Below are 54,261 nucleotides of genomic sequence, written 5' to 3' on the forward strand. Positions count from 1 at the left end.
GCTTCAGGCGGGTGGTAATGACAATAACGAGAAAAGAGCATCGACAACCATGGCATTACTGACTGAACACGAGCAGCGCCAAGTCGCCGAAGCGATCGCCCGCGTCGAGAAAACCACCGACGCCGAACTGGTGACCGTGCTGGCGGCGCGTGCCGACGACTACGCCTACATCCCGTTGTTGTGGGCCAGTCTGATCGCCCTGGTGGTGCCAGGCGTGGTGCATTACCTGTCCGGCTACCTGACCATGTACACCTTGCTGCTGGCGCAATGGGCGACGTTCATCGTGCTGTGCCTGGTGTTTCGTATGCCGGCGGTCACCACGCGATTGATCCCGCGTTCGGTTCGCCATTGGCGTGCGTCCAACCTGGCGCGGCGCCAGTTCCTGGAGCAGAACCTGCACCACACGCTGGGCAGCACCGGCGTGCTGATTTTCGTCAGCGAGGCCGAGCGGTACGTGGAGATTTTGGTGGATGACGGGATTTCCCAGCGCCTGGATGACAGCAGCTGGGAGGTGATCGTCAAGGCGTTTACCCAGCAGGTGAAGCAGGGGCAGACGCTGGCGGGGTTCATCGCGTGCATCGAGGCCTGTGGCGAACTGCTCAAGGTGCATGTGCCGTTGACGCAGACGCGTAATGAGCTGCCCAACCGGTTAATCGTGTTGGAGTGATCCTGGATATGCGGTTCGAAATGTGGGAGCGGGCTTGCTCGCGAATGCAGTGCGCCAGTCAATGAATAAATCGACTGACACACCGCTTTCGCGAGTAAGCCCGCTCCCACATTTGCATGTGTGTTATCCAGACGCAGTACCGTTAGTCAAATAACCCCGTGCCCTCAAGCCCCATCCCCCCTAAAATGCCCGGCATTCCCTGCCCGAGGCGTTTTTGTTCATGTCTGTCACTGTTCAACCGGATCATCACGCCCAGTTCATCGCACTGCTGAGCGACAGCCTTGCGCAGAATGCTTTCATCAAGCTGGTGCTGGCCAAGTACGTCGGTGCCGAAGCCGAGTTGCAGCGGCTGATCATCAAGCAGGTGGTGGTCAAGGAGCAGGCCTGCCTGTCGTTCGTGTACCGCTACAAGACCCGCGACATCACCAAGAACCTGCCCCTGGCTGACGGCGTGGCGGCGATTGCCGAGTTGTTGCCGGCCCAGTTCAAGAACGCGCACCTGTTGTCGCTGACCGATGAAGCCCAGCTGGAATACAGCAAGAAGAACAAAAGCTCGTTGTTCAAAAGCAAGCCGCAGCAGTTGCGCGAAGCGCCGTCGGCAGAGCACAACCGTGAGAAGAACCGCTTTCTTGACCTGAGCCGGCCGTTTCTCGCCGACCTGGGCGTGACCGACGCCAAGCAGGCGCTGATCCCGTCGATGTCGCGCAAGTGGAAGCAGATCAACAAGTTCATCGAGGTGTTCAGCCATGCGCTGACCTCGTCACCGTTGAAGCTGGACCAGCCGGTGCGCGTGGCCGATTTTGGTTCGGGCAAGGGCTACCTGACGTTCGCCATCCACGATTACCTGCGCAACACCCTCAAGGCCGAGGGCGAAGTCACCGGTGTGGAGTTGCGCGAAGACATGGTGACCCTGTGCAACAGCGCCGCTGCGCGCCTGGAGCACCCGGGGCTGGTGTTCAAGTGTGGTGATGTGCGCAGCGTGGCGCCGAGCGAGCTGGACGTGATGATCGCGTTGCATGCCTGTGACATCGCCACCGACTACGCGATCCATACCGGCATCCGTTCCGGTGCGTCGATCATCATGTGCTCGCCGTGCTGCCACAAACAGATTCGCCTGCAGATCCAGAGCCCGGTGCTGCTCAAGCCGATGCTGCAATACGGTTTGCACCTGGGCCAGCAGGCCGAAATGGTTACCGACAGCCTGCGCGCACTGTTTCTCGAAGCCTGTGGCTACGAGACCAAGGTGTTCGAGTTCATCTCGTTGGAACACACCAACAAGAACAAGATGATCCTGGCGGTCAAGCGCGCCGAGCCTGTGGACAACGCGCAGTTGCTGGAGAAAATCCAGGAATTGAAGGCCTTCTACCACATAACCGAGCACTGCCTGGAAACCCTGCTGCGCGCCGACGGTTTCCTGAGCTGAACACACCCCCTGTAGGAGCCCGCTCCCACACTTAGACTGTATTTGGCTTGGGAATCGGGGCTGGCTGCACCGCCGTCTTGCGCCCCAACATCACCGTCACGATCACCCCACACGCAAACAGCCAGGTAATCGGCTCGATATGTTCACCAAAGAACAGCGCCGAAAACGCGATGGTGAAGAAGATCTGCAACAGCTGGATCTGGCTGACCCGCGCAATGCCGCCCATGGCCAGCCCGGCGTACCAGGCAAAGAATCCCAGGAACTGCGAGAACAGCGACACATAGCCGAACGCCCACCATGCGCGCATCGAGATTGCACCTTGATGCTGCGCCGCCAGGTACCACACCGGGCCGATCAACACCGGTGTTGAAAGCACCAACGCCCAGCAGATCACCTGCCAGCCGCCCATTTCCTTGGCCAACCGGCCGCCTTCGGCATAACCCAGGCCACCCACGGCAATCGCGCCGAGCATCAGCAAGTCGCCGGCCTGGATACTGCCGGCACCGGTGATCAACGCGTAGCCGAGTACCAAGGCACTGCCCAGCGCCGCACAGGCCCAGAAGGCCTTGGACGGACGCTCATGGGACAGCCAGGCGGCGTACAGCGCCACGCACAGCGGTTGCAGGCCGTTGACCAGTGCACCATGGGACGCCGGCAGGGTTTGCATGGCCCAGGCCGACAACACCGGAAAGCCCAGGATCACACCGGCAATCACCAGGCACAGCCCGCGCACCTGGCGCCAGGTCGGCCAGCGTTCACGGCGCCACAGCAGCAACGCCGCCGCCGGGATCGCCGCGAACAGCGCACGGCCCAGGCCGTTGAGCAACGGGTGGATTTCCTGCACGACGATGCGCGTGAACGGCAAAGTCAGGCTGAAGATGATGACGCCCAGCAGGCCGAGGGCCATGCCGGTGTTTTCGCGCGAGCTCATGGTGAGGGGACCGGGATCAAGAGGGCTTCAAGGGAAGCCCATCTAGCCACAACCCCCGGCAAACGCGGGCCTACAGCTGGTGGTTGATTTATCCGTACAGTTTCAAAAACTGCTCGGTTCTTACAAGAGGTTTGTGCCGCGCCGAAGATCCACTGTAGGAGCTGGCTTGCCGGCGATGCAGACACCTCGGTGTATCAGTTGGACCGAGGAGATGCTATCGCTGGCAAGCCAGCTCCTACAGGTGTGCGGGTTTAGAAGAAGCGCGTGACGCTGATCTTGGCATCGCGGCCTTTGGTGTAGGCACGGTCGCCGCTCAGGGCAGGGCGGAAGTTGTTGTTGAACAGGTTGTCGATGGTGAAGTTCACCTCGGTGCCCTTGAGGTAGGCCTGCTGCGGTTTCCATTTGGCGAACAGGCCCTGGGTGTTGTAGCGCTTGTTGCCGTACTGGTCGTAGAACAGGTCGCCGACGCTGCTGCCCGGGCCGCCGGAATAGGTGTCGCTGGGCAGGCGTTTGGTGGCGCCGATGAACTGGCCCATCCAGCCTACCTGCGCGTCCAACGCCGGGATGTTGGTGCCGAACACCAGCACCCATTTGGTCGGCGGAATATCCCGCGCGGCCACATCCGGCCCCCAAGGGTTGGTGTAGGCGCCTTCGTGATCGCCCTTGGCGTAGGCGAACGACGCCGAGCCGAACAGGTAGGTGGAGTTGTAGAACGTTTCCAGCTCAAAGCCCTTGATGGTCAGCCCACCGATGTTGCGGTAGTTGGACATCGCGCCGGGTGGGCAGGCGCTGGAGATGGTGCCGCCGTTGATGGCCTGGTTCTGGCAGCCGACGCCGGTGGCCTTGAAGATTTCATCTTCGACCTTGTTGTGGAAGAAGGTGGTGCGCACTTGCAGGTTGTCGTCCCGGGTGATCAGGTTGTCGAAGCTGCTGACGCTGCCCACGCTGATCGAGGTGATGCGTTCCGGGTCGAGGTCGACGCTGGTGGCGGTGCGACTGCCCAGGCCCTGCACTTCGTATTGCTCGTCGATCACCGGGGCACGCCAGGTCTGGCTCCAGTTGGCGAACAGCCCCAGGTTCGGGTTGACGGTCCAGAACAGCGCCAGGCGTGGCGACCAACCGGTGTAGGTGCGGTCGCTGTAGTCGTGGCCGACGGCCGGGTCCGGGTTGTTGTAGTACGGCGCGTCGTTGCCTTCGCCACGGTTACGCACGTGGTCGTAGCGCAGGGACGGCGTGATGGTCACATCGCCGAGAGTCACCGCGTCCTGGATAAAGAAGCTGTTGGTATCGACCTTGCCGTGGGGCATGAAGCCTGGCTGGAAGTGCCCATAGTTGTAGCGCGGAGTGTTGTAGGTGGCGCCGGGCATCCACATCTCGGTTTCGCGGATGTGCTTGCGGATCTGACCGCCGACAGTGACGGCGTGTTGCAAGGAGCCGGTGTCGAACAGGCTGACGTTACGGACATCGAGGTTCTTGTCAGTGTAGGACGTGTCCATCTTGCGTCCACCGGTGGCCAGTTGGAAAAACGCGGTGGCGTCGCGCTCGTCGGTCTGGTCGGTGTTGGACTGCGAATATTTGACGGTCAGGTCCACCAGCGGGTTGTCCACCGGGGTGAATTCATATTTGCCCGACCAGGTGGTGTCGACGGTGTCGCGATGGGCCAGAAAACGCTTCAACGCCCCTTCGTAGCCGTAGCGGTCGATGTTGGCCTGGGTGGGTGGCGTCGGGTAGCTGGCGGCGGAGAATGGCGTCCAGCGATTGCTGTGGGAGCGCGAATAAGACAGGCCGACGCTGTGTTCATCGGTGAGATGGGCGTTGACCTTGAACAGCTTGCCGTCCACATCCTGGGCGGTGTTGGGCAGGCGCTTGGGGTTGATCGGGTACTGGTTGTTCTCGTTGGGCAGTTCGGCGGCCACCTTCATGTCGCCACCGTCTCGTTGGGTCAGGTAGGCGAGGGCGTCAAAGCGGCCGTCGTCGGTACGCCCATACACCGCGCCGCTGTAGACCTGTTCGTGGTCGTTGCTGGAGTAACCGTACTTGAGCATGGCACCACTGTTGCGGCCGTCCTTGAGCAAGTCGGGCGCATCCTTGGTGGTCATGTTGACCGTGCCGCCAAACCCGCCATTGCCGGTGAAGGGCGAGTTGGGGCCTTTCTCCACTTCAATGCTCTTGATCAGTTCGGGCTCGATGAACACGGTGCCTTGCTGGTAGCGCTCGAAGCCGCTCTTGGTGGCGCCGTCGACGGTCAACGGCACGTCTTCGGCATCGCCGAAACCCCGGATGTTGATGGTCTGGCCACCGGGCTTGAGCGAGCCGCCCTGGCTGACACCGGGCAAGGTCTGCAACAGGCTGGGAATGTTGTTGGACTGGTAGCGGTCGATGTCTTCCTGGGTCAGGGTCGAGCGGCCGACGGTGCTGGAGTTCACCTCCGTACCGGTGCCGATCACGCTCAGGGCGTCCAGTTGGATCGCGCCACTGTTGGTGGTTTTGCCTTCATCAGGGCGTACTACGTAGGTGGTGCCGACTTTGATCAAGGTGAACTCGCCGTTCTTCAGCAGGGTGCGGATCGCCACTTCCGGGGTGAACTCGCCATTGAGCGCCGGCGCCTGCACGTTCTTGAGCAGGGTTTCATCGAACAACAGCTGGATTTTCGCTTGTTGCGCCACTTGGCTCAGGGACGTCGCCAGCGGCTGGGCGGGCAGTTGCAGCGTGAGCGACTCGGCCTGGGCGCTGAGGCTGAATGCCAGGCAGGTGGCGATGATCGACGGTCGAAGAAACAGGTGTGAAACGTGGCAAGGCGCGCGAAACATGAAATCCCCCGGTGTGGCCAAACGGCCAAAAAGGCGTGCGTATCAAACGCAGACGGGGGGAAGACGGGGCAGGCAAAAAAATCCACACATGCGAATGCAAAATATTCTCAAGTACGGTGTTTTGCGGGGTTACTTGCTCGGTTCGATCCGTACGATGCCATCCGCTGACGGCACGGTTTTCACCGGAAGCAGGGCGGGCAGGGCGTTGAGCAAGGCGTCCGGGTCATTGACATCCAGGTTGCCCGACACCTTCAACTGCGCCACCGCGCGGCTCACCTGCAGCGGTGCCTGGGGGCGGTACAGGCTCAATTCGTCGATCAGGCTGGCCAGTTCGCGATTGCGAAACGTGAGGTGCCCGCTGCGCCAGTCGGCGACTTCTTCGGCGTTCAGGCTTTGCTGCTGCAACGTGCCCTTGGCATAGCTGTAGGTGGCGCGCTGCTGGGCGCCGAGCAAGGTTACCGGGCTCTTGGGGTCTGGCTCGAAGGCCACCTGCCCGTGGGCCACGCTCACCACCAGTTGCTGCTGGCTGCGGCGCACATCGAAACCGGTGCCCACCACCCGCACATTCGCCTCGCCGGCCTGCACGTAGAGGGGCCGCTCCTTGTCGGCGGCCACCTCGATATACACCTGGCCTTTGTCCAGATGAACGATACGCTGGTGGGCGGTGAAGTCTATCCGCACCCGCGTATTGGCATTCACATACAAGGTGCTGCCATCGGGCAGGTTCAGGGTGCGCATGCCTTTGGCATGGGCGGCCACCTGGCTGTGGTACAGCGCACGTGGGGCGTCGATAGCGCTGGCCATCACGGCGCAGACCAGGGCTGCGGCCACGGCCAGGGCAGGGCGCCACACCGACGGTTTGCGCTTGGGCAGCGCCACGGGTTTGTTCAGTTGCTGCAACTGGGCGAGGTCTGCCCACAGTTGTTCGAATTCGGCATAGGCGCGGGCATGGGCAGGCTCCGCTTGCCAGGCGGCAAAGGCTTTGCGGTCGGCACGCCCCGCCTCGTTGCGGTTGCGGGCAAACCAGCTGGCGGCTTGGGCATCGATGGAATCGCTATGCTCGATGTCCAGGGCGTCGATGTCGCTCAGGCGGTTCATTCGGGCTGCTCCGTGCCGGGTTCGTTTTGAAGGCGTCGCTTGCAGTGCAGCAGGGCAAAGGCGATGTGCTTTTCCACCATGCTGGTCGAAATGCCCATGCGCTCGGCGATCTGTGCCTGGCTCAAGCCTTCGAAGCGGTGCAGCATAAGGGCTTCTCGCCTTCGGGGCGAGAGTTCGGCGAGGACTTCTTTCAACTGTTCCAGGCGTTGCAAGCGTTGCGCGGCGGCCATGGGATCGTTTTGCTCATCGGTGACCGGCTCGGTGTCCATGTCGGCCGGGTCTGAGTGGACGGTCTGCCGTACCTTCTGCTTGCGCCAGTGATCACGCAGCAGGTTGCGCGCCATCTGGAACAGAAACGCCCGTGGCTGCTCGACTTTGGCCCGGTCGCGGTAGTCCAGCCATTGGGTGAAGACATCCTGGGTCATGTCCGCGGCGTCGCTGGCGTTGTCCGTGCGTTTGCGCAGGAAATACAGGATATCTGTATAGAACCCGCGAAAGGCATCGGCCGACAACGGGTCGGGCTTGGGACGAGACATGGGAATCCTTCTTGAGGAAGCACGACGTAGAAAAGTCGTGAATGGTATCGAGAACCATTGTCATTTGTCTCTATTTTACGGATGTACACAGCAAAAAATGTGGGAGCGGGCTTGCTCGCGAAAGCGGTGTGCCAGTCGATTTATCCATTGACTGGCGCACTGCATTCGCGAGCAAGCCCGCTCCCACAGGGGATTGTGGGTTAGCGCAGCAATGTTTTCAGCTGCTCGATCGCCGCTTCACCCAGCGAGAAAACCGGCAACCGTGGATCACCCACTTCCAGCCCCGTCAAACGCAAACCCGCCTTGATCGTCGCCGGCAACCCACCTTTGAGGATGAACTCCAGCAACGGCAACTGGCGATAAAACAGTTCCCGCGCCTTGGCCAGGTCATTGGCCAATACCGCCTCATACAACGCCAGATTGAGTTGCGGGATCAGGTTCGGCGCTGCCGTGCACCAGCCCTTGGCACCTGCCGCGAAGGCTTCCAGCGCCAGCGGGTTGCAGCCGTTGTAGAACGGCACGTCCGTCTGGCGATGCAACTGGTGCATGCGCTGAACATCCCCGGTGCTTTCCTTGACCATGGTCACGTTGGCCACCTGCTTGATGATGCGCAGGATCAGATCCACCGACATGTCCGTGCCACTGGTGGCCGGGTTGTTGTAGAGCATGATCGGCACGCCGATGCTGTCGCCAATAGCCGCGTAGTGGGCGAGGATTTCCGCTTCACTGAGCTTCCAGTAAGACGCCGGCAGCACCATCACCACGTCGGCGCCGTTGGCTTCGGCGTAACGGGCGCGGCGCACGGCCTTGGCGGTGGTCAGGTCGGACACGCTGACGATGGTCGGTACGCGCCGGGCGATCTTGGCCAGGCTGTAGGCGCTCACTTCGTCCCACTCGGCGTCGCTCAAATACGCGCCTTCGCCGGTGCTGCCCAGGGGCGCGATGGCGTGCACGCCGCTGTCGATCAAGCGGTCGATGGAACGGCCCAGGGCATCAAGGTCGATGCGCTGGCCGTCGGCGCTGAACGGGGTGATGGTGTAGCCGATGATGCCGTGAATCGTTGGGCTGGACATAAACAGTCTCCGGTCAAAAAGGGGCAATCAGTTCAGGCAATCGGCGTGTTGGCGCAGGTTCTGCCGGGCGTAGTAATTGAACGCAGCGCCGAAGCGCTTGGGCTTGGAGATCCAGTCATGGGCCTCGCGCCCGAGTTCTGGCAGGATCGGCTTGATCGTGCCGGCGGCCATCGCCAGCAACTGCAACTTGGCTGCGCGTTCGATCAACTGCGCGATCACACAGGCCTCCTCGATGCTCGCCCCGGTGGACAACTGGCCGTGGTGCGAAAGCAGGATGGCGCGTTTGTCGCCCAGTGCCGCCGTGATGATTTCCCCCTCTTCATTGCCCACCGGCACGCCGGGCCAGGCTTCCAGGAACGCGCAATCCTCGTACAACGGGCAGAGGTCCATGTGGGACACCTGCAGCGGCACTTCCAGCATCGACAGTGCCGCGATATGGGTAGGATGGGTGTGGATGATGCAATTCACATCCGGCCGCCCACGGTACACCCAGGTGTGAAAACGGTTGGCCGGGTTGGGAATGCCATGGCCTTCCAACACTTCCAGGTCTTCGTTGACCAGCAACAGGTTGCTGGCGGTGATCTCATCAAAGCCCAGGCCCAATTGCTGGGTGTAATAGGTGCCAGGCTGCGGCCCACGTGCGGTGATCTGCCCGGCCAGACCGGAATCGTGACCGTGCTCGAACAGGATGCGACACGTGAGCGCCAGCTTTTGCCGGTCGGTCCACGTATTATCCGCCAGGGTGTTTTGCATCTGGATCAGCGCCTGCTTGACCAGTTGGTCTTTGGGGAGTGCTAATGTCTTGGCCATATCGGGTGCCCTCGGTGGCTGCAAATGACACTAACGATGCTATATGACACTTTGTGTCATTGGCAAGCATGGCTCTTGCCTTTCTGCAGGGATTAACCGCAGCACATGTCTATCCGTTTGAAACTATTGAGAAAAAAACTTGGCGTGACCCTGGAAGCCCTGGCTGAAAAATCCGGGATGACCAAGAGCTACCTGTCCAAGGTCGAGCGCGGGCTCAATACGCCGTCGATTGCCGCCGCGCTGAAGCTGGCCAAGGCCTTGAACGTGAAGGTCGAAGAGCTGTTCAGCGAAGACAGCGTCAGCCTCGACAGCTACAGTCTGGTGCGCAGCCACGAGCGCCCGGACATCTCGCCGGGTTACGCGGTGTTGGCCCATCAGGTCAGCGAGCGCAGCCTGCTGCCGTTCATCATCTACCCGCCGGCGGAGTTCACCGACAAGACCTTCAAGGAGCACGTGGGGGAAGAGTTTCTGTTCGTGCATGAAGGCCGGGTGGAGGTGGACTTCATGAACGAGCGGGTGATTCTGGAACGCGGTGATGCGCTGCATTTCAATGCGCAGAAGCCCCATCGGCTGCGTTCGGTGGGCGATGTGCAGGCGCAGCTGTTGGTCGTGGTGCACAGCTCGGAAGAATGACCACGATGCAGGATTGAAATAGGGGCCCGCTCCCACATTTTGATCAGCGTTCGACAGGCACTGACAGCGCTGAATTGCCCAACGGATGCGTGCGCGCCGCGAAGAACTTCAGTTCCACGCCAGTCCCATCGAACAACGCCGAATACCGCCGTTTCTGCTGACGAATAAACCCGTCACTGCGCCCCGACACCGAAATCGCCAGGGTCGATACATTCGCCTGGCGAATCGCGTCCACCAGGTGCTTGTCCTGCGCGCCCAGCTCATGGCCGAAGATGCACAGCGCACCCTCATGGGTCAGCAATTGTTCATAACAGAACGACAGGTAATCCGAGCTGCGGATGGTCTTGAGCTTCTCTTCAACCTTGCCCTCGCTGACAAACAGCGGCACATCGTCCAGGGTCTTGAGCGTGTTGTTGATGGCAAAACTGCTGAGCAGGGTGCTGTCGGTGGACGGCAATTTGCGTGCGGTGCCGTCGAGGTTGCGCACCAGGTGCAGGCCGCCGTGCAGGTAGAGGATGCGCGTCGCCTCGGTGCGGGTGTTGCGCAGGTCGAAGCTGGCGTCGGCGCTGCCGAACAGGTCGTCGATGCCCGGGGTGTGCAGGATCGCCCAGTAGTTGAGCAAGTCGTAGTTGCTGGTGAATACCGTGGCGTAGCTCGCCAGTTCAGCGTTGATCGTCGCCAATGTCGACGGCTGCACCAGGCGCCAGGGGATGTGCACGCTGTGGATGGTATTGATCAGCGCTTCCTTGATCGCATAGTAGCGATTGCGCGGCGCCGCCGAGCTGACGGCCAGGGCCTTGTTGACCCGGCTGGTGGTTTTCAGCGCACCCAGGGCTTGCTCGAAACTACGGGTTTGCAGGGCGTCGAACACGCTGAGTTCGGACTGGCTCAGGGGTTTTTCTTCGACGGTGCGCGCGTTTTCGAACAGCGAGTCGTAGGCAAAGTCTTCCCAGATCGTACGGCTGGCACCGTTGCCGATCAGAATCGCGCTGAAGTCGACGGCACTGCGCAGCGCATTCCAGTCGTCTAGGTGGGCGTCAATATCCTGGAAATCCTTCATTGCGGCGGGTCTACTCGAAATCGGCTGGGCGGTGACTTTATCACGAGCGGGCGTTGATCCTGATCAAGATACGCCGCGCGATAGAGGTGGATTCTGTTGGCATAACGCCTCTGAGGATTGACCATGAGCAGCACCTTCTTCATCCCCGCCGTCAACATCATGGGCATCGACTGCCTCGACGAAGCCATGACCGCCATCCGCAACTATGGTTTTCGCAAGGCGCTGATCGTCACGGACGCGGGCCTGGCCAAGGCCGGCGTTGCCAGCATGATTGCCGAGAAACTGGCCATGCAGGACATCGACTCAGTGATCTACGACGGCGCCAAACCCAACCCCACGGTTGAGAACGTCGAGAACGGCCTGGCGCTGTTGCAGCAGAGCGCCTGTGATTGCGTGGTGTCCCTGGGCGGCGGTTCGCCCCATGACTGCGCCAAGGGCATCGCCCTGTGCGCCACCAACGGCGGGCACATCGGCGACTACGAAGGGGTCGATCAATCGAGCAAGCCGCAACTGCCGCTGGTGGCCATCAACACCACGGCCGGCACCGCCAGCGAGATGACCCGTTTCTGCATCATCACCGACCAAACCCGCCACGTGAAAATGGCCATTGTCGACCGCAACGTCACGCCACTGCTGTCGGTCAACGACCCGGCGCTGATGGTCGGCATGCCCAAGGGCCTCACCGCCGCCACCGGTATGGACGCCCTGACTCACGCCATCGAGGCCTACGTGTCCACCGCCGCCACGCCGATCACCGACGCCTGTGCGATCAAGGCCATCGAGCTGATCAGCGCCAACCTGCGCCTGGCGGTCCGCGATGGCAGCGATCAGGCGGCGCGGGAAAACATGGCCTACGCGCAATTCCTGGCAGGCATGGCCTTCAACAACGCGTCCCTGGGTTTCGTACACGCCATGGCTCATCAACTGGGCGGCCTGTATGACCTGCCCCACGGCGTGTGCAACGCGGTGTTGCTGCCTCATGTGCAAAGCTTCAACGCCAGCGTCAGCGCCAAACGCTTGAGCGATGTGGCGCGCGCACTGGGCGCCGACATCAAGGGCCGCACCCCGGAAGAGGGCGCGCAAGCCGCCATCGCCGCGATCCGCAGCTTGTCCCACGACGTCGAGATCCCGGCCGGCCTGCGGGAACTGGGGGCCAAATTGCAGGACATTCCCCTGCTCGCCACCAATGCCTTGAAGGACGCCTGCGGGTTGACCAACCCACGGCGCGCCGATCAGCGTCAGATCGAGGAGATCTTTCGCAGCGCGTTCTGAGCCGGGCAGTGGCAAGCTGCAAGCGTTAAGCTACAAGCTGGTAAGGTGTGAATCTCGCACTGCATTCAACTTGAGCATGAAGCTTGCGGCTTGCCGCTGAGGTCCCCCTATGAGAGTTCTGCTATTCGGCGCCACCGGCATGGTCGGCCAAGGCGTGCTGCGTGAGTGCCTGTTGGCCGCCGATGTCCAGGAAGTCGTCGCCGTCGGCCGCACGCCGTTGACCCAGCAACACGGCAAGCTGCATCAGGTGTTGCACAGCGACATGCTGGATTTCCAGCCACTGGAAAACCTGCTGCAAGGCTTCGACGCCTGCTTCTTCTGCCTTGGCGTTTCTTCGGCGGGGATGAACGAGATCAAGTACACCCACCTCACCTATGACCTCACGCTGGTCGCGGCCAGCACCCTGGCGCGGCTCAATCCGCAGATGACGTTTATCTACGTGTCCGGCGCTGGCACCGACAGTTCCGAAGCCGGCAAGTCGATGTGGGCGCGGGTCAAGGGCAAGACCGAGAACGCCTTGCTGCGCCTGCCGTTCAAGGCGGTGTACCTGTTTCGGCCGGGGGTGATCCAGCCGTTGCATGGCGTGCGTTCCAAAACGCCGTTGTACCAGTCGTTCTACACCGCACTCGGTCCGTTGCTGTCGTTCTTTCGCCGGATCAAACCGGATTGGGTAGTGAGCACCGAGACCGTCGGCCGGGCGATGTTGCAGGCGGCGAGCGTGGGGGCGCCGCAGCCGGTGGTGGAACAGGCCGGGATTAATCGCTTGGCTGACGAGCGTCACTGATGTTGCACAAAAGCCTGGTGCGCCGGCTGGACCTGATCACTTTGCAACTGTTCGTCGCGGTCTACGAGGAGGGCACCTTGACCCGTGCCGCCAACCGCGAAGCCATTGCCGTGTCGGCGGCCAGCAAGCGCTTGATGGAGCTGGAGCAAGTGCTGGGTGTGAGCCTGTTCGTGCGCCGTGCCAAAGGCATGGACCTGACCGCCGCCGGGGAAACCCTGTTGCACCACGCCCGGCAGATGTTGTTCAACGTCGAAAAAATGGGCCTGGAGCTGGGCGAGCACAGCCACGGCGTGCGCGGTTATGTGCGGATGCTGGCCAACCTGTCGGCGATCATTCAGTTTCTTCCTGAAGATTTACGGGATTTTTCCCAGCTGCACCCCGAAGTGAAAACCGATCTGGAAGAGCGCCCCAGCAACGGCGTGGTGCAAGGCGTGCTCGATGGCGTGGCCGACCTGGGCATCTGCTCCAGTGACACCGACACCAAAGGCTTGCCCGGCGTGACCTACCGTCTCGACAAACTGGTGGTGCTGATGCCCGCCGATCATCCGCTGGCCACGCGCGACAGCCTGGCGTTCGCCGAGACCCTGGACAGCGATTATGTCGGCTTGCACGCCGCCAGTTCGATCAACATGCGCACCCACGCCGCCGCGCGCGAGGCGGGCAAGATGCTGCGCCTGCGCATTCATGTGCCGGGGTTTGATGCGATGTGCCGGATGGTCCAGGCGAACATGGGCATTGGCATCCTGCCGCACAAGGCCTATGAATTGTTCGGCCGGGCGCTGGGCCTGCACGCGGTGCCGTTGACGGATGCCTGGTCGGATCGCAGCCTGATCCTGGTGGTGCGCGATGAGGCGCAACTGTCGCCGGTGAGCTGTCTGCTCTTCGACCACCTCCACAACCCTCTGATTTAAACGGCACCCGTTGTTGTAGTGAGCGGGCTTGCCCCGCGCTGGGTGGCGAAGCCGCCCCAAACCCGAGCGCCGCGGTCTTTCCGAAATACCGCGTCGGCCTTATTGGGGCGGCTCCGCCACCCAGCGCGGGCAAGCCCGCTCACTACAGTATTCGTGTTTGGCGAACGCTCGTTGCCAACTGACGGTTGGATTTCTCCTGTGGCTGCCCTCTAGTCTTGGCCCCACATTCCAAGAACAAGAGGTACACCCCATGACGGCTCCCCTGAGCGGTATCAAGGTGATCGAGATCGGCACCCTGATTGCCGCGCCGTTCGCCGCGCGGCTGATGGCCGAGTTTGGCGCCGAGGTGATCAAGATCGAAGCCATGGGCCAGGGCGACCCGCTTCGCAAATGGCGAAAGCTGCACGAAGGCACGTCGCTGTGGTGGTACCTGCAATCGCGCAACAAGAAATCCCTGGCCCTGAACCTCAAGTCCCCGGAAGGCCTGGGCCTGATCAAGCAACTGCTCGGCGACGCCGACGTACTCATCGAAAACCTGCGCCCCGGTGGCCTGGAAAAACTCGGCCTGGGCTGGGATGTGCTGCAGGCCATCAACCCCAAGCTGACCCTGGTGCGCATCTCCGGCTACGGCCAGACCGGCCCCTACCGCGACCGCCCTGGCTTCGGCGCCATCGGCGAGGCCATGGGCGGCATCCGCTACACCACCGGCAACCCGGACTCACCGCCTGCGCGGGTCGGCGTGAGCCTGGGCGATTCCCTGGCTTCATTGCACGGCGTGATCGGCGCGCTGATGTCGCTGCTGCGGGTCAAGACCGGGCAGGGCGACGGGCAGGTGGTCGATGTGTCCCTGGCCGAAAGCGTGTTCAACCTGATGGAAAGCCTGGTGCCCGAATACGACATGCTCGGCCATGTGCGTGAGCGCAGCGGCGGGGCGTTGCCCGGCATTGCGCCGTCCAACACTTACCTGACCGCCGACGGCGCCTATGTGGTGATCGCCGGCAACAGCGACCCGATCTACAAGCGCCTGATGACCACCATCGGCCGCGCCGACCTGGCCGACGCGCCCGAGTTCGCCCACAACGATGGCCGCGCCGCCAAGAGCGGTCTGCTCGATGCGGCAATCACCCACTGGACCAGCAGCTTGCCCATCGAGCAGGTGCTCAGCGCCCTGGAAGCCGCCGAAGTGCCGGCCGGGCGTATCTACTCCGTGGCCGATATCGTCAGCGACCCGCACTACCAGGCGCGTGACATGTTGCTCAATGCCGAGTTGCCCGGTGGTGTGTCGGTGAAGATGCCGGGCATCGTGCCCAAGCTGTCCGAAACCCCTGGCGGCGTGAACTGGCAAGGGCCGACCCTGGGCCAGCACACCGACGATATCCTCGGCAGCCTGGGCCTGACCGGGGCCGATATCCAACGCCTGAAAACTGCGGGAGTGGTGCAATGATTGCTGATTATTCCGACGCGCTGATCGTGCAGGAAGTGTCCCCGCGTGACGGTCTGCAGATCGAACCGACCTGGGTCGAAACCGCCGACAAGATCGCCCTGATCGACGGGCTGTCCCAGGCCGGTTTTTCGCGGATCGAAGCCGGCTCGTTCGTTTCGCCAAAGGCCATACCGGCCCTGCGCGATGGCGAGCAGGTGTTCCACGGCATCGCGCGCAAGCCGGGTGTGGTTTACGTGGCGCTGATTCCCAATCTCAAGGGCGCCCAGCGCGCCATCGCGTCCCGCGCCGATGAGCTGAACCTGGTGATGTCCGCCAGCCAGACCCACAACCTGGCGAACATGCGCATGCGTTGTGAAGCGTCGTTGGAAGCGTTTGGCGACATCGTCAGTTTTGCTGCCGGGCATCCGGTCAGTCTCAATGGCAGCATCGCCACCACTTTCGGTTGCCCGTTCGAGGGCAAGATTGATGAGGACCGCGTGCTGCACATTGTCGACGCTTACCTGGAACTGGGCATTAAGGGCATCAGCCTCGCTGACACCACCGGCATGGCCAACCCGCGTCAGGTGCAGCGCCTGGTCAAGCGTGTGCTGGAACGTGTGCCGGCCAGTGACCTGACTCTGCATTTCCATAACACGCGGGGCTTGGGTCTATGCAATGTGCTGGCCGCCTTTGAAGCCGGCGCCCGGCGTTTTGACGCGGCCCTTGGCGGCCTGGGTGGCTGCCCGTTCGCGCCAGGAGCCTCGGGCAATATCTGTACCGAAGACCTGGTGAACCTCTGCGACGAAGTCGGCATTCCCACCGGCATCGACCTGCCGCACCTGCTAGACATGTCCCGCCGCTTGCCGGCCCTGCTGGGCCATGAGTTACCCGGCCAGGTGGCCAAGGCCGGGCGCAACTGCGACCTGCATCCGCCACCGGCGTACATCGCCACGCTGTAACGCCGCACCAGACAACAAAAACAATCGGGCGCCTGTGAGCAGCCCGCTGGAGAGAAACCATGAGCACTAATACGTTAGAGGCCGGCGCGCGCACGGCCAATGAGATCGACGCGGAAAAAGCCCTGGTCAGCAAGGTCGCCTGGCGCCTGATGCCACTGATCATGGTGTGCTACCTGTTTGCGTTTTTTGACCGGATCAACATCAGCTTCGCCAAGTTCCAGTTGCAGGCCGACCTGAGCCTGAGCGACACCGCCTACGGTTTGGGTGCCGGGTTGTTTGTGGTGGGCTATGTGATCTTCGAAGTGCCGAGCAACATGATGCTGTACAAGGTCGGCGCCCGGCGCTGGATCGCGCGGATCATGATGTCCTGGGGCTTGGCCACGGCGGCCATGGTGTTTGTCACCGCCGAGTGGCAGTTCTACGGCTTGCGCTTCATCATCGGCGCGATGGAAGCGGGCTTTGCGCCGGGCGTGCTGTATTACCTGACGTTGTGGTTCCCTCAGCACTTTCGTGGGCGCATCACCTCGATGCTGTTCCTGGCCTCGGCCTTTGCCGGGCTGGTAGGCGCACCGTTTTCCGGCCTGGTGCTGGAGCACCTCGACGGCGTGCTGCAAATGCGTGGCTGGCACTGGTTGTTCCTGCTCGGCGGCTTGCCGTGCATCGGCCTGGGCTTCATGGTGTTGACGCTGCTCAAGGACCGCATCGAAGACGCCCATTGGCTGACATCGGCGGAGAAGGCCTTGCTGTCGAGCCGTATCGCCAAGCATGAGCCGAACTCGCACGGTGGTTCACTGCTGTCGGCGATCCGTATTCCCGGTTTCCTGATGCTCGGTTTTATCTACTTTTTGATCCAGGTGGCGTCCTACGGCCTCAACTTCTGGGCACCGCAGCTGATCCGCAGCGCGGGTACCCAGAGCCCGGTGATGATCGGTTTGCTCACGGCCATTCCCTATGTGTGCGGTGCCATCAGCATGGTGGTGATCGGGCGTTTGTCGGACGCTACCGGCGAGCGCCGCAAGTTTGTCAGCGGCCTGGTGTTGCTAGGCGCCGTGGGCTTCTTCAGTGCCGGCATCTTTGCCGACCACACCACCTTCCTGATCATCGCCCTGGGCATGTTGGGCGCGGGCATCATCGCCTCGATCCCGACCTTCTGGACCTTGCCACCCAAATTGTTGGCCGGCGCCGGTGCCGGTGCGGCGGGCGGTATTGCGGTGATCAATACCCTCGGGCAGTTCGGCGGCATCGTCAGCCCGGTGATGGTGGGGCGCATCAAGGACCTGACCGGCAGCACCACCCCGGCGCTGTACGTGATCGGCGTGTGTGCGCTGTTGGCAGCAGCCCTGTTGCTGTGGGGCTTGCCGCAAAAACTGCGCACCCTCGACAAGGGCTGATCAGCCCGCCGTTGCCAAGGCCCTGGCCGGTGTGGCGCTGAACTGAATCAACGCCACGCCGCCGATCAACAGCAACGCCCCCAACACGCGGGGCGTCGTCAGTTGGCGCTCCACCAGGCCGAACAGGCCGAAGTGATCGAGCAGCAGCGAGGCGAGAATTTGCCCGGCCATGGCCAGCGCGATAAACCCTGAGGCCCCTAGCTTGGGCAACAGCATCAATGCCAGGGAAATAAAGCACACACCGAATGCACCACCGGCCCACATCCACAGCGGCGCTTTGCTGATAAACGCCAGGCTCGGCAACGGCAGGCGCAGTGCCAGGATCACCGGCAGCAACACGATGATGCTCACCAGCAAGGAGGCCAGGGTGGCCCACAACGGATGGCCAAGCCCGCGCCCGAGGTTGGCGTTGATCGCGCTCTGAAACGGCACCACCGCGCCGGCGACCACCGCCAGCACCAGCAAACCCACCCAATGCAACGTCGTCATGTCGAATCTCCCAGAGGTTTTGCTGGACTCTAAGGTATTCGTCGCGCACATTTAAATTCCAAGTTTATATGATGAATATGCAGCTGATGAATGATCTGCGTCGCATCGACCTCAACCTGCTGGTGATCCTCGACGCCTTGCTCACCGAGCAACACGTCACCCGCGCGGCCGAACGTGTGCACCTGAGCCAGCCGGCTGTGAGCCACGCGCTGGCGCGCTTGAGGGATTTGCTGGACGACCCGCTGCTGGTCCGCCAGGGCGGCAGCCTGGTGCCCACGGCACGTGCGCTGGAGTTGGCAACTCCACTGGCCGAAGCGTTGGCCCAGGTGCAGGCACTGCTGGCGCCGAACCGGTTTGATCCGGCGTCGGCCAAGCGCCGGTTTCGGGTGGCCATGTCGGACTACAGCGCCGCGATTTTCCTGCCGGATCTGGTGCGCACATTGCGCCGCGAAGCGCCGGGTATTGACTTGCAGATTGTCCAGGCCAGCCGCGAAGGCATGGTGGATGGCGTGCTCAATGGCGACCTTGATCTGGCCGCGGGCGTGTTCCCCGACATGCCCGCTGAGCTGCGCACCACGCCCTTGTTTGAAGAGCACTACACCTGCCTGGTGGACCGCAGCAGCCTGCCGGTGGATGGCGCGCTGGACTTGGCCGCTTACCTGGCGCGGCCCCATGTGCTGCTGGAAATGCGCGGCAGCGGCACGCCGGAAATCGAGCGCGCCCTGAGTGCCATTCGTGAGCGTCGACATGTGGCGATCAGCCTGCCGCATTGGGGCGTGGCGCCACAGTTGATCCAGGGCACGGACCTGATCCTGACCGTGTCGTCCCGGGGCTTGCTCAGCATCGATCACCCGGCGCTGGTGACCGTGCCGCCGCCGTTTCATATTCCTTCGTTTGCCGTTGAACTGGCGTGGCATGCGCGGCGAGGAGGGGATTCGGGCTTGCAGTGGTTGATCGGGCAGGTGCGAGGCGTCTTGTATAACACCTCCTCACTGTAGGAGCTGGCTTGCCAGCGATTGCGCCGGGTCAGCTTGCCCACGTATTGCCTGACAGTCCCCAATCGCCGGCAAGCCGGCTCCGACAGTGGATCGGGGGTGTTTTCAGGATTGCGCTCCTCGGCAGAACGTGCAGAATCCCTTGACCTTCCAACCGTCTGTTTGAGTCGCGCCCATGACCCCATCCTTGCTGCTCGCCGTCCTTGCTTCGGGTTTTATCTACGGTATTACACCCGGCCCGGGGGTGCTGGCCGTATTCGGTATTGGCGCCGCTCGCGGCCGTCGTGCCGGTGCGGGTTTCCTGTGCGGGCACTTGCTGGGGGATGTGGTGTGGTGCAGTACCGCGCTGATCGCCATTGTGGGCGCGCGGGAAGTCGGCAGCAGTGCGTTTGATGTGCTGGGCGTGCTCAGCGGTCTGTACTTGTTCTGGCTCGGCTGGCGCGCGATCCGCACCCAGCGTCGCAGCAGCGATGCGCCTCAGGGCGCGGCCCGCCACCCGTTCTGGCACGGGATCCTGTTTGGCCTGACCAACCCCAAGGCTTACCCGGTGGCGGTGGCAACCTTCACGGCATTGCTGTCCAGCCGTGCCGAATTGCTGACCTGGGCGATGCTGCCTTCGCTGATCTTCCTGAGCTTTGTCGGCGGCCTGCTGGCCTACGCCATCCTCATCGGCGTGGTCGGTGCCCAGCGCGTGCGCACGGTGTACCAGCGTCATGAAATCCTCATCACCAAGCTCTGCGGTGTGATGTTCATCGGCTTCGCCATCAATGCCCTGGCACACGCGTTGCCGGGCCTGTTTGGAAGCAAACCCGCCTGACGGACCGACGACCGTTCGTCGCACTGGCGAGTTTTTTCTAAACCTTTGCCGCCCTGAAAATTCGAATTCAGGGCGGGGCATATTCCCCCCGCACCTATTTTTGCCCTGGAGGAACCCATCATGAGCCGCTTGGCTATCCGGTTACGCACCGCCAGTTTCGCGATGCTGCTGGGCCTCGGCGCCAGCAATGCTTTCGCCCAGTCGCCTGCCGAATTCATCGAGCAGGCTTCGGCCAAAGGTATGGCCGATATCGAAACCAGTCGCATGGCCCACGCCAAAACCTCGTCCCAGGAAATCAAGGACTACACCATCGAGGTGATCAACGAACGCACCCTGGCCAACCAGCATTTGGCGGCGATCGCCAAGAAGCTCGACTTGCCCGTGGCACCCCGGGAAAAGATCGTCGACAAGGCCGAGACCTTGATGCCTGAACTCAAGGACGGTGATTCCTTTGATGCCGCCTACACCGCCCAGCAGGTCAAGGAAAACGAAGACGCCATTGCCCTGTTCAAACAGGAAGGCGCGGCGTCGGACGTGCCAGAAATAAAAGCATTGGTGGATGAGACGCTGCCCAAGCTCGAAGAGCGTCTGCAAAAGGCCCGTGCCCTCGCATCGACCTATGGCAAAGGTCATCAAGGCGACGGTTGATCACGTCACTTGAAATGAACAACGGCGGCTGGAATCTCTCCAGCCGCCGTTTTTTTAGGCCTGGTTCAAATCAGTCTTGTTCGGCGCCGCATCATCGGCAGCCTGCCCGCAGCTGCTGTTGAGGCTCACGGTGCCGGTGTTGCCGATGCTGCGGTATTCCTGGCGCAGTTTTTCCAGCTCCTTGCGGTCCAGGCCGTCCAGGCTCAACACCGCATTCTGTGCATCCTTGGTCACCCGCAGCAGTTCGTCGATCTTGATGTGCAGGATGTCGTTGTCGCGGTTCTGCGTGTTCTGGATCAGGAACACCATCAAGAAGGTGATGATGGTGGTCGAGGTGTTGATGATCAGCTGCCAGGTGTCGTTGTAATGGAAATACGGCCCGCTCAGGCTCCACGCCAGAATCAACACCACCGCCGCGTAGAACGTACGGGGGCTGCCTGCCCAGCGGGACAGGGATTGCGACACTGCGGAGAATTTCATGACCGTAATTCCTTGAACAAGGGGGTGATGAAAGTATGGACCGCAGGGTCGCTCTGAAATTTCTTTTTACATTTAGGCCGGTGGGTGGCTCAGAACGCCCACCGCGCCTGGCCTGTACCTTCCAGCGCGAGTAGATATTGCTTGGCTTCCAGCCCTCCGGCAAACCCGGTCAGCTCGCCTGAAGCACCGATGACCCGATGGCAGGGTGCGATGATCGAGATCGGGTTGCGCCCATTGGCCGCCCCGACCGCACGTACGGCCTTCGGGTTGCCGATCTGCCGGGCGATGTCGCTGTAGCTGCGGGTTTCGCCGAAGGGAATGGTCAACAATGCCTGCCAGACCTGCTTCTGAAAGTCGGTGCCGGTGAAGTCCAATTCCAGTTCGAAATGGTTGCGCGTGCCGGCGAAGTACTCCTTCAACTGACGCTGGGTTTCCAGCAGCACCGGGCTGTCATTCACCTCGTGCAAATCACCCAGGCGAACGCGGTTGGGCCGGTCTTTTTCCCACAGGATGGCGTTGAGTTTGCCGTCGCGTGCCACCAGGGTGAGCTGGCCGACGGGGGAGGGCATGAGCGTGTAGTGGAATAGCATGGTCGGGCTCCTGGGTGAGGTGTCCTTGCAGTCTAGGGCGACGGGCACATCGGCAAACTACGTTTCTTGCGGTTGAATTCGGTCTGGTCAGTTGCCCTGCTGAAGCACCTTGAGCGCAGCCGAAGCGAGGAAGCCCGAGCGGCTTTTTTCTTCGGGGTGGTGCAGTACATATTCATCAATGCGGTTGAGCAGATAACCCGGCAGCGTGATGTTGAGCTTTTGCGCCTTGCCCAGGTACTTGGTGACATCAATGTCTACGACAGCCCAAGTACAGCCCGCGTATTGCGGGTTGGCGGCATGCAAGGTGACTTTTTGCGCGGTGGGAATCGGTGCGCCATCTTCGGCAAGGATCTCGAAGTGCCCTTCGATTGCTTCGCGAGCCATGGCCATGGCGTCATCCAAGTCGTCACCCGCCGAGTAGCAGCCAGGGATGTCGGGTACTTCCACGCCCCAGGCGTGTTCGTCGTCGCCGGTTGAAATTGCGATGGGGTAAAGCATGTCTGTTGTCCTCCAGGGACGCTCAACTCAATAGCGCCTGTTTCAAAATACTCTTGGCGGTCTTGTCCAGCAGGTCCTTCTTTGGATGAGGGATCGTCACCAGCCCCGGTTTTGTCGGGGGCTTGAAGTGGTGATGACTGCCTCGTATGCGCACCAGATACCAGCCGTCTGCAACGATGTGACCTATCAAATATCGGCTATCCACAACACCTCCTTGTGGTGTGTGTTGGTGGTGACTATAACCACTGAAAATAATTTATCAACACTCTACCTACCGGCGGTCGTTGGCCGGTATTTCGGTAGGGGGTCAATGCAGTGTATGAGCGCGCAGGAATGGCGCCGGAGAGAGGTATTGCGAGGTTTTTCGAAGGTATTAGCGGATGTGTAAGGCGTCGGTGATCACGCTGAGAAACGCATCGACTAACACACTTTTAGTCTTGGCTGGCGTCAGCACCAACAGCTGCGCACACGCATCGACCTCCAACAGCGGCCTGTACGTTACGCCCTTGTTCATCAGGCTCTGCGTGCATGCCGGCACCAATGCCACGCCTTGCCCGGCCGCCACCAGCGCAATGATCGAGGTGATCTGCCGTCCGGTCGGCCCTGGGCGCAGGGGCTGGCCGTGATGGCGGTAAAGCTGTTCGATGGACTGGTTCAGCCCCGAGCCGTAATCCGTTGGAAACAGGATCAAGGGGTAGGCACTGAGTTGCGCGAGATTGACTTCAGCGAGCTCGGCCAGCGGGCTGTCGGTGGACACTGCCGCTACCAGGCGTTCCTCGCCCAAGGATAGCGCCTGCACCTCGTTGCCCTGGGGTAGCAAGCGGCTCAAGCCAATGTCCAATCGGCCATCTGCGACCTGGGCACCCAGGCTGCCGGAGGCGCATTCCACCAGGGTCAGTTGCACGTCGGGGAAGCGCTGGGCAAACGCCTGGATGGCGTGGCTGAACAGGTCCGACAAGGCGATCGAACTGACATAGCCCAGCGACAGTTGCCCGGCCGTGCCCGCCGCCAGTTTGCCGGCAATCACCTGCGCCAGCTCCACTTGCTCCAGTACTCCGCGCGCGTAGGGCAAAAATGATCGGCCTTGCGCGGTGAGGGTTACCGTGCGGCTGGTGCGGTCAAACAGCTTGAAACCCAGCTCGGCTTCCAGCGCAGAAATCTGCCGGGTCAGCGGCGGCTGGGCCAGGTGAAGGCGAAGAGCGGCGCGGCCGAAGTGCAATTCTTCGGCGACCGTCAGAAAGTACCGCAGCTTGCGTAGGTCGAGCATCCTGGCCCCAGGGTATTGATCGGTCCGAATTCGGTATTGGTTCAGAACCTGCCCGCCATTCTATAAAGACCTCACAAAATAAAACGAGAGGTTTCATGAAACTGCGCCTGCATTGTGCCCGTCTGGCCCTGTTCCTCTGTGGCTGCGCGGCGTTTCTCAACCTCTATGCCACCCAGAGCATTCTCCAGGTGTTTGCTGCACAGTTCGATATCGGCGCCAGGGCGGCGGGGTGGAGCATCACCGTCACCACCTTGGCCGTGGCGATCACCGCGCCCTTTGTCAGCCGCCTGACCGGGCGTTTCGAGCAGCGGACGGTGATCAGCGTGGCCGCGTTGCTGCTGGCGGTTCCGGCCTTGATGACCGCCAGGGCCGGCAGCTTTACCGAGGTGCTGGTGTGGCGGTTTGTCGAAGGCATGCTGATTCCGGTGGTGTTTGCCACCAGTGTGGCCTACATCGGTGATCGCTGGAGCGGCGGCACTGTGACGGAAGTCACCAGCCTGTACGTGGCAGGCACCGTATTGGGTGGGTTTGCCGGGCGTTTCGTGACCGGTGTGATGACCGAATACGTGGGCTGGCGCGAAGCCTTTGAATTGCTGGCAGTACTGAGCCTGATGGTGGGCGGGTTCATTCAGTTCCTGTTGCCGCCCAGTCGTCCTCGGCCTGTGCAGGTCAAGGCGTCGGTTTCGAGTGTTTTTCGCAGGCCGCTGCTAGCCGCCTACGCCGTCGGTTTTTGCGTGCTGTTCTCCCAGGTTGCCGCGTTTACCTACGCAGGTCTGTACCTTGGCCTGCCGCCGTTCAACCTGGGGCCTGCCGCATTAGGCACGCTTTACATGGTGTTCCTGCTGGCGCTGATCGTGATCCCCATCGCCGGCCGTCTCAGCAAAGCGCGGCCCCATGCCGAACTGCTCGGCGTGGCCGCCGTGCTGGGCGTCGTCGGGTCAGCCCTGACCCTGGTGCCATCCCTGTGGTGCATCGTGCTGGGCCTGGCCCTCAGTTCTACGGGTGTGTTTCTGGCCCAGGCGGCGGCGAATGCCTTCACCACCGCCACTGCGCGCGACAACAAGGCCGGCGCCGTGGGCGTGTACCTGACCTGCTATTACCTGGGCGGCAGTTGCGGTGCCATCGTCCCGGCGTTGATCTGGGAGCGTTGGGGCTGGGGTGGCTGCGTGGTGCTGATCATCACCTTTCAACTGTTGACCCTGCTGATCGCCCTGACCGGCTGGAAACCCCTCAAACCTGAACCGATTCCAACACCATGACCCTGACTGCCCGCGAAACAAATACCCGCCGTCGCCACTTGATCGCCGGCTGCGGCGCCCATGCCGTGCACGATGGTCTCACCGATGTGATCTACGTGTTGCTGCCGATCTGGCAAGCGCAGTTTGCCTTGTCCTACGCTCAGATCGGGCTTTTACGCGGCGCCTATTCCGGGATGATGGCGGTGTTCCAACTGCTGGCCAGCCGAGCCGCCAGGCGCTGGGGCCGCGTGCCGTTGCTGGTGGGCGGGACTGCCCTGGCCGGGGTTGCCTACATGCTGGTCGGGCAAGCTACGGGGCTGGTCATGCTGCTACTGGCGCTGCTGTTGGGCGGCTTGGGCGCCAGCACCCAGCATCCCTTGGCCTCTTCGATGATCACCGACGCCTATGAAGACGGCGGGGGCGTGAAGCAGGCTTTGTCCCAGTACAATTTTTCCGGCGACATCGGCAAGACGTTGGTGCCCGGCCTGGTGGGCCTGCTGCTGACGGTGATCAGTTGGCGTGCCAGCGCCACGTTGCTGGGCGTGCTGGGGCTCGCATCGGCCGGGTTGCTGTGGTGGTTGATTCCCCGCCAGTCGCGCACCGCCACGGCCCCAGTGGCCGCCAAGCCTCATGTCGGAACCGGCTCCGTGACGGGCCTGCGCGCATTGATTGTCCTGGGCACCCTCGACAGCGCAGTGCGCATGGGTTTCCTCACGTTCCTGCCGTTCCTGCTGCAAACCAAAGGTGCGGGCACCGCCGGCATCGGCCTGGCCCTGACCCTGCTGTTTGTCGGCGGCGCGTTCGGCAAATTGTTCTGTGGTTACCTGGGCGCGCGCATCGGCATGATGAAGACCGTGTGGCTGACGGAAACCAGCACGGCCGTGCTGATTGTTATGGCGGTGTACCTTCCGCTGGAAGGCTTGATGCTGATGTTGCCGCCGCTCGGCCTGGTGCTCAATGGCACGTCTTCGGTGCTGTACGGCGCCGTGCCCGACCTGGCCGGCGCGGGTAAGCGGGAGCAGGCGTTTGCGCTGTTCTACACAGGCACCATCGGCGGCGGAGCGTTGGCGCCAGTGGTGTTTGGTGGCGTGGGGGATGCGCTGGGCGTGCCGGTGGCGGTGATGGTGTTGGCGGGGGTGTTGTCGGTGACGTTGCCGTTGGCGTGGGGGGTGGAGAAGGGCATAGAGATGGAAAGATGATGGAGCTTTTTCGGATTGAAAACTCAGTTCCGTCCTACGTCATGACACAGGTTGCCTGGAGGTAGAGTCTGCCCTTCATCAATCCCGGCGCATTTTTCGTATGCCTATCAATGAATGACGAGCGGCAGTTGCATGATAGGAAACGACCCGATTAAGCGTTGTGTGCGCCAATGACGTATAGGCGTGGGTATGATATTTATCGAGTCGCTCGCATTTACAGAAGACCTGGCAACGCTTTTGAGTGAGGAAAGCTACGGTGAATTACAGGCATTTCTAGCCGAAAATCCCACGGCGGGTGATGTGATTCAAGGCACCAATGGACTTAGGAAGATCCGCTGGGCTGTGCAGGGCAAGGGCGGTGGTGTCAGAGTGATCTATTACCACTTCTGCGTGGCCTATCAAATTAGATTGATTCTGATCTATCGCAAAGGCATCAAAGATGATCTATCTCCTGCAGAAAAGAGAATTCTGAGCGAGATAAACCGAAGGTGGGAGTGATGGATAAAAAGCTGTTCAACCGTCTGGTCGAAAGCATGACCCAGATGGACGAAATCGTAAGAGGTGAGTGCGCCCCCTCTCGCGAATTTTTTGTTGATGCTTTGAAGGTAAAAGAGATTCGACAAGCCACGGGACTGTCACAAGCACGGTTTGCTAAGGCGATCGATGTGCCGGTAGGGACGCTTCAAAACTGGGAGCAAGGGCGACGCGAGCCGGAGGGGCCTGCAAGGGCGTTATTACGTGCGCTCCATAATGATCCTGATCATGTACTGGCAGCCTTGAAATACAGGTAACCCTGGAATGCTGAGTTTCAGGTAGATAGAAACAAAAAAACCGGCCACCAAGGACCGGTTTTTTTATGCATCCCCCGCCAAAACCAACCTGGCGCGAGAGCAGAATCTGAGTGGAGCGGGTAGAGGGAATCGAACCCTCGTCGGAAGCTTGGGAAGCTACTGTTCTACCATTAAACTATACCCGCTCAGAGCGGCTGACTTTGTACCAGATGTTCGCCGGGATTTGAAGTTTTTCTTCAAAAATGTGTGGGTTACAGGTGCAGAGGCTGACTTGTCTGCGATACCGGCACCTCTGTGTGTCAGTCACACTTCGGTGATGCTATCGCAGGCAAGCCAGCTCCCACACAAACCTGGCCCCTGCATAACCAGGTAACTTTCCGATCGTGCCTTTCAAATGGCAAAGGCATGCTGCGTCTGGCCCTGGTGGTAGCGCAAGCGACTGGCCGGGCGCTGCGGTTTCAGGAAACCGACGACCGCGTCCCGGCTATCCCGGCACGCCGCCTTGTGCTCCATGTCCAGGAAATGCCCGGTGGCCTGGATGGTGCTGAAGCTGCTGTTGGCCACATGCTGGCCAAACAGCTTGGCGTCCTGGGCGCTGGTGTACTCGTCCCATTCACCGTTCAGGAACAGCACCGGGATGTCGATCTGCTTGGCCGCCCTGAGGTAGCACAGTCGATCGCTGTTGAGCACGTGGCTGATGTGAAAGTGCATCTGCCCATACTCATGCTCGGCCAGGCTGCTCACGTGCTTGTAGTTGAACCGCTTGAATAGCGACGGCAGGTGCTTGCCGATGGTGCTGTTGACCAGGTGGCCGACGCGGTCGCGATCGAGGTTGCCGAGGTAGTCGACCCCACGCTCCAGGTAGTCGCGCATGGGCGCGTTGATCACCGGGGAGAACGAACTGATCACCGCCTTCTCGACGCGGCGTGGCCGGTGGGCGAGGGCGACCAGGGTGGCCGCGCCGCCCCAGGAAAATGACAGCACGTGTTCAGCAGCGAAGTGGTCGATGAGTTCCAGCAGAATCTGGCCTTCGACTTCCTTCGTCAGCATCTGCTCATGGCGGTTATGGATCTTGGAGCGGCCAGCGTAGGGCTGGTCGTACAAAACCACATTGAACTGCGGGTACAGGCTTTTCACGGTTTGGGCGAAGGATGCCGTAGTGGCCATCGAGCCGTTGACCAGGATGATGGTCTTTTCAGCAGCGTCCGCGCGATAGAACTCCGTGTAAACCCGATACTGACCCTGTATATCCAACACAGCGATTTCTGGCCTCATGTCGTAAGACTCCTGGCAAGCGGGTAGGGCGCGCAGATCACTCTGCACGAGCTTTGTGACAGGTAGGCATACGCCTGGAAAAGGAGGGCCCATGTCGATCCGATGACGGCTGGCCGACGGGTGTTGTTATGGCGGGCTGTTTGCCTGAGAGGCCCGTAGATCAAGCGCGGGCGGGGCAAGGTGTTTCTTGGAGGTTATGGCGACTCGCCAGTCATCATTTGGCTGACGGTTTGATTCAAGCAGCAGACCCGGGATGTCGCAAGTCACACAAATGGGTTTTTGCCATCACCGGCCGAACGGTCATCAGACCTGTCGTATTTCGTCGTCGGTCAATGCGCGGTATTCGCCTGGTGCGAGGGCGGCGTCCAGTACCAGCGGGCCCATTTGTTCGCGGTGCAGGCCAATCACCTTGTTATCAAAGTGCCCGAACATGCGCTTCACTTGGTGATAACGGCCTTCGACAATGCTCAACCGCGCCGTGGTCGGCCCCAGCACCTCCAACTCGGCAGGCTGGGTGGTGAGATCTTCGAAGGCGAAATAGAGGCCCCCGGCAAAGGTCGCGGCGTACTCGGCGCCGATGGCCTGTTCGGTCTCCACGAGGTAGACCTTGGGCAGCTTGGTCTGGGGCTGGGTCAGGCGGCGCGACCATTGGCCGTCATTGGTGATGACCATCAGACCGGTGGTGTTGAAATCCAGACGACCGGCAATGTGCAGCTCATCCTTATCCGGCTCATCGAGCCAGTCCAGCACCGTCGGGTGTTGCGGGTCCGACGTGGCGCTCACACATCCCTGGGGTTTATGCAGCATGAAATACCGCGCTGGCTTACCCGCCTGCAGCACCTCATCGCCCACGCACACCCGGCTGAACGCGCGCACCTCATGGTGAGGATCGCTGACCTCTACACCATCCACCGTCACCCGCCGCTCCACCAGTAACAGGCGCACTTGCTTGCGATTGAAACGCGGCAGGTTGCTGAGGAACCGATCAACGCGCATTACGAGCGCTCGGCCCCACGCAACTGTGCGTCCACCTGGGCACAGCGCGGGCACAGGCACGCTTTATTGCGCAGTTCATCGGGCAACGCTTCAAGCACCGCAGGGTCGATGGTGACGCTGTAGCACCAGCACGCCTGGTCGGCCGTGCGTGGGTCGGCCAGGGTGCAATCGTTGCGGGCGCCGCAGGCCGGGCAGAGGCTGGGTGTGGTCATGGGGGGTATCGTGCAGGACGGTTCAGAGCCTGCACGATACAGCGCCGGTCAGTCCCGTTCCAGCACCACGACCCGTTGGCCGGCGCCGATGCCACTGCCCGGTTGCACCGGGATTTCCCGCACCACGCCGGCAAACGGCGCCAGCACCGGGATCTCCATTTTCATCGACTCCAGAATCACCAGCACATCCCCCGCTGAAACACGTTCACCTGCCACCACCTGAACCTGCCAGAGGTTGCCCGCGATAGGGCTGTCGATGCTGTGTTCATTGGCCTGCAACGGTGTGTCCGCAGCCTGCGGTGCCGCCAGTTCCTCGCTGTCGAAATGCGCCTGGCCGCTGGCGATCCAGCGTTCGCGTTCGGCGTTGAACGCCTGCTGCTGTTGTGTGCGGAACGCGTCAATGCCCGAGGCTTCGCGCGCCAAAAAGGCCTGGTAATCCGCCAAGTTCAATTGGCTTTGCTCGATTGCCAGGTCAAAGCGCCCCAGGGGAAAGTCACGGCGAATGCGCAGCAACTCATCGGCACTCACCGGGTAGAAGCGGATCTGGTCAAAGAAGCGCAACAACCACGGCTTGCCCTCGAACGCCGCCACTTCGCGATAGCGGTTCCACATCTGCAAGGTGCGCCCGACAAACTGGTAACCCCCCGGGCCTTCCATGCCGTACACGCACAAATAGGCGCCGCCGATGCCCACCGAGTTTTCCGCCGTCCAGGTGCGCGCCGGGTTGTACTTAGTGGTCACCAGGCGATGGCGCGGGTCCAGCGGCGTGGCCACGGGCGCGCCGAGGTAGACGTCGCCCAGGCCCATCACCAGGTAGCTGGCATCGAACACCGTGTGGCGCACTTCATCGAGATTGGCCAGGTCGTTGATGCGGCGGATGAACTCCAGGTTGCTCGGGCACCACGGCGCGTCCTTGCGCACGGTGGTCATGTATTTTTCGATGGCCAACTGGCACGCCGGGTCGTCCCACGACAGGGGTAGATGCACGATGCGCGATGGCACTTGCAGGTTTGGCGTGGCGCACACGGCGGTCCATTCGCTGGCGATCAGCGTGAGCAATTCAGCCAGGGGCAATTGCTCGGGCTGATAGTGGATTTGCAGCGAGCGGATGCCCGGCGTCAGGTCGATCACGCCGTGCAGCGCGCGGGCCTCGAGCGCTTGCATCAAGGCGTGGGCGCGGAAGCGCAGCACCAGGTCCAACTCAGGCGCGCCGATCTCCAGCAGCAGGTGGGTGTCGCCGGCAACGCGCGCGACCAGCCGGGTGCTGTCTTCACCCCTATCGAGCACCACAGGTGACTCGGTCAACTGTGGGAGCGGGCTTGCCCGCGATGGCATCACCTCGGTGTGGCTGTGGGACCGAGTCGCCTGCATCGCGGGCAAGCCCGGCTCCCACCGTTGATCCCATTCCAAGGCCAGATCCCGGGCGGTTTTGAGATCGACCGGTTCGAAGCAAATTTTATCGCCGGCCTTGAGCTGGCCCAGTTGCCAGAGGTCGGCCTCGATCACGGTGACCGGGCACACAAAACCGCCCAGGCTTGGCCCGTCCGGCCCGAGGATGACGGGCATGTCTCCGGTGAAATCCACTGCGCCGATGGCATAAGGGTTGTCATGGATATTCGACGGGTGCAGGCCGGCCTCACCGCCATCCGTGCGTGCCCACAATGGCTTGGGCCCGATCAGCCGTACGCCGGTGCGGCTGGAGTTGAAATGCACTTCCCATTGAGTGGCGAAGAAGGTGTCGATGTACGCGGGCAGGAAGTATTCCGGTGCGCCGTGGGGGCCGTAAATCACCCGGATCCTGCGCACGCCTGCCAAGGGCTCTGGGACGATCTGTTGCCCGGCGCTGGTGTCCTGCAACGGCAGCAGGTGCAGTACATCCCCGGCCCGCAAGGCGCGGCCGCCGTGCCCGCCAAACTGGCCGAGGGTGAAGGTGCTCTTGCTGCCCAGGTAGTCCGGCACCTGCAACCCGCCGCGCAGGCACAGGTAGCTGCGCGCACCGGCGCCGGCCATCGCGCCGAGGCTCAACACCGACCCGGCCGGGATCAGCAATGCGGTGTTCATCGGCACCGCTTGATCGTCCAGCAGCAGCGGGATTTCAGCCCCGGTGACGGCCACCACCGCCGCGCAATTGAAGCGCAGCAGCGGCCCGCTCATGGTGACTTCCAGCGCGGCGGCGCCTTCGCTGTTGCCCAGCAGGCGATTGCCCAGGCGCAGTGCGCGGCTGTCCATCGGGCCCGACGGCGGCACGCCCACGGCCCAATAGCCGAGGCGCCCGGGGTAGTCCTGCACGCTGGTCTGGGTACCGGCGCTAAGTACCTCGAACGTGTCGGCGGCGTAGACCAGGCCTTCCAGGCAACGCGTCCATGGCCGGCCGCTGGCGAAGGGGGCCGCGAGCAGAATCTGGCGCAGGTAGTCGCGGTTGGTTTCCACGCCGTACAACTGGCTGTCGCTGAGTGCCTGATGCAGGGCCAGGCGCGCCTGTTCGCGGGTGGGTGCCCAGGTGATGAGCTTGGCGATCATCGGGTCGAAGTAAGGCGGGATCTCGCAACCAGCCTCCACCCAGGTGTCGACCCGCAAACCCTCGGCCAGCGGAAAATCCACCTGGGTCAACAAGCCGGGGCTGGGCTGGAAATCCCGACCTGGGTCTTCCGCGTACAGGCGCGCCTGAATGGCGTGGCCCCGAGGCGTCAACGCCAGCTCGCTCAGCGGCGGCATTTCACCCGCCGCCAGCTGCACCATCCAACGTACCAGGTCTACGCCCCACACCTGTTCGGTGACGCCATGTTCCACCTGCAGGCGCGTGTTCACCTCAAGGAAATAGAAGCGCCCGTCGGCACTGTCGAAGATAAATTCCACGGTGCCGGCACTGCGGTAGTTCACCGCTTTTGCCAGGGTGATGGCGGCCGCGCACAGGGCTTCGGCCATGCCGTCAGGCAGGTTCGGTGCCGGGGTTTCTTCGAGGACTTTCTGGTTGCGCCGCTGCACCGAACAGTCGCGCACACCGAGGGCAATGACCTCGCCTGCGCCATCGCCGAACACCTGCACTTCCAGGTGGCGTGCGTGCTCGATGTACTTCTCGATAAACACACCGGCGTCGCTGAAGTTGTTCTGCCCCAGGCGCTTGACCGCCTCGAAACACTCGCTCAACTCCGTCGCGCTGCGGCACACGCGCATGCCGATCCCGCCACCGCCGGCGGTGCTCTTGAGCATCACCGGGTAGCCCACGTTGTCGGCGGCCAGCAAGGCGGTTTCAAGGTTGTCTAATAGCTCGGTGCCTTCCAGCAGTGGGATCTGATGCTGTTTGGCCAAGGCCCGCGCCGTGTGCTTGAGGCCGAACACACGCAGTTGCTCCGGCGTTGGCCCGATGAAGGCAATGCCGGCGTTTTCGCAGGCTTCGGCGAAGGCGGCGTTTTCCGAGAGAAACCCGTAGCCCGGGTGAATCGCCCGGGCACCCGTCGCCTTGGCGGTGGCGAGGATTTTCTCCACCGCCAGGTAAGTGTTCGCCGCCGCTCCTTCACCGAGGCAATAGGCTTCGTCGGCCTGCTGGATATGCAGGCTGGCCGCGTCGGCTTCGGCATACACGGCGACGCCTTTGACGTGCAGCTCGCGCAGGGTGCGCAGGATGCGGCAGGCGATGGCGCCACGGTTGGCGATCAAGACTTTTTCGAACATGGCAAAACCCTGCGGGCCGTCCCGCACAATGGGGCAAGCGCCCACGGTCGTCCGTGGCGCAAATTCCGAAAACAGTGGAGATCCAAATGTGGGAGCGGGCTTGCTCGCGAAAGCGGAGTTTCAGTCACAGATGCATTTGCTGACCCACTGCATTCGCGAGCAAGCCCGCTCCCACATTTTTGAACGTCATTGTTTTTTAAGGCACTGCCCGGCGCGGGCCTGGCACAGGGCAAACAGCCATTTACGCAACCGCTTTATCTTCAGTTCCATACCAGCAGCTCCGCAGGGGTGGGGTTGTACGCATTGCACGGGTTGTTCAACTGCGGGCAGTTGGAAATCAGCACGATCACGTCCATTTCCGCACGCAGGTCGACGTATTTTCCGGGGGCAGAAATACCGTCTTCAAAGGTCAGCCCACCGTCGGCCGTGACCGGCACGTTCATGAAGAAATTGATGTTCGGCCCAATGTCGCCTTTACCCAGCCGGCCGTCGTGGGCACAGGCGCGCAGGTAGTTGTCGCGGCAGCTGTGCATGTAGCGTTTTTCCAGGGCGTAGCGCACGGTGTTGCTCTCCTGGGCGCAGGCGCCGCCGAGGGTGTCGTGGCGCCCGCAGGTGTCGTCGACGATGGTCAGCATCGGTTGGCCGAGGTTGGAATACAGCACGCTGCCAGTGCCCAGGTACACGCTGTTCTGTCGGCGCAACGTGCGTTGCACATCGTAGCGTTCGCGCGGGTTCTTGAGGCTGTAGAACAGCGTGTCGACGGCCTGGTTGCCCTCAAGGTCGAGGATGCGCAGGGTCTGCCCGGCCTTGACCTCCATCAGCCAGGGTTCACCGGCGGGAATGGTGGCGCGGTACACGGCCGCATCCGGTTGCTTCAGTGCGATAGACATGGCAGCTCCTCAGGCGAACAAGCGGTCAGTGTTGATAAAACCGCGCTCGTTTTCCGGGCGCGAGGTGCGGCAGTGTTCTGCGACGCTGGGGTCAGCGTTCATCCAACTGAGTTTCAGAGGTTGGGGTGCGTAGTCGGGGTTGGGATCCATCGGGTGTTGCAGGGCGGTGAGCACCACCAGGGTGTCCATCGGTGCATAGAGTTCGACGTAGTCACCGGCTTTGGAATTGCCCGGCACGAAATGCAAACCGCCCTCGCTGTCCACGTTGACGCGGCTGAACAGGTTGAGGGTCATCAGCAGGTCAGATAGCCCCAGGCCCCACTTGCCCAACTCCACCAGCAAGTTGTCGGTGCCGTTGCGGAAGAAGCCGTTGCGCAGTTCCTGGTAGCGGCCCTGGCCATACTTTTCGGCGACTTCGGCGGCGCACAGCACGCCGCCAATGCTGTCACTCCAGCCGCAGGTGTCGGCGGTAATGGCAGCCAGTACGCGGCCCATGTCCGAGTACAGGCAGTGGCCCGTGGTGAGCTTGGCGGTGTGCTGGCATTTGAGGCTGTCGGGCAGGTTCAGGCGCTCGGTTTTTTCGTTGGCGTTGAGCAAGGTCAAGCTCACGTTGGCGCCACCACGCAGGTCGGTCAGGCGCAACAGCTGGCCGCGCTTGAGTACGAAGGAACGGTGGCCGCCACCGGGGAGCATTTCCTCGGCGAAGGGGGGAAACAGTGGGGTGGATTCGGTCATTTGGACGTGGCTCCAAGTTCAGCGGCGAGCGCCTTGCGGCGTTCGCTGTTCAAAGGGATGTCGTAGGTGATGCGGGCGCCATAGGCACCGGGGGCGTGCGGGTCGACGCGGACCTTGTCGAACACCAGCAGGCGGGTGCCCAGGCTGAAACCCTCGCTGAGGTCGTGGGTAACCATGAACACGGTCAGCCGGGTTTCGCGCCACAGTTCCAGCAGCAACTGGTGCATGTCTTTACGAATGCCCGGGTCGAGGGCACCGAAGGGTTCGTCCAGCAGCAAGACGCGGGGTTTCATGATCAGTGCCTGGGCGATCGCCAGGCGCTGTTGCATGCCGCCGGAGAGTTGCGCCGGGTACTTGTCGAGCGCATGGCCGAGGCCGACTTTCTGCAGCAGGATTGCGGCGTGTTCGCGGGCGTCTTGCTTGGCCTTGCCGAATAGCCGCCCGAGTAAACGTGAACGCGGCAGTTCAAGGCCGAGGGCAACGTTGTCGAGCACGCGCAAGTGCGGGAACACCGAGTAGCGCTGGAACACCACGCCTCGGCTGGCGTCCGGTTCGGCTGCGAGCGCTTTGCCGTCGAGCAGGATCTGGCCCTTGCTCGCGGTTTCCTGGCCCAGCAGCAGGCGCAGGAAGGTGGATTTGCCGCAGCCGGAGGTGCCGACCAAGGTGCAGAACTCGCCTTCGTTGACGTGCAGGTTGAGCCCTTCGAGCACCACCTGGTCGCCATAGCGCTGCCACACGTTGTTGACGCTGATAAAGCTCATGGCCGCGCTCCTTCGTACCAGGGGAACGCACGTCGGGTCAGGGCCTTGAGGCCCCAGTCCATCAGCCAGGCGAGCAGGGTGATCCACACCACGTAGGGCAAGATCACGTCCATCGCCAGGTAGCGGCGCACCAGGAAGATCCGGTAGCCCAAACCGTCGGTGGAGGCGATGGCCTCGGCGGCAATCAGGAACAACCATGCTGAGCCCAACATCAGCCGCAGCGAGATCAGCAGGCGCGGCAACAGTTGCGGCAAGACCACGCGCAGCATCAGGGTCCAAGTGGAGGCGCCGAGGGTCTGCGCTTTCACCAGCAGCTCGACGGGAATTTCCCGTGCACGCTGTTCCAAATCACGGGCCAGTGCCGGGGTGATGCCGATCACGATCAGCATCACTTTGGACAACTCCCCCAGCCCGAACACGATGAACAGAATCGGCAGGATCGCCAGTGGCGGCACCATCGACAACACCGTCAGCAACGGTGACAGCGGCGCGCCGAACAGCGGCAAGGTACCGGCCGCGATCCCCAGGCACAGGCCGGCGAGGGCGCTGATGCCCAGGCCAATGCCCAGGCGGCGCAGGCTCGACGCACTGTCTTGCCACAGCACGTACTCACCGGTGCGGGCGTCGGCGCTGAACGCCAGGCGCTTTATGGCGTCGCCCATTTGCACGGCGCCTGGCAGCAACTTGTCGTTGGGATTGTTCGCCAGTCGCTCGGCCGAGCCCACGAAGTAGGCGAACAGCAGCAGGGCGAAGGGCAGCAGCACCAACAACAGGCGGCTGGAGCGTTCCGGGTGACGGTTGATCAGGCGCATGGCCGGGTCCTCTTACAGCGTGCCGTCGGCGGCCATCTGCACGTAGCGGGGGTCGAAATGCAGCTTGAGGTTGGCGGTGTCGCCGCTGGTCACACCGTTGGCAAAGCTCATGCCCACGGCGCTGGTGTCCTTGGCGCCTTCGCCGAGCAAGCCGTGTTCAAACGAGAACTCGGCGACCTTGCGCATGGTGGCGGGCAACTGCGCGCTGGTGGCAAACGCCAGGGCTTCCTTGGGCGTGGCGAACAGCTTGGTGGTGTCCAGTTGCGCCTGGAACCCCTTGAGGTCGGTGCCAGAGGCCTTGGCCATATGCTCGAGTGCTTCGGTGCTGGCGGTGCCCTTGGCGTTCATCAGCGCGACGGTTTCGAACCAGGCGCCGGTGAGGGCCTTGCCCAAGGCCGGGTTGTCTTTGAGGACCTGGGTGTTGACCACCATCATGTCCATGATCTCGCCGGGCACTTTGCTGGAGTCGAACACCTGGGTGACGCCAGGCTTGGCCTTGATCTCGGAAAGCATCGGGTTCCAGGTGGTCACGGCTTGCACCTGGTCGGTGTTGAAGGCCGCGGCGATGTCGGCGTCGGAGGTGTTGACCACTTTCAGGTCTTTTTCCGTGAGGTCAGCCGACTCCAGGGCGCGGGCCAGCAGGTAGTGGGACACGGAGAGTTCCACCAGGTTGACGTTCATGCCCTTGAGGTCGGCCACGGTCTTGCCGGTGCCCTTGATCACCACGCCATCGTTGCCGTTGGAGAAGTCGCTGACCACCAGCGCGGTGCTGTCCACACCGCCTGCGGCAGGAATGGTCAGCGCATCCATGTTGGTCATGGTGCAGCCGTCGAACTGGCCGGCGGTGTACTGGTTGATGGATTCGACGTAGTCATTGAGCTGCACCATGTCGATCTTGATGCCGTACTTTTTGGCCCACTTGTCGAGAATGCCCTGGCTGCCGGCGTACTCCCACGGCATCCAGCCCGCATAAATGGTCCAGCACACGCTGAAGTGGTCTTTGGGGGCGGCTTGGGTTTGAACACTCAACACCGCAGCAAAGGCGGCGGCGAGCAAGGCGGGTAAACGCAGTGAGGGCATGGGGCTTCTCCAGTTGATCAAGGGCGAGCAGGAGCAACGCGGCACCGTGAACGGTGGCTTGTCTCCCGGGCTTTTATCCCGCCGTGTAACCTCAACTGGAGGTCGCCAACTCTCGGACCAGCCACTCGCCTTTGGCGAGCCGGAACCCTAGTCGGCCATTGCAAATTGTGGTGCCGCGAACCTGTTTTCAATCCTGCACGCCAGAGGCAAAGCGAGAGTCGTGCCAAGTGGCAGGCGCGCCTGTAGATCGCGGGTTTGCGCGATACACGTGAACAGGCAGGGCTGGGTGGTGCGTTGTGCTGGTGCGCGGTCGCACTGAGATGAGGCATCCGTTTCGTCTGAAACAGATGTTTCAACCTGTGTCGGAAACGCACCAGATTCAGTTTTTGATGTCAGATATTTCGTCATTCAGTGAAAGACGAATGCCGCCCTCCAGCGTCGCTGGAGGTGCTCTTCCGCGGTCCAGGAGGCCGCCATGTATCGACGATTGCTTCTCAGCGCTTTACTCGGTCTGACCCTTTCTGCCTGTGTGCCCTATTACGAGGGCGGCCAGAGCTATTACCGTTCCGAGGTCTACACCGCACCGGCGCCGGTGTATTACTACGGCGGCGGCACGGCGTATCAATACGGGCGCAGTTACTACCCGGCGCCGCGTTACTACGCGCCGCAACCGCGCTATTACTCGGCGCCGCGCTACTACCAACCGGCGCCGCGCTATTACCCAAGGCCCGATTACCGGCCCTACCCGAACCAGGGCTGGGGCAACCGCTGGGGCAATGGCGGTGGCCACAACGGCGGTGGTGGCCGTGGCGGGCACGGCGGCCATGGCGGCCGCTAAATGTCGGACAAGTCCGCCAGCGGGTGGCGACCTTCCCAGGCCTTGTGGAAGTGCGCTTGCACCACGGCGTCGGGAATCGCGTTGATGTCTGGCCAATGCCAGTGAGGCTTCTGGTCTTTATCGATCAAACGCGCCCGCACGCCCTCGGCGAACTCCGGGTGGCGGCAGCAGTTGAGGCTCAGGGTGTATTCCATCTGGAACACCTGGGCCAACGACAGGTGACGGGCGCGCTGGATCTGTTCCCATACCAGGTGCGCGGTCAGCGGGCAGCCTTCGCTCAAGGTAGTACCGGCGCGCTTGAGCAGCGGATCGGCGTGCTCCTGGAGCAGGCTCAAGGCCCGCCAAGCGCAGCGCACATCGCCCACGTCCAGCCATTCGTCGATCTGCGCCCGACGCGGTAGCCACTGGGCCTCGGGTTGCTGGCCGACGGCTTCCTGGGCCAGGGCCTTGAGCAGGCTGTTGAGCTGCATCGCGGTCTGTTCCTGCCAGTTCAGTTGCAGCAACCCTTCGATCAATTCGTCTTGTTGGTCTTCGCCCAGGAAGCGGTCGGCCAGGCCCAGGTCCAGGGCGTCTCGGCCGTTGATATGGGCGCCGGTCAAGCCGAGGAACAGGCCGAGCTTGCCGGGCAGGCGCGACAGAAACCCGCTGGCGCCCACATCCGGGTACAGGCCGATGCTGATCTCCGGCATCGCCAGGCGGCTGCTCGGCGTGACGATGCGCACCGCCGCACTTTGCAACAAGCCCATGCCACCGCCCAATACATAACCATGGCCCCAGCAGATCACGGGCTTGGGGTAAGTGTGCAAGCGATAGTCGAGACGGTATTCCGCCGCAAAGAACTGTGCGGCCAGCCCCGGCACTTCACCGGGCTGTTCACGGCAGGCCAGGGCCAGGCTGCGCACTTCGCCACCGGCGCAAAACGCCTTGGCGCCATTGCCGCGCAACAGAACGCAAACAATGTTGGGGTCTTTGGCCCAGGCGTCCAGGCGTTCGCCCAAGGCCAGGATCATGGGCAGGGACAGGGCATTCAGGGATTTTTCAGCATCCAGGCTGGCGATGCCGAGGCGGGCACCGTCGCTGCCGGTCAGCTCTTCGAAGTGCAGGTTCATCATGACCTCATTCGGGGGAGTGAAGGATCAGTATGATCCCTTCGCAGGAAAGTGGCGGTTGTGTGTCAGATCAATTGACAAGCGGGGTCGGCTTTCCTAGGGTTCGCCTCATTCTTTTTTACAAGACCATTCAAACATGACCGACGGCGACCGTATCAAACTCGAACCCAGCTGGAAGCATGCCTTGCGCGACGAGTTCGAGAAGCCCTACATGGGCGAGCTGCGCGAGTTTTTGCGCCAGGAACATGCGGCCGGCAAAGAGATCTATCCGCCGGGCCCGCTGATTTTCAATGCGCTCAACTCTACGCCGCTGAACAAGGTCAAGGTGGTGATCCTCGGCCAGGATCCGTACCACGGCCCCAGCCAGGCCCACGGCCTGTGCTTCTCGGTGCAACCGGGCGTGCCGACGCCGCCGTCATTGGTCAACATCTACAAGGAACTCAAGCGCGACCTGAACATCGACATTCCCAACCACGGCTGCCTGCAGAGCTGGGCCGACCAGGGCGTGCTGCTGCTCAACACCACCATGACCGTGGAGCGCGCCAACGCCAACGCCCACGCGGGCAAGGGCTGGCAGTTCTTTACCGACCGGATTATTGAAGTGGTCAGCGAGCATCAGCCGCACTTGGTGTTTTTGCTGTGGGGGGCCCATGCCCAGGGCAAGCAGAAGCTGGTCGACGCCACCAAGCACCTGGTGCTGACCTCGGTGCACCCGTCACCGTTGTCGGCGTATCGCGGGTTCTTGGGGTGCGGGCATTTCAGTCGCACCAACAAGTACCTTGAGCAGAATGGCGAGACGCCTATCGAATGGCGGCTGCCGCCGGCATAACGGTCATCCGTGATCGAATGTGGGAGCGAGCAAGCCCGCTCCCATATTTGAATTGTGTCGCGTGTTTAACGTTTTTCCGGCTGGCGATCCCAATGCCTGAATAAAGGCTCCGCCAGAAACAACACAAACAACAACCGCATCACCTGCATCGCCGTTACCAACGGCACCGACAGCTGCAGGGTTTCGGCCGTGAGGCTCATCTCGGCAATGCCGCCGGGCATCATGCCCAGGGTCAGCGAGCGTAAGTCCAGGTGGGTCATGGCGCTTAGACCTACTGCTGCCAAAGTGGCCAGCGCCATGGTCAGCGCGGTGCCGATCAAGGTGCGCCCCATGAACGACGGCGCCCGGCGAAAGAACTGCCGGTTGAAGTGGCAACCCAGGCCGCTGCCGATCAACCATTGGCCGATCTGGCTGCCGCCATCAGGCAAGCCGATATGCAGATCCCACACAACGCTGGCAGTCGCACTCACCAGTAACGGCCCGAACAGCCACGGGTTTGGCTGACGCAAACGCTGCCAACCCCAGGCCACCAGTGCGCCCATCGGAAACAATGCGAACAGCCAAGGCCAACTGACCGGCGCCGGATGAAACTGCGGCGTACCGCCTTCGAGCAGGTACTTGAAGATCGCCGGTACACACAGCACCACCACCAACACCCGCAGGCTCTGCCCCGCCGCGACACGGCTGAGCACGGCACCATTGCGTGCGCCGAGGTTGACCATCTCACCGGAACCGCCCGGCATGCTGGAGAAAAACGCAGTGGCGCGGTCTTCACCGCTGCGGCGCATCAACCACACGCCGACAATGCTCGACAGGCTGGTGACCAGCGCGCCGAAGAAGATCAGCCCGAAGTGGCTCATCACCTGTTCGATGACCACCGGCGTGAAGTGCAGGCCGATGCCAATGCCCACCACCCATTGGCCGCATTTGCGCCCGCCGGGAATCTCCGCTAACTGCCACGGCGTGAGGCAACGCACCAGGATGATCGCCAGCAACGAGCCGACCATGTACGGCAAAGGCCAGCCGACAAGGCTGGCCAAGTAACCGCCGGCCAGGCCGACCAGCGGTGTTCCCCACCAGTGTTTAAAGGTGACCTCAGACATCGGCCAGGGCACGACGCTGCAGGGCACGCTTGCGGTAGATGCGCACCAGCGGGAAGGCCAGCATCAGCGCCGTCAGTACCCACACACCAAAGGTGATCGGGCTCGACCAGAGGATCTGCAGGTCACCGTTGGAGATCGACAGCGCACGGCGCAGGTTCTGCTCCATCAGGCCGCCGAGAATAAAGCCCAGCAGTACCGGCGACAGCGGGAAGTCGAGCTTGCGCAGGATGTAGCCGAAGATGCCGATGCCGACCATCAGGAACAGGTCGAAGGTGGTGGCGTGAACGGCGTACACACCAATCGCGGTGATGATGGCGATCACGGGCACCAGCGCCCAGTTAGGTACGGCGAGAATGCGCGTGAAGATGCGGATCATCGGGATGTTGAGGATCACCAGCATGATGTTGGCGATGAACAACGAGGCGATCAGGCCCCAGACGATGTCCGGTTGCTGTTGGAACAGCAGCGGGCCTGGGGTGATGTTGTACAGCGACAGGGCGCCGATCATCACCGCCGTGGTACCCGAACCAGGCACGCCGAGGGTCAGCATCGGCACCAGGGCACCGCAGGCGGAGGCGCCGATGGCGGTTTCCGGGGCGGCCAGGCCACGCATGTCGCCCTGGCCGAATTTGCCGCTGGCACCGGCCATGCGTTTTTCGGTCATGTAGGCAACGGCCGAGGCCAGGGTGGCGCCGGCGCCGGGCAATACGCCCATGATGAAACCCAGCAGGCCGCAACGGATGTTCACCACGAAGACCGCACCCGCTTCCTTCAGGTTGAACATCATCCGGCCAGTGGCTTTTACGGCTTCCTGGCCACGGTGGGTTTTTTCCAGCAGCAACAGGATCTCGCTGATGGAGAACAGGCCCAGCACCAGCACCACAAACTGGATGCCGTCGGTGAGGTGGATGTTGTCGCCGGTAAAACGGTACACGCCGCTGTTGGCGTCGATGCCCACTGCCGAGAGGAACAGGCCGATCAGCGCCGCCACAAACGTCTTGAGTGGTTTGTCGCCGGCCATGCCACCGAGGCAGACAATCGCGAACACCATCAGCACGAAATATTCCGCAGGGCCGAAGGCAATCGCCCATTTGGCCAGCAGCGGCGCAAACAGCACCATGCCGCAGGTGGCGATAAACGCACCGATGAACGAACTCCACGCCGACAACGACAGCGCCACGCCAGCCAGGCCTTTGCGGGCCATCGGGTAGCCGTCGAGAGTGGTCATCACGGTGGAAGCTTCGCCCGGGATGTTCAGCAGGATCGAGCTGATGCGGCCGCCGTACTCGCAGCCCAGGTACACGGCTGCCAGCAGGATCAACGCCGACTCAGGCGGCAGGCCCAATGCGAAGGCGATGGGGATCAACAGTGCCACGCCATTGATCGGGCCCAAGCCCGGCAACAGGCCGACCACGGTGCCGATCAGGGTGCCGCACAGAGCAGTCACCAGGTTGTAGGGGGACAGTGCAACGCCGAAGCCCTGACCCAAATAGCTGAAAGTATCCATGTCAGTTCTCCAGAACGTCGAGCAGGCCGAGGGGCAGCGGTACATCCATGGCTTTGTCGAACAGCAGGTACAAGCCGATAGCCATCAACGTGACGATCACCACGCTCGGCAACCAGCGGCCACCGTACAAGCGCGCCATGGGGATGCCGATCAGCATGCTGCTGAGGATGAAACCCAGGGGTTCGAAGGTGCCGGCGAACACGACCAGCAACGCTACGCAGATGCCGATCTTGATCAGGGTCTCGCGGTCCAGCGCCGGTTCGTCTTCGGTGTGCTTGGTGGGCTGTGGGCGAAACAGCATGTAGATCAGGCCCAGGCTCATCAGCCCGAGCATCAGCAGCGGGTAGGCGCGTGGCCCCACCGGCTCGTAGGAAAACGCGGCCTGATACGGCCAGGCCATCAGCGCGAGACCGGCACAGACCAGCAGCATCACGCTGGCGAAAATGCGTTGTAAGAGCATGTGAAACTCCTGGGCCACGCACTCAGTCGAGGAGGGCATGGCCACATTAGAGAGGGGCGTTTACTGAATCAGGCCGAACTCTTTGGCCAGCACTTTGTAGTCAGCCACCTGTTTCTTCACGTAGGTGTCCAGCTCCGGCCCGGTCATGGCGAACGGGAACAGCTCACGCTGGTCACGCAGCTTGGCGAACTCGTCGGAAGCCAGCAGTTTGTCGAACGCGTCTTTCCACCAGGCGTAGTCGGCATCGCTGACTTTTGGCCCCAGGTAGAAGCCGCGCACCACGGGCCAGACGATGTCGTAGCCTTGCTCTTTGGCCGTCGGGATGTTCTTCATTTCCGGCTCGTCCAGGCGCTGTTCGGAGAACACCGCCAGCAGGCGCATGTCACCGCTGAGGATGTGCGGCATGGAGTCGGAGATGTCGGTGCTGCCGACCTGGATGTGACCACCGAGCAGGGCCGTGGCGATTTCACCGCCGCCTTCGAGGGCCACGTAGCGCAGCTCGCGTGGGTTGATCCCGGCGGCCTTGGCGATCAGGGCGGTTTGCATCCAGTCCTGGCTGCCGACGGTGCCGCCGGAGCCGATCACCACGCCGCCTGGATCTTTCTTCAGGGCTTTGACCAGGTCGTCGAGGGTCTTGTAGGGCGAATCGCTTTTCACCGCGATGGCACCGTAGCTGGTGCCGACGGCCGCCAGCCAACGCACGGCGCTTTCATCGAAGCGGCCGAACTTGCCCTGGGCCAGGTTCAGCAGCGAACCACTGGACCACGCCACCAGGGTGCCGGCGTCCGCAGGGCGCTGTGCGACCACTGCGTTGTAGGCCACCGCGCCCACGCCGCCTGGCATGTAGGTCACGCGCATCGGCTTGCTCAGCAGCTTTTCGTTGACCAGCGCGCTTTGCGCCAGCTTGCAGGTCAGGTCAAAACCACCGCCTGGCGAGGCCGGGGCGATGCATTCCGGGCGCTTGGGCTCGTCGGCGGCCAACAGTTGGCCGGCGAACATCATGCAGCCGGCGGCGAGGGCCAATTTACGCAGTGAAAAGGTCATCTGTTTATCTCCGTCTTTGTTGTTATGAGTGGCTACTTACCAGAGGGCTACGCTGTAGCTGACCAGCAAGCGAACTTCATCCGCATCACGGGCCGAGTAGTTGGTGCGGTAGGTGGCATTGCGCAGGCGCACGGCCACATCCTTGAACGTGCCGCTCTGTACCACGTAGCGGATCTCACTGTTGCGCTCCCATTCCTTGCCGGTCTCGCCGTTCTTGAGCTTGATGTTGTCACCCGACAGGTAACGGCTCATGAAACTCAGGCCGGGAATGCCCAGCTTGGCGAAGTCGTAGTCGTAGCGCGCCTGCCAGGACCGCTCTTCGGCGCCGGCAAAGTCGTTGATCTGCACGAAGTTGACCAGGTACGGGTCGCTGCCATCCACATAGGGGAAGGCGCTGTCACCGAACATGCGCTGATAGCCGGCGCTGAGCTTATGGCCATTGAGGCCGTAGCTGAACAGGCTGCTGAAGGATTTGTTGTCGATCTTGCCGCCACGGGCGCTGCCGGTGTCATCACTGATGGCCAGGCGCAGGTCGGTGCCGAAGGTACCGGGGCCCATCGGGCGCGCGGCGACCAGGCCGAGGAAGTGCTGGCGGTACACGTCGTCGAGCTGGGCGAAGTGGTAGCTGCCGGTGATCTTGTCGGCGAATTTGTAGTCGGCACCGCCGAAGTTGAAATGCTTGCCGGTGGCAGCGGTCAAGAAGCGGCTGTTCTTGTTGTTGAGGGCGATGTCCTCGTAGTTGGTGTCGTCGCGGTCCTTGGCTTTGTCCAGGCGGCCGGCGGTGAACACCAGGTTCTTGAATTCTTTGGAAGTCAGCAGGCCGCCGTTGAAGGTCTGCGGCAGGATGCGGCCATCGTTGGGCTTGAGGATCGGCAGTTCCGGGATCAGGGCGCCGATCTTCAATTCGGTGGCGGAGATCTTCACTTTGCCGGTCAGGCCCAGTTTGGAGTACTCATTGGCGGCGCGGCCGTCGTCGTGGGTTGGCAACAGGCCGGTGCCGGTGCGGTCGGGGCTGGAGTCGAGCTTGACCCCGAGCATGCCCAGCGCATCCACGCCAAAACCGACGGTGCCGTCGGTGTAGCCCGATTGCAGGTTGAGCATGAAGCCCTGGGCCCACTCGTCGCGCTTGGATTGCTGCGCGCTGGTGCCGTCGCGAAAGTCGCGGTTGAAGTACATGTTGCGGGTTTCAAGGGTGGCGCTGCTGTCTTCGAAGAAGGCAGCCTGGCTGAGCGGCGAAAAGCCGGCAAGGGCAGCGGCACTGGCGAGGGCGGTCTGGGTCAGGCGGGAAAAACGAACAGGCGAGAAGGCCTGGGGCTGTGTCGACAGCATCGTGGTGTACTCCGTTATTGTTCTTATTTTGGCGAAAACGCTTCGAGGCGTTTTTCGGGCGCTACGGATCAGGTAGCTGGGCGGGCAGGACCCACCGTTACCCGATGCTAAAGGGCGAAGCTTTCACTAACCTTTCAGTTGCCTTTCACTGTTTTCGGGCTTCACAGGGCAGGTAGCGCCTGTAAACTGCCCGGCAAAGCGTGGCGTCGACCATGCCCGAATGAGGTAAAAAACCATGCGTGTCCTCCTGGTTGAAGACCATTTGCAGCTCGCCGAAAGTGTTGCCCAAGCGCTCAAGAGCACGGGTTTGACCGTCGACGTGCTGCACGATGGGGTGGCCGCTGACCTGGCCTTGAGCAGCGAGGAATACGCGGCGGCGATCCTCGACGTGGGGCTGCCGCGCATGGACGGTTTTGAGGTGTTGGCACGCTTGCGCGCCCGTGGGAAAAACTTGCCTGTGTTGATGCTGACGGCTCGCAGTGATGTGAAGGACCGCGTGCACGGCTTGAACCTGGGCGCCGACGACTACCTCGCCAAGCCGTTTGAGCTGACGGAGCTGGAGGCGCGGGTCAAGGCGCTGCTGCGCCGCAGTGTGCTGGGGGGCGAGCGCCAGCAGGCATGCGGCGTGTTGGTCTACGACCTGGATACGAGGCGCTTCACCGTCGGCGGCGAGCTGATGACGTTGACCTCCCGCGAGCAGGCGGTGCTCGAAGCATTGATCGCCCGCCCGGGCCGAGTGATGAGCAAGGAGCAACTGGCCTCACAAGTGTTTGGCCTGGACGAAGAAGCCAGCCCCGACGCGATCGAAATCTACGTGCACCGCCTGCGCAAGAAACTCGATGGCCAACCCATCGCCATCGTGACGTTCCGCGGCCTCGGCTATTTGCTGGAAGCCCGCGATGCATAAGCCCAGCAGCCTGCGCTGGCGGCTGCTATGGAACCTGGCGCTGTTGCTGGTGCTGTTGATGCTGGCCAGTGGCATGAGTGCCTATTGGAACGGTCGCGAAGCGGCCGACACGGCCTACGACCGTACGTTGCTGGCGTCGGCGCGCACCATCGCAGCGGGCCTGACTCAGGTGGACGGCACCCTCAGCGCCAACGTGCCGTATGTGGCCCTGGATACGTTTGCCTACGACAGCGCCGGGCGTATCTATTACCAGGTCAATGACATCGATCAGAAGCTGATCTCGGGCTACGAGCACTTGCCCGGCCCACCGCCGGGCACGCCGCGCACCGATGACTACCCGGCGCTGGCGCGCTTCTACGATGCGGTGTACCAGGGCCAGCCTGTGCGTGTGGTGAGCCTGCTCAAGGCCGTCTCCGAACCGAACATGAACGGCATGGCGGAAATCCGCGTGGCAGAAACCGATGAAGCACGGGTGGCCATGGCTCGTAGCCTGATGGCTGACACTTTGTTGCGCCTGGGCATGCTGGCCATTGGTGCTTTGCTGCTGGTGTGGTTCGCCGTGAGTGCAGCATTGCGCCCGCTGGAGCGCCTGCGAACGGCGGTGGAAGAACGTCAGCCCGACGACCTGCGCCCGTTGCCGCTGGTGGAAGTGCAGCATGAGTTTGGCCCGTTGGTGCGTTCCCTCAACCACTTCACCGAACGCCTGCGCGGGCAGTTTGAGCGCCAGGCGCAGTTTATTGCCGATGCGGCCCACGAGTTGCGCACGCCCTTGGCGGCGCTCAAGGCCCGGCTCGAACTGGGTCTGCGCGCGGAAGACCCGGTGACCTGGCGCAGCACCCTGGAAACCGCCGCCCAAGGCACCGATCGCCTGACGCACCTGGCCAATCAGTTGTTGTCCCTGGCCCGTATCGAGAACGGGGCCCGGGCCATTGCCGAAGGCGGCGCCCAACTGCTCGACCTCAGCCAATTGGCCCGTGAGCTGGGCATGGCCATGGCGCCTTTGGCCCACGCACGCGGTGTTGCGCTGGCCCTGGAGGCGGATGAACCCGTGTGGTTGCGCGGGGAGCCGACGCTGCTCAATGAACTGCTGAGCAACCTGGTGGACAACGCCCTGGCCCACACGCCACCGGGTGGCAATGTGATTTTGCGGGTGACGGCGCCGGCGGTGCTGGAAGTGGAAGATGATGGCCCAGGCATCCCGTTGGATGAGCGGGATCGGGTGTTCGAGCGATTCTACCGCCGCAGTCAGCAGGGCATGGGCTCGGGGTTGGGCCTGGCAATCGTGGGTGAAATCTGCCGGGCGCACCTGGCACAGATCAGCCTGCACGATGGCGAGCAGGCGGGGCTGAAAGTGCGGGTGAGTTTTATCGCGGGTTGATCAATAGAACATCGAACGGGCTTCGTCCAACTCGACGCGCAAGGCGTCGCTGTAAGGATCGACCCGCAGTTTCTTGATCGCCGGCAGGGTAGAGACCGGCACGCTGGCCAATGGGTGATCGGTGCCGCGATGGCAATAGAGCACGGCGACTTGTACCAGGTCGATGTAGTCCAGGCTGGCCGAATCGCGCGCCAGGTCGAGGTATTGGCCGGGCAGTCGGGCGAGCATCTCCGGGAAATCCCAGCCGCTCAGCAGCTTATCGCCCAACAACGGGTGAATGCTCTCGATGACGTGGTTGAGACTGACCGGGTCCGAAAGCAGCTCGTAGTGGTCTTCGGCGTACGTCAGGATCGGCAGTACACCGATCTGATGCACCAGGCCACCGAGGGCCGCCTGGTCTGGCTTGAGTTGGCTGTGGCTACGACATAGGGCATAACTCACGCCCGCCACTTCCAGGCTGCGGCGCCACACTTCGCGCATTTTTTGTTCGACCACGTCGGAGCGGGCGTGGAAGATCTGCTCCATCACCAGGCCAATCGCCAGGTTGCTGCTGTAGTTGGTGCCTAGCCGGGTGATGGCGGTGTGCAGGTCGGTGACTTCCTGCGTTGCGCGCAACAAGGGGCTGTTGACCACCTTGATCAGGCGCGCCGACAGGGCGGTGTCGCGACCGATCACTTTGCTCAAGTGGCTGATGCTGATTTCCGGGTCTTCTGCGGCCTGGCGAATGTTCAGGGCCACTTCCGGCAATGTCGGCAGAACCAGGTCATCGTTGTCGATGGCCCTCACTAAAGCCTGTTGGACTTTTTCCGCCAGCTTGTTCATTCATGATCTCTAGGGTGTTGCAAAAAGGTACGGCGATTAACGCTGGATCTCTCGGTCACGGTCGAGCGTGTAAGGCAGGTCGAGCAGGTGCAGGCCGGGGCCTTCCAGTGTGCCTAAGTGCACATCGCCACTATCGGCAGCTTCGGCTTGCAGCACAGCAAGAAGTTCAATCGTCTGGTCAGCTTTTGCTGCCAGCACCACTTCGCCGATCGAGCTGGCATGGCTGGGGGAAAACAGCGGGGTGCCTGGCTCGGGCATTTGCGGCGCATCGAGGCTCAAGTGATACAGGCGACGCTTGAGTTTGCCCAGGTACTGCATGCGCGCGACGATTTCCTGGCCGGTGTAGCAGCCTTTCTTGAAGCTGACGCCGCCTACGGCTTGCAGGTTGAGCATCTGCGGGATGAACAGCTCGCGGGTTTGCGGCATGACCTGGCCGATGCCGGCACGCACTTGGCCGAGCAGCCAGTCATTCAAGTCGGCTTCGTTCAAGTGGGCGGCCAATTGGCCGCGCACGGCATCGGCCTGTTCGGCTGGCACCCAGAGCTCGGCGCGGCCGGGGGAGACGCGGATGGCGATCAGGGCATCGGTGCGTACGACGCTGTCGGTGTCAGCCGGCAGCTCAAGGCCGAGGCTCGCCAGGGCTTGATCGGCATCCGCCAGGCCAAAGCGTGCCCAGGCGGCGCTTTCGTCGGTGAGCTTGGATTTGGAGAACACGGCGTATTTCTTCAGGTCGGCCAGTTGCGGTTCGAGCAGCTCGGTGGCCATGGCCAGGAGCACGCCATCACCTTGCAACAGGATGCGAAAGCTCGACTGCATGCGCCCTTTTTGCGTGCAGCGCGCGCCGAGGCTGGCCTGGGTGTCGCTCAGGTAATTGAGGTTGCAGGTCAGTTGCCCTTGCAGGAACTTGGCAGCGTCGGCGCCGCGGACGGCGAGAACGCCTTCGTGGGACAGGGGGCAGAAGAAAGCAGAGTCAGCCATGGGTCATCGCAGGTCAAAAAGTCATGGGTGCATCATAGAGGGGCGCCCGGCAAATGGATAGTTTCCGTATGGGGCGACCAAAGCCGACTGTTCCGGTGCCGTCGGGCCTGTATACTTGCCGCCTATTTGAGGAGCGCTCCATGGTCGAAGATGTAGAAATCAATCGTCTCTTCTGGCACAGCCGTCGTGGCATGCTGGAGCTGGACGTGTTGCTGGTGCCTTTCACCAAAGAGGTCTACGCGACCCTCAACCAGGTCGATCGCGACCTCTACGTCCGCTTGCTGACCTGCGAAGATCAGGACATGTTTGGCTGGTTCATGGAGCGTTCCGAATCCGAAGACCCTGAGCTGCAGCGCATGGTTCGGATGATCCTGGATCGTGTCCAGCCCAAGTAATCGATTCGAATGCCGCTGGCAGGCCTCACGGCTATTGCTGGCGGCGTATCTTTTTGCCCAGCTGTTCGCGCTGGGCGCCTGTTTTCTTGTTGATTTACCTTATTCGAGCCTCGGCCTGCTCTTGTGCTTGGCGCATGCCGCCTGGGTTTTACCGCGACACATCCTGCTGACTCACCGTTCGTCGGTTTGTGGCCTGCGTCGCGACGAGGACGGTTGGCAGTTGTTCAGTGCCGAGCGTGGTTGGTACGGCGTGCAACTGCGCCCCGACAGCCTGGCGTTGCCGTTGATCGTGGTGCTGCGCTATCGGGTGCCGGGGCGGTGGTGGGTGCGCTCGATCTGTGTGCCGAGGGATTCGCAGGTCGCCGATGTGCACCGGCGCCTGCGGGTACGCCTGAAGTTCAGCCGCCGTAGGTGGTTGGCACCAGGATAGTGTCCCGGGCTTCGGGCAGCATCTGCGGGTAGTCGAGGGTGTAATGCAGGCCCCGGCTTTCCTTGCGCTCCATGGCCGAGCGGATCATCAACTCCGCCACCTGGGCCAGGTTGCGCAGTTCGATCAGGTCGCGGCTGACTTTATAGTTGCTGTAGAACTCGTCAATTTCGTCGAGCAGCAAGCGCACCCGATGCTGTGCGCGTTGCAGGCGCTTGTTGGTGCGCACGATCCCTACGTAGTCCCACATGAACCGTCGCAGCTCGTCCCAGTTGTGGGCGATGATCACGTCTTCGTCCGAATCGGTCACCTGGCTGGCGTCCCAACGGGGCAGGGCGGCGGGCACCGCAATGCGTGGCAATTGTTCGAGGATGTCGGCCGCCGCTGAGCGGGCGTAGACGAAGCATTCGAGCAAGGAATTGCTGGCCATGCGGTTGGCGCCGTGCAGGCCGGTGAAGCTGGTTTCGCCTATCGCATACAAGCCCGGCACGTCGGTGCGACCGTGCTGGTCGACCATCACGCCGCCGCAGGTGTAGTGCGCGGCCGGCACCACGGGGATCGGGCCTTTGGTGATGTCGATATTGAAGGCGAGGCAGCGCTCATAGACGGTGGGGAAGTGGGTCTTGATGAAGGCTTCGGGCTTGTGGCTGATGTCCAGGTAGACGCAGTCGACGCCCAGGCGCTTCATCTCGTGGTCGATGGCGCGGGCGACGATATCCCGTGGCGCCAGCTCGGCGCGCGGGTCGAAGCGCTGCATGAAGCGCTCGCCGTTGGGCAGCTTGAGGTGGGCGCCTTCACCGCGCAGGGCTTCGGTGATCAGGAAACTCTTGGCTTGCGGGTGATACAGGCAGGTGGGGTGGAACTGGTTGAATTCCAGGTTGGCCACCCGGCAGCCCGAGCGCCAGGCCATGGCAATGCCATCGCCGCAGGCGCCGTCGGGGTTGCTGGTATAGAGGTAGACCTTGGCTGCGCCGCCCGAGGCAAGAATAGTGAAGCGTGCACCATAGGTGTCGACTTCGCCGCTGGCACGGTTGAGCACGTAGGCGCCGAGGCAGCGTTCGCCTTCCAGGCCCAGGCGTTTTTCGGTGATCAGGTCGACGGCGACACGCTGTTCCAGCAGTTCGATGTTGGGGCGCCGGCGGGCCTGATCGAGCAGAGTCTTGAAGATGGCAGCGCCGGTAGCGTCGGCCGCGTGGATGATGCGGCGATGGCTGTGGCCGCCTTCGCGGGTCAGGTGGAACTCGAAGCCGCCATCGTCACTGCTGGCGTGTTCGTCGCGGGTAAAAGGCACGCCCTGGTCAATCAGCCATTGAATGGCTTCGCGGCTATGCTCGACGGTGAAGCGCACGGCCTCTTCGTTGCACAGGCCGCCGCCGGCGTTGAGGGTGTCTTCGACGTGGGATTGCACGGTGTCGGTGTCATCGAGCACGGCGGCGACACCACCCTGGGCCCAGAATGTCGAGCCGTTGGCCAGGTCGCCTTTGCTCAGTACCGCAATCCGCAGGTGGCTGGGGAGGGTCAGTGCAAGGCTCAAACCGGCCGCGCCGCTACCAATCACCAGGACATCGTGTTGAAACTGTTGGCTCATTTGAAGGATTCCGCAAAAAGCGATCCGAAGGGGGCGCAAACAGGACGCCTGGATCGGCGAATCAAAGGGTCACACGGGCTACTAGTATATAGAGGGGGGGAGCGGCACAATAGCCGGGCATTCGTGGCAATATGAGATTGCGGTGCACGGCTTGGGTCAGATCGGCCAGTTATTGAAACGGAACTTTTTGCATAGGCCCGAACTCAATAGCAGGTTGCCCGAAAGCTGGGAAAACGTTGAGTTTATTGGCCCGTCGGGAGCATTGGACGCGTCAGAAAACCGGCGACAAGATTATTCGCGCAGCCGGCGATGCCCGTGCTGCGCTTTTCGTGTGTGCCAAATCAGTGCGTGCCGGAAACTTGCTTGAAGGGGGAGAACTTTTGCGAAAAGCCCGAGTCTATGTTTGCAAGCCTGATCGTTTAGTTATGCAAGCCTCCTTCAAGTACAACGAGGAGTGTTCATGCTAACCCAGGAAGAGGATCAGCAGCTGGTCGAGCGCGTTCAGCGCGGTGACAAGCGGGCATTTGATCTGCTAGTGCTGAAATACCAGCACAAAATTCTCGGGTTGATCGTGCGGTTTGTGCACGACACCCATGAAGCGCAGGACGTTGCACAGGAAGCCTTTATCAAGGCCTATCGTGCACTTGGTAACTTCCGCGGTGACAGTGCGTTTTACACGTGGCTATACCGCATCGCCATCAACACGGCGAAGAACTATCTGGTGTCTCGCGGACGCCGCCCACCAGACAGTGATGTGAGTTCAGAAGATGCAGAATTTTACGATGGTGATCACGGCCTCAAGGATCTCGAGTCGCCGGAGCGTGCATTGCTGCGCGACGAGATCGAAGGCACCGTTCATCGCACAATTCAGCAACTGCCAGAAGATTTGCGCACGGCGTTAACTTTGCGTGAATTCGATGGTCTGAGTTACGAAGACATTGCGAGTGTCATGCAGTGTCCGGTGGGGACTGTAAGGTCACGGATTTTCCGGGCCCGGGAAGCCATCGATAAAGCCTTGCAACCGTTGTTGCAGGAAAACTAAAGACAGCGGCGACAGCCAAGAGAGGAACCGCCATGAGTCGTGATGCCCTGCAGGAATCGCTGTCCGCAGTGATGGATAACGAAGCGGATGAACTGGAACTTCGTCGAGTGCTCAACGCATTTGACGACGCCGAAACCCGTGATACCTGGTCTCGTTACCAAGTCGCTCGGGCGGTGATGCACAAGGATCTTCTAATCCCTCGTCTGGATATTGCTGCGGCCGTTTCTGCTGCGCTGGCTGATGAAGCCGTTCCGGCAAAGGCTGCTCGTGGACCTTGGCGTAGTCTGGGTCGCCTGGCAGTTGCTGCCTCGGTAACTGTTGCAGTATTGGCCGGTGTTCGCCTGTACAACCAGGACGAAATCGCCGGTGCCGAACTGGCCCAACAGACCCAGCAGCCGGTGATGGCGGGTCCTCAGGTCAAAGGCCCTGCGGTATTGGCCGGCTACAAGGAAAGCTCTGACAGCACCGGCCCGATGGCCAACGGTGTACTGCAAGGGCAATCCGGCTGGCAGGACCAGCGTCTTCCAGGCTACCTGCGCCAACATGCACAGGAATCGGCTCTGAAAGGCACTGAAAGCGCTCTGCCTTATGCGCGTGCCGCAAGCCTGGAAAACCGCTGATTCGTAAGGAGCTCTATGCGCGCCATACCGCTCCTTACGCTTTTGCTCAGTGGTTGGTTTGCACTCCCCGCCCACGCCGATGAAGCCCAAGACTGGCTGACTCGACTTGGGCGTGCAGAGCAGCAGCAAAGCTTCGAAGGTACGTTCGTCTATGAACGTAATGGCAGTTTCTCTACCCATGATATCTGGCACCGTGTCCAGGATGGCCAGGTCCGCGAGCGACTTTTGCAGCTTGATGGGTCCGCCCAAGAAGTCGTGCGGGTAGATGGCCGAACCCTATGCGTCAGTGGCACCCTCGTTGCCGGCCTTGGCACCTCGCGGGATGGCTCTTCGCCTGCGCTTGATCCACAAAAACTCACTCAATTCTATGATCTGGCCGTCATCGGCAAATCCCGCGTGGCCGGTCGTAATGCCGTGATTGTCTCAATCACCCCTCGCGACCAGTACCGCTATGGCTTTGAGTTGCACCTGGATCGTGAAACCGCACTGCCGCTCAAGTCGTTGCTGCTCAATGACCAGGGGCAGTTGTTGGAGCGCTTCCAGTTCACACGCTTGAATACGTCCGTAGTTCCGGATGATCGCAGCCTGCAACCCAGCAGCGAATGCACGCCTGTGGCCGTTTCTGATAGCAAGGCCCCACAGGTGGCCGCGACCCAGGC

At 62.0% G+C, this 54,261-nt stretch carries 56 protein-coding genes, 1 tRNA gene and 1 riboswitch (1 of these 58 only partly in view); of the genes, 25 read left to right on the top strand and 32 right to left on the bottom strand.

What is annotated here, in order from left to right; all coding sequences use genetic code 11:
• Positions 1–49: 49 nt before the first annotated feature.
• Together HX803_RS12705 and HX803_RS12710 are read left to right on the top strand one after the other, a co-directional pair.
• Positions 50–667: a TPM domain-containing protein gene (locus HX803_RS12705; protein WP_178920955.1), complete on the top strand. Its 618-nt coding sequence runs from the start codon at positions 50–52 to the stop codon at positions 665–667.
• A gap of 220 nt (positions 668–887) precedes the next feature.
• Positions 888–2,090: an SAM-dependent methyltransferase gene (locus tag HX803_RS12710; protein ID WP_178920958.1), complete on the top strand. Its 1,203-nt coding sequence runs from the start codon at positions 888–890 to the stop codon at positions 2,088–2,090.
• 31 nt (positions 2,091–2,121) lie between these two features.
• On the opposite strand, the gene HX803_RS12715 is transcribed toward HX803_RS12710, so the two are convergent.
• The 6 genes from HX803_RS12715 to HX803_RS12740 all read right to left on the bottom strand — a co-directional run bounded on the left by HX803_RS12715 (position 2,122) and on the right by HX803_RS12740 (position 9,348).
• On the bottom strand, positions 2,122–3,021 hold the full coding sequence (locus tag HX803_RS12715; protein ID WP_178920960.1) for a DMT family transporter: 900 nt from the start codon (positions 3,019–3,021) through the stop codon (positions 2,122–2,124).
• A 251-nt stretch (positions 3,022–3,272) separates the two neighbouring features.
• On the bottom strand, positions 3,273–5,831 hold the full coding sequence (locus tag HX803_RS12720; protein WP_178920962.1) for a TonB-dependent receptor: 2,559 nt from the start codon (positions 5,829–5,831) through the stop codon (positions 3,273–3,275).
• Positions 5,832–5,960: 129 nt separating this feature from the next.
• Positions 5,961–6,929 (bottom strand): FecR domain-containing protein, encoded by a 969-nt coding sequence (locus tag HX803_RS12725; RefSeq protein WP_178920964.1) that lies wholly within the window; start codon positions 6,927–6,929, stop codon positions 5,961–5,963.
• On the bottom strand, positions 6,926–7,465 hold the full coding sequence (locus HX803_RS12730) for an RNA polymerase sigma factor (protein WP_178920966.1): 540 nt from the start codon (positions 7,463–7,465) through the stop codon (positions 6,926–6,928). Before HX803_RS12730 ends, HX803_RS12725 begins: the two co-directional genes overlap by 4 nt.
• A 200-nt stretch (positions 7,466–7,665) precedes the next feature.
• Complete coding sequence (locus tag HX803_RS12735) at positions 7,666–8,538, bottom strand: dihydrodipicolinate synthase family protein (RefSeq protein ID WP_178920968.1); 873 nt, start codon at positions 8,536–8,538, stop codon at positions 7,666–7,668.
• A gap of 27 nt (positions 8,539–8,565) precedes the next feature.
• Positions 8,566–9,348 carry an aldolase gene (locus tag HX803_RS12740; RefSeq protein WP_178920970.1) on the bottom strand — a complete coding sequence of 261 codons (783 nt, stop codon included), beginning with the start codon at positions 9,346–9,348 and terminating at the stop codon, positions 8,566–8,568.
• A 105-nt stretch (positions 9,349–9,453) separates the two neighbouring features.
• On the opposite strand from HX803_RS12740, the gene HX803_RS12745 reads away from it, so the two are divergent.
• A complete protein-coding gene (locus tag HX803_RS12745; RefSeq protein WP_178920972.1) occupies positions 9,454–9,981 on the top strand; it encodes a helix-turn-helix domain-containing protein in 528 nt (175 codons plus the stop codon).
• 43 nt (positions 9,982–10,024) lie between these two features.
• Here the strand turns inward: HX803_RS12745 and HX803_RS12750 are convergent, their stop codons facing one another.
• Positions 10,025–11,041, bottom strand: a complete 1,017-nt coding sequence (locus HX803_RS12750) for a DUF4917 family protein (protein ID WP_178920974.1) — start codon at positions 11,039–11,041, stop codon at positions 10,025–10,027.
• A 123-nt stretch (positions 11,042–11,164) separates the two neighbouring features.
• Between HX803_RS12750 and yiaY the strand changes: the two genes are divergently transcribed.
• From yiaY to HX803_RS12780, 6 genes are all read left to right on the top strand, one after another.
• The gene (gene yiaY / locus HX803_RS12755) at positions 11,165–12,313 is read left to right on the top strand and encodes an L-threonine dehydrogenase (RefSeq protein WP_178920976.1); all 1,149 of its coding nucleotides are present in this window, start codon (positions 11,165–11,167) and stop codon (positions 12,311–12,313) included.
• A gap of 109 nt (positions 12,314–12,422) precedes the next feature.
• Positions 12,423–13,097, top strand: coding sequence for an NAD(P)H-binding protein (locus tag HX803_RS12760; protein WP_178920978.1), 675 nt, complete (start codon positions 12,423–12,425; stop codon positions 13,095–13,097).
• Positions 13,097–14,008 carry a LysR family transcriptional regulator gene (locus HX803_RS12765; protein ID WP_178920980.1) on the top strand — a complete coding sequence of 304 codons (912 nt, stop codon included), beginning with the start codon at positions 13,097–13,099 and terminating at the stop codon, positions 14,006–14,008. Before HX803_RS12760 ends, HX803_RS12765 begins: the two co-directional genes overlap by 1 nt.
• Positions 14,009–14,258: 250 nt before the next feature.
• The gene (locus HX803_RS12770; protein WP_178920982.1) at positions 14,259–15,452 is read left to right on the top strand and encodes a CaiB/BaiF CoA-transferase family protein; all 1,194 of its coding nucleotides are present in this window, start codon (positions 14,259–14,261) and stop codon (positions 15,450–15,452) included.
• Entirely contained in the window at positions 15,449–16,390 is a 942-nt protein-coding gene (locus HX803_RS12775; protein WP_178920984.1) for a hydroxymethylglutaryl-CoA lyase, read from the top strand. The genes HX803_RS12770 and HX803_RS12775 overlap by 4 nt, the downstream gene beginning before the upstream one ends.
• Positions 16,391–16,449: 59 nt before the next feature.
• A complete protein-coding gene (locus tag HX803_RS12780; RefSeq protein ID WP_178920986.1) occupies positions 16,450–17,781 on the top strand; it encodes an MFS transporter in 1,332 nt (443 codons plus the stop codon).
• Here the strand turns inward: HX803_RS12780 and HX803_RS12785 are convergent, their stop codons facing one another.
• Positions 17,782–18,270, bottom strand: coding sequence for a DMT family transporter (locus tag HX803_RS12785; RefSeq protein WP_178920988.1), 489 nt, complete (start codon positions 18,268–18,270; stop codon positions 17,782–17,784). It abuts the gene before it with no gap.
• 68 nt (positions 18,271–18,338) lie between these two features.
• Here HX803_RS12785 and HX803_RS12790 point away from each other — a divergent pair, with 68 nt between their 5' ends.
• From HX803_RS12790 to HX803_RS12800, 3 genes are all read left to right on the top strand, one after another.
• Positions 18,339–19,268 (top strand): LysR family transcriptional regulator, encoded by a 930-nt coding sequence (locus HX803_RS12790; protein WP_178920990.1) that lies wholly within the window; start codon positions 18,339–18,341, stop codon positions 19,266–19,268.
• A 172-nt stretch (positions 19,269–19,440) separates the two neighbouring features.
• The gene (locus HX803_RS12795) at positions 19,441–20,082 is read left to right on the top strand and encodes a LysE family translocator (RefSeq protein WP_176999214.1); all 642 of its coding nucleotides are present in this window, start codon (positions 19,441–19,443) and stop codon (positions 20,080–20,082) included.
• A 120-nt stretch (positions 20,083–20,202) separates the two neighbouring features.
• On the top strand, positions 20,203–20,730 hold the full coding sequence (locus tag HX803_RS12800) for a DUF4142 domain-containing protein (protein ID WP_178920992.1): 528 nt from the start codon (positions 20,203–20,205) through the stop codon (positions 20,728–20,730).
• 54 nt (positions 20,731–20,784) lie between these two features.
• Here HX803_RS12800 and HX803_RS12805 read toward each other — a convergent pair whose 3' ends face one another.
• From HX803_RS12805 to HX803_RS12825, 5 genes are all read right to left on the bottom strand, one after another.
• Positions 20,785–21,210, bottom strand: coding sequence for a low affinity iron permease family protein (locus HX803_RS12805; RefSeq protein ID WP_178920994.1), 426 nt, complete (start codon positions 21,208–21,210; stop codon positions 20,785–20,787).
• Positions 21,211–21,299: 89 nt separating this feature from the next.
• Positions 21,300–21,800: a methylated-DNA--[protein]-cysteine S-methyltransferase gene (locus HX803_RS12810; protein WP_178920996.1), complete on the bottom strand. Its 501-nt coding sequence runs from the start codon at positions 21,798–21,800 to the stop codon at positions 21,300–21,302.
• An 87-nt stretch (positions 21,801–21,887) separates the two neighbouring features.
• The gene (locus HX803_RS12815; protein ID WP_178920998.1) at positions 21,888–22,298 is read right to left on the bottom strand and encodes a type II toxin-antitoxin system HicB family antitoxin; all 411 of its coding nucleotides are present in this window, start codon (positions 22,296–22,298) and stop codon (positions 21,888–21,890) included.
• Between the two features lie 22 nt (positions 22,299–22,320).
• Positions 22,321–22,503, bottom strand: a complete 183-nt coding sequence (locus HX803_RS12820) for a type II toxin-antitoxin system HicA family toxin (protein ID WP_178921000.1) — start codon at positions 22,501–22,503, stop codon at positions 22,321–22,323.
• 168 nt (positions 22,504–22,671) lie between these two features.
• Positions 22,672–23,565, bottom strand: coding sequence for a LysR family transcriptional regulator (locus tag HX803_RS12825; protein WP_178921002.1), 894 nt, complete (start codon positions 23,563–23,565; stop codon positions 22,672–22,674).
• Positions 23,566–23,660: 95 nt separating this feature from the next.
• Between HX803_RS12825 and HX803_RS12830 the strand changes: the two genes are divergently transcribed.
• From HX803_RS12830 to HX803_RS12845, 4 genes are all read left to right on the top strand, one after another.
• A complete protein-coding gene (locus HX803_RS12830) occupies positions 23,661–24,824 on the top strand; it encodes an MFS transporter (protein WP_178921003.1) in 1,164 nt (387 codons plus the stop codon).
• On the top strand, positions 24,821–26,002 hold the full coding sequence (locus HX803_RS12835; RefSeq protein WP_178921005.1) for an MFS transporter: 1,182 nt from the start codon (positions 24,821–24,823) through the stop codon (positions 26,000–26,002). Before HX803_RS12830 ends, HX803_RS12835 begins: the two co-directional genes overlap by 4 nt.
• A 189-nt stretch (positions 26,003–26,191) precedes the next feature.
• Entirely contained in the window at positions 26,192–26,500 is a 309-nt protein-coding gene (locus HX803_RS12840) for a hypothetical protein (protein WP_178921007.1), read from the top strand.
• Complete coding sequence (locus tag HX803_RS12845; RefSeq protein WP_178921009.1) at positions 26,500–26,793, top strand: DNA-binding transcriptional regulator; 294 nt, start codon at positions 26,500–26,502, stop codon at positions 26,791–26,793. The genes HX803_RS12840 and HX803_RS12845 overlap by 1 nt, the downstream gene beginning before the upstream one ends.
• Positions 26,794–26,904: 111 nt before the next feature.
• Here the strand turns inward: HX803_RS12845 and HX803_RS12850 are convergent.
• From HX803_RS12850 to HX803_RS12895, 10 genes are all read right to left on the bottom strand, one after another.
• Positions 26,905–26,978, bottom strand: a tRNA-Gly gene (locus tag HX803_RS12850).
• 205 nt (positions 26,979–27,183) lie between these two features.
• Positions 27,184–28,068, bottom strand: coding sequence for an alpha/beta fold hydrolase (locus HX803_RS12855; protein WP_178921011.1), 885 nt, complete (start codon positions 28,066–28,068; stop codon positions 27,184–27,186).
• 303 nt (positions 28,069–28,371) lie between these two features.
• A complete protein-coding gene (locus tag HX803_RS12860; RefSeq protein ID WP_178921014.1) occupies positions 28,372–29,064 on the bottom strand; it encodes a 16S rRNA pseudouridine(516) synthase in 693 nt (230 codons plus the stop codon).
• Positions 29,064–29,276 (bottom strand): cysteine-rich CWC family protein, encoded by a 213-nt coding sequence (locus HX803_RS12865; protein WP_178921016.1) that lies wholly within the window; start codon positions 29,274–29,276, stop codon positions 29,064–29,066. The genes HX803_RS12860 and HX803_RS12865 overlap by 1 nt, the downstream gene beginning before the upstream one ends.
• 48 nt (positions 29,277–29,324) lie before the next feature.
• Positions 29,325–32,948: an urea carboxylase gene (uca, locus tag HX803_RS12870; protein ID WP_178921018.1), complete on the bottom strand. Its 3,624-nt coding sequence runs from the start codon at positions 32,946–32,948 to the stop codon at positions 29,325–29,327.
• A 260-nt stretch (positions 32,949–33,208) separates the two neighbouring features.
• On the bottom strand, positions 33,209–33,838 hold the full coding sequence (locus HX803_RS12875; RefSeq protein WP_078741260.1) for an urea amidolyase associated protein UAAP2: 630 nt from the start codon (positions 33,836–33,838) through the stop codon (positions 33,209–33,211).
• 9 nt (positions 33,839–33,847) lie between these two features.
• A complete protein-coding gene (locus tag HX803_RS12880) occupies positions 33,848–34,573 on the bottom strand; it encodes an urea amidolyase associated protein UAAP1 (protein WP_178921020.1) in 726 nt (241 codons plus the stop codon).
• Positions 34,570–35,334, bottom strand: coding sequence for an ABC transporter ATP-binding protein (locus HX803_RS12885; protein ID WP_178921022.1), 765 nt, complete (start codon positions 35,332–35,334; stop codon positions 34,570–34,572). Before HX803_RS12885 ends, HX803_RS12880 begins: the two co-directional genes overlap by 4 nt.
• Positions 35,331–36,146, bottom strand: coding sequence for an ABC transporter permease (locus HX803_RS12890; protein WP_178921024.1), 816 nt, complete (start codon positions 36,144–36,146; stop codon positions 35,331–35,333). Before HX803_RS12890 ends, HX803_RS12885 begins: the two co-directional genes overlap by 4 nt.
• A 12-nt stretch (positions 36,147–36,158) precedes the next feature.
• Positions 36,159–37,226, bottom strand: a complete 1,068-nt coding sequence (locus HX803_RS12895; protein ID WP_178921026.1) for a putative urea ABC transporter substrate-binding protein — start codon at positions 37,224–37,226, stop codon at positions 36,159–36,161.
• A gap of 60 nt (positions 37,227–37,286) precedes the next feature.
• Positions 37,287–37,388: riboswitch (guanidine-I (ykkC/yxkD leader) on the bottom strand.
• Between the two features lie 313 nt (positions 37,389–37,701).
• Between HX803_RS12895 and HX803_RS12900 the strand changes: the two genes are divergently transcribed.
• Positions 37,702–38,064 (top strand): hypothetical protein, encoded by a 363-nt coding sequence (locus tag HX803_RS12900; protein WP_178921028.1) that lies wholly within the window; start codon positions 37,702–37,704, stop codon positions 38,062–38,064.
• On the opposite strand, the gene HX803_RS12905 is transcribed toward HX803_RS12900, so the two are convergent.
• A complete protein-coding gene (locus HX803_RS12905) occupies positions 38,061–39,173 on the bottom strand; it encodes an enoyl-CoA hydratase/isomerase family protein (RefSeq protein WP_178921030.1) in 1,113 nt (370 codons plus the stop codon). The genes HX803_RS12900 and HX803_RS12905 overlap by 4 nt on opposite strands.
• Positions 39,174–39,309: 136 nt before the next feature.
• On the opposite strand from HX803_RS12905, the gene ung reads away from it, so the two are divergent.
• Positions 39,310–40,002 carry a uracil-DNA glycosylase gene (gene ung, locus HX803_RS12910; protein WP_178921032.1) on the top strand — a complete coding sequence of 231 codons (693 nt, stop codon included), beginning with the start codon at positions 39,310–39,312 and terminating at the stop codon, positions 40,000–40,002.
• Positions 40,003–40,067: 65 nt separating this feature from the next.
• On the opposite strand, the gene HX803_RS12915 is transcribed toward ung, so the two are convergent.
• Genes HX803_RS12915 through HX803_RS12935 form a run of 5 tightly spaced genes read right to left on the bottom strand, consistent with a single transcriptional unit; the run spans position 40,068 to position 45,445 of the window.
• Entirely contained in the window at positions 40,068–41,105 is a 1,038-nt protein-coding gene (locus HX803_RS12915; RefSeq protein WP_178921034.1) for an AbrB family transcriptional regulator, read from the bottom strand.
• Positions 41,098–42,612, bottom strand: coding sequence for a tripartite tricarboxylate transporter permease (locus HX803_RS12920; protein WP_178921036.1), 1,515 nt, complete (start codon positions 42,610–42,612; stop codon positions 41,098–41,100). Before HX803_RS12920 ends, HX803_RS12915 begins: the two co-directional genes overlap by 8 nt.
• Before the next feature lies 1 nt (position 42,613).
• Positions 42,614–43,072: a tripartite tricarboxylate transporter TctB family protein gene (locus HX803_RS12925; protein ID WP_178921038.1), complete on the bottom strand. Its 459-nt coding sequence runs from the start codon at positions 43,070–43,072 to the stop codon at positions 42,614–42,616.
• A gap of 60 nt (positions 43,073–43,132) precedes the next feature.
• Positions 43,133–44,116, bottom strand: a complete 984-nt coding sequence (locus HX803_RS12930) for a tripartite tricarboxylate transporter substrate binding protein (protein WP_178921040.1) — start codon at positions 44,114–44,116, stop codon at positions 43,133–43,135.
• Positions 44,117–44,152: 36 nt separating this feature from the next.
• Complete coding sequence (locus tag HX803_RS12935; RefSeq protein WP_178921042.1) at positions 44,153–45,445, bottom strand: OprD family porin; 1,293 nt, start codon at positions 45,443–45,445, stop codon at positions 44,153–44,155.
• A 235-nt stretch (positions 45,446–45,680) separates the two neighbouring features.
• Here HX803_RS12935 and HX803_RS12940 point away from each other — a divergent pair, with 235 nt between their 5' ends.
• A complete protein-coding gene (locus HX803_RS12940; protein WP_010212220.1) occupies positions 45,681–46,352 on the top strand; it encodes a response regulator in 672 nt (223 codons plus the stop codon).
• Positions 46,345–47,730 (top strand): sensor histidine kinase, encoded by a 1,386-nt coding sequence (locus HX803_RS12945; RefSeq protein WP_178921044.1) that lies wholly within the window; start codon positions 46,345–46,347, stop codon positions 47,728–47,730. Before HX803_RS12940 ends, HX803_RS12945 begins: the two co-directional genes overlap by 8 nt.
• Here HX803_RS12945 and HX803_RS12950 read toward each other — a convergent pair whose 3' ends face one another.
• Positions 47,731–48,552, bottom strand: coding sequence for an HDOD domain-containing protein (locus HX803_RS12950; protein ID WP_178921046.1), 822 nt, complete (start codon positions 48,550–48,552; stop codon positions 47,731–47,733).
• Between the two features lie 36 nt (positions 48,553–48,588).
• On the bottom strand, positions 48,589–49,530 hold the full coding sequence (locus tag HX803_RS12955) for a folate-binding protein YgfZ (RefSeq protein ID WP_178921047.1): 942 nt from the start codon (positions 49,528–49,530) through the stop codon (positions 48,589–48,591).
• A gap of 140 nt (positions 49,531–49,670) precedes the next feature.
• On the opposite strand from HX803_RS12955, the gene HX803_RS12960 reads away from it, so the two are divergent.
• Both HX803_RS12960 and HX803_RS12965 read left to right on the top strand, forming a co-directional pair.
• Positions 49,671–49,925, top strand: coding sequence for a succinate dehydrogenase assembly factor 2 (locus HX803_RS12960; protein ID WP_176999181.1), 255 nt, complete (start codon positions 49,671–49,673; stop codon positions 49,923–49,925).
• The gene (locus HX803_RS12965; protein ID WP_178921049.1) at positions 49,909–50,355 is read left to right on the top strand and encodes a hypothetical protein; all 447 of its coding nucleotides are present in this window, start codon (positions 49,909–49,911) and stop codon (positions 50,353–50,355) included. The genes HX803_RS12960 and HX803_RS12965 overlap by 17 nt, the downstream gene beginning before the upstream one ends.
• On the opposite strand, the gene nadB is transcribed toward HX803_RS12965, so the two are convergent.
• Positions 50,324–51,940, bottom strand: coding sequence for an L-aspartate oxidase (gene nadB / locus HX803_RS12970; RefSeq protein WP_178921050.1), 1,617 nt, complete (start codon positions 51,938–51,940; stop codon positions 50,324–50,326). The two genes, HX803_RS12965 and nadB, sit on opposite strands and share 32 nt — an antisense overlap.
• A 460-nt stretch (positions 51,941–52,400) precedes the next feature.
• On the opposite strand from nadB, the gene rpoE reads away from it, so the two are divergent.
• The 3 genes in view from rpoE to HX803_RS12985 are tightly spaced (at most 32 nt apart) and all read left to right on the top strand, a layout consistent with a single transcriptional unit that may run on beyond the window.
• Positions 52,401–52,982 (top strand): RNA polymerase sigma factor RpoE, encoded by a 582-nt coding sequence (gene rpoE, locus HX803_RS12975; RefSeq protein ID WP_003172477.1) that lies wholly within the window; start codon positions 52,401–52,403, stop codon positions 52,980–52,982.
• A gap of 32 nt (positions 52,983–53,014) precedes the next feature.
• Positions 53,015–53,602, top strand: coding sequence for a sigma-E factor negative regulatory protein (locus HX803_RS12980; protein ID WP_065882095.1), 588 nt, complete (start codon positions 53,015–53,017; stop codon positions 53,600–53,602).
• A gap of 15 nt (positions 53,603–53,617) precedes the next feature.
• On the top strand, positions 53,618–54,261 hold the 5' portion of the coding sequence (locus HX803_RS12985) for a MucB/RseB C-terminal domain-containing protein (protein WP_178921051.1). 316 nt of this gene lie beyond the right edge of the window; the window shows 644 of its 960 coding nt (coding positions 1–644); it begins with the start codon at positions 53,618–53,620; its stop codon lies beyond the right edge, outside the window.

The organism is Pseudomonas sp. P7548, assembly GCF_013386585.1.
In the GTDB taxonomy this organism is placed as follows: Bacteria; Pseudomonadota; Gammaproteobacteria; order Pseudomonadales; family Pseudomonadaceae; genus Aquipseudomonas.

What these genes read in the sequence shown, in the direction of transcription:
- HX803_RS12750 (WP_178920974.1), bottom strand. Translation starts at nt 11,041, where the DNA reads ATGAAGGATTTCCAGGATATTGACGCCCACCTAGACGACTGGAATGCG.
- HX803_RS12805 (WP_178920994.1), bottom strand. Translation starts at nt 21,210, where the DNA reads ATGAAATTCTCCGCAGTGTCGCAATCCCTGTCCCGCTGGGCAGGCAGC.
- HX803_RS12880 (WP_178921020.1), bottom strand. Translation starts at nt 34,573, where the DNA reads ATGACCGAATCCACCCCACTGTTTCCCCCCTTCGCCGAGGAAATGCTC.
- HX803_RS12865 (WP_178921016.1), bottom strand. Translation starts at nt 29,276, where the DNA reads ATGACCACACCCAGCCTCTGCCCGGCCTGCGGCGCCCGCAACGATTGC.
- HX803_RS12730 (WP_178920966.1), bottom strand. Translation starts at nt 7,465, where the DNA reads ATGTCTCGTCCCAAGCCCGACCCGTTGTCGGCCGATGCCTTTCGCGGG.
- HX803_RS12980 (WP_065882095.1), top strand. Translation starts at nt 53,015, where the DNA reads ATGAGTCGTGATGCCCTGCAGGAATCGCTGTCCGCAGTGATGGATAAC.
- HX803_RS12740 (WP_178920970.1), bottom strand. Translation starts at nt 9,348, where the DNA reads ATGGCCAAGACATTAGCACTCCCCAAAGACCAACTGGTCAAGCAGGCG.
- HX803_RS12780 (WP_178920986.1), top strand. Translation starts at nt 16,450, where the DNA reads ATGAGCACTAATACGTTAGAGGCCGGCGCGCGCACGGCCAATGAGATC.
- nadB (WP_178921050.1), bottom strand. Translation starts at nt 51,940, where the DNA reads ATGAGCCAACAGTTTCAACACGATGTCCTGGTGATTGGTAGCGGCGCG.
- HX803_RS12795 (WP_176999214.1), top strand. Translation starts at nt 19,441, where the DNA reads ATGACCCCATCCTTGCTGCTCGCCGTCCTTGCTTCGGGTTTTATCTAC.
- uca (WP_178921018.1), bottom strand. Translation starts at nt 32,948, where the DNA reads ATGTTCGAAAAAGTCTTGATCGCCAACCGTGGCGCCATCGCCTGCCGC.
- HX803_RS12855 (WP_178921011.1), bottom strand. Translation starts at nt 28,068, where the DNA reads ATGAGGCCAGAAATCGCTGTGTTGGATATACAGGGTCAGTATCGGGTT.
- HX803_RS12725 (WP_178920964.1), bottom strand. Translation starts at nt 6,929, where the DNA reads ATGAACCGCCTGAGCGACATCGACGCCCTGGACATCGAGCATAGCGAT.
- HX803_RS12710 (WP_178920958.1), top strand. Translation starts at nt 888, where the DNA reads ATGTCTGTCACTGTTCAACCGGATCATCACGCCCAGTTCATCGCACTG.
- HX803_RS12945 (WP_178921044.1), top strand. Translation starts at nt 46,345, where the DNA reads ATGCATAAGCCCAGCAGCCTGCGCTGGCGGCTGCTATGGAACCTGGCG.
- HX803_RS12800 (WP_178920992.1), top strand. Translation starts at nt 20,203, where the DNA reads ATGAGCCGCTTGGCTATCCGGTTACGCACCGCCAGTTTCGCGATGCTG.
- HX803_RS12890 (WP_178921024.1), bottom strand. Translation starts at nt 36,146, where the DNA reads ATGCGCCTGATCAACCGTCACCCGGAACGCTCCAGCCGCCTGTTGTTG.
- HX803_RS12715 (WP_178920960.1), bottom strand. Translation starts at nt 3,021, where the DNA reads ATGAGCTCGCGCGAAAACACCGGCATGGCCCTCGGCCTGCTGGGCGTC.
- HX803_RS12885 (WP_178921022.1), bottom strand. Translation starts at nt 35,334, where the DNA reads ATGAGCTTTATCAGCGTCAACAACGTGTGGCAGCGCTATGGCGACCAG.
- HX803_RS12920 (WP_178921036.1), bottom strand. Translation starts at nt 42,612, where the DNA reads ATGGATACTTTCAGCTATTTGGGTCAGGGCTTCGGCGTTGCACTGTCC.
- HX803_RS12905 (WP_178921030.1), bottom strand. Translation starts at nt 39,173, where the DNA reads ATGAACCTGCACTTCGAAGAGCTGACCGGCAGCGACGGTGCCCGCCTC.
- HX803_RS12830 (WP_178921003.1), top strand. Translation starts at nt 23,661, where the DNA reads ATGAAACTGCGCCTGCATTGTGCCCGTCTGGCCCTGTTCCTCTGTGGC.
- HX803_RS12770 (WP_178920982.1), top strand. Translation starts at nt 14,259, where the DNA reads ATGACGGCTCCCCTGAGCGGTATCAAGGTGATCGAGATCGGCACCCTG.
- HX803_RS12815 (WP_178920998.1), bottom strand. Translation starts at nt 22,298, where the DNA reads ATGCTTTACCCCATCGCAATTTCAACCGGCGACGACGAACACGCCTGG.
- HX803_RS12720 (WP_178920962.1), bottom strand. Translation starts at nt 5,831, where the DNA reads ATGTTTCGCGCGCCTTGCCACGTTTCACACCTGTTTCTTCGACCGTCG.
- HX803_RS12915 (WP_178921034.1), bottom strand. Translation starts at nt 41,105, where the DNA reads ATGTCTGAGGTCACCTTTAAACACTGGTGGGGAACACCGCTGGTCGGC.
- yiaY (WP_178920976.1), top strand. Translation starts at nt 11,165, where the DNA reads ATGAGCAGCACCTTCTTCATCCCCGCCGTCAACATCATGGGCATCGAC.
- HX803_RS12845 (WP_178921009.1), top strand. Translation starts at nt 26,500, where the DNA reads ATGGATAAAAAGCTGTTCAACCGTCTGGTCGAAAGCATGACCCAGATG.
- HX803_RS12735 (WP_178920968.1), bottom strand. Translation starts at nt 8,538, where the DNA reads ATGTCCAGCCCAACGATTCACGGCATCATCGGCTACACCATCACCCCG.
- HX803_RS12955 (WP_178921047.1), bottom strand. Translation starts at nt 49,530, where the DNA reads ATGGCTGACTCTGCTTTCTTCTGCCCCCTGTCCCACGAAGGCGTTCTC.
- HX803_RS12810 (WP_178920996.1), bottom strand. Translation starts at nt 21,800, where the DNA reads ATGCTATTCCACTACACGCTCATGCCCTCCCCCGTCGGCCAGCTCACC.
- HX803_RS12745 (WP_178920972.1), top strand. Translation starts at nt 9,454, where the DNA reads ATGTCTATCCGTTTGAAACTATTGAGAAAAAAACTTGGCGTGACCCTG.
- HX803_RS12935 (WP_178921042.1), bottom strand. Translation starts at nt 45,445, where the DNA reads ATGCTGTCGACACAGCCCCAGGCCTTCTCGCCTGTTCGTTTTTCCCGC.
- rpoE (WP_003172477.1), top strand. Translation starts at nt 52,401, where the DNA reads ATGCTAACCCAGGAAGAGGATCAGCAGCTGGTCGAGCGCGTTCAGCGC.
- HX803_RS12790 (WP_178920990.1), top strand. Translation starts at nt 18,339, where the DNA reads ATGATGAATATGCAGCTGATGAATGATCTGCGTCGCATCGACCTCAAC.
- HX803_RS12925 (WP_178921038.1), bottom strand. Translation starts at nt 43,072, where the DNA reads ATGCTCTTACAACGCATTTTCGCCAGCGTGATGCTGCTGGTCTGTGCC.
- HX803_RS12930 (WP_178921040.1), bottom strand. Translation starts at nt 44,116, where the DNA reads ATGACCTTTTCACTGCGTAAATTGGCCCTCGCCGCCGGCTGCATGATG.
- HX803_RS12765 (WP_178920980.1), top strand. Translation starts at nt 13,097, where the DNA reads ATGTTGCACAAAAGCCTGGTGCGCCGGCTGGACCTGATCACTTTGCAA.
- HX803_RS12895 (WP_178921026.1), bottom strand. Translation starts at nt 37,226, where the DNA reads ATGCCCTCACTGCGTTTACCCGCCTTGCTCGCCGCCGCCTTTGCTGCG.
- HX803_RS12825 (WP_178921002.1), bottom strand. Translation starts at nt 23,565, where the DNA reads ATGCTCGACCTACGCAAGCTGCGGTACTTTCTGACGGTCGCCGAAGAA.
- HX803_RS12860 (WP_178921014.1), bottom strand. Translation starts at nt 29,064, where the DNA reads ATGCGCGTTGATCGGTTCCTCAGCAACCTGCCGCGTTTCAATCGCAAG.
- HX803_RS12775 (WP_178920984.1), top strand. Translation starts at nt 15,449, where the DNA reads ATGATTGCTGATTATTCCGACGCGCTGATCGTGCAGGAAGTGTCCCCG.
- ung (WP_178921032.1), top strand. Translation starts at nt 39,310, where the DNA reads ATGACCGACGGCGACCGTATCAAACTCGAACCCAGCTGGAAGCATGCC.
- HX803_RS12900 (WP_178921028.1), top strand. Translation starts at nt 37,702, where the DNA reads ATGTATCGACGATTGCTTCTCAGCGCTTTACTCGGTCTGACCCTTTCT.
- HX803_RS12835 (WP_178921005.1), top strand. Translation starts at nt 24,821, where the DNA reads ATGACCCTGACTGCCCGCGAAACAAATACCCGCCGTCGCCACTTGATC.
- HX803_RS12960 (WP_176999181.1), top strand. Translation starts at nt 49,671, where the DNA reads ATGGTCGAAGATGTAGAAATCAATCGTCTCTTCTGGCACAGCCGTCGT.
- HX803_RS12940 (WP_010212220.1), top strand. Translation starts at nt 45,681, where the DNA reads ATGCGTGTCCTCCTGGTTGAAGACCATTTGCAGCTCGCCGAAAGTGTT.
- HX803_RS12760 (WP_178920978.1), top strand. Translation starts at nt 12,423, where the DNA reads ATGAGAGTTCTGCTATTCGGCGCCACCGGCATGGTCGGCCAAGGCGTG.
- HX803_RS12875 (WP_078741260.1), bottom strand. Translation starts at nt 33,838, where the DNA reads ATGTCTATCGCACTGAAGCAACCGGATGCGGCCGTGTACCGCGCCACC.
- HX803_RS12950 (WP_178921046.1), bottom strand. Translation starts at nt 48,552, where the DNA reads ATGAACAAGCTGGCGGAAAAAGTCCAACAGGCTTTAGTGAGGGCCATC.
- HX803_RS12840 (WP_178921007.1), top strand. Translation starts at nt 26,192, where the DNA reads ATGATATTTATCGAGTCGCTCGCATTTACAGAAGACCTGGCAACGCTT.
- HX803_RS12705 (WP_178920955.1), top strand. Translation starts at nt 50, where the DNA reads ATGGCATTACTGACTGAACACGAGCAGCGCCAAGTCGCCGAAGCGATC.
- HX803_RS12785 (WP_178920988.1), bottom strand. Translation starts at nt 18,270, where the DNA reads ATGACGACGTTGCATTGGGTGGGTTTGCTGGTGCTGGCGGTGGTCGCC.